Genomic DNA, 53,449 nt, shown 5'->3' on the forward strand with positions numbered 1-53,449 from the left:
TGGCGTTGACTTTTGGCACGCTGTTGAGTTCTCAAGGAACGGACACTTCCTTCGGACCGCCTTCCAGCGGGCCCTCCGGGCGCTTCGTTCTTTCGCGTTTCCAGCTTATCAGATGTTTTCCGCTCCGTTTTCCGGGGCTTCATCATCCAACTCGCCGGTGTCTTCCGGGGCTTGACGCCCTGTCCGACGTTTCAAACTCTAGCCGACCCCCGCTCCGAAAAGCGAATCCAGCCGCAATCCGATAAACGCACACACCGAATAAGCACCGAGCCGAGACGCGAAAAGGCGAAACGACCGGCACGAACCGGAAGTGGTAGTTCAAGGGATTGGCCGCCCCGGGACCGTCCGCGCAACCGCGTGTCCGGTGCTCCCTGCCGAGCGACCAGTGAACACTACCCCTCCCCGAGGCCCGAGACAAAACGCGGCTTGCCCGGGTCGGCCGGGTGCACGACGCTGAGCCCAGAGCACGAGGAAGGCTGGGCCATGCGGAAACTGGTCTACGGCATGAACCTGACCCTGGACGGCTACATCGCCGCGCCCGGCGACGACATCGGCTGGAGCGGACCGCCGAGCCCCGAGCTGTTCCAGTGGTGGCTCGACTACGAGCTGGCGAGCGGCCTGTCGCTGTACGGGCGCAAGCTGTGGGAGACGATGAGCTCCTACTGGCCGACCGGCGACCAGCAGCCCGACGCCACCGCGGCACAGATCGAGTTCGCGCGGAACTGGCGGGACACGCCGAAGGTGGTGTTCTCCTCGACGATCGACGAGGTCGACTGGAACGCCCGCCTGGTCTCCGGTGACGCGATCGCCGAGATCACCCGGCTCAAGGCCGAGGACGGCGGCCCGATGAGCATCGGCGGCGCGACCCTCGCCGGGGCGGCCATGCGCGCCGGGCTGATCGACGAGTACGTGGTCGCCGCCCATCCGGTCCTGGTGGGCGGCGGCACGCCGTTCTTCACCGCGCTGGACAGCTGGGTGAACCTGACCCTGGTGGAGACCCGGACGTTCCCCGGCGGCGTGGTCCTGACCAGGTACGAGACGAGGCGCTGAGCAGCTCAGCCGCCGGAATGAATCAGACGGTGAGCACCAGCTTGCCCTGGAGGTGACCGCGGTCGAGCAGCCGGTGCGCGTCGGCGACGCGCTCGAACGGGAACGTCTCCTGCACGTGGACCCGGAGCCTGCCCTGTTCGACGAGTTCGACGAGACCTCGCAGGCCCACTGGATCGGGGTCGACCGCGATACCGCTGAAGCGCAGGCCGGCCGCCTCGTACCGGGCGGCGAGCTCCGCATTCTCCTCGGCGACCGCCGTCACCAGGTGACCGCCCGGGCGGAGCACGTCGAGCGACCGCTCGACGGTGTCGCCGCCGATCGTGTCGAGCACGACGTCGATGTCGCGGACCGCCTCGGTGAAGTCGACCGCCGTGTAGTCGATCACCTCGTCGGCGCCGAGCCCCTCGACGAACTCCCGCTTGCTCCCGCCGGCCGTCGCGATCACGTGCGCGCCGAGCGCTTTCGCGATCTGGACCGCGACGTGGCCGACCCCGCCACCGCCGCCGTGGACCAGGACGCGGTCGCCCTCGGTCACGCCGCCCAGGTCGACGAGGCCCTGCCACGCCGTCAGCCCGACGACCGGCAGCGCCGCCGCCTCGACGTGCGAGAGCGACGCCGGCTTGCGTGCCAGGTGCAGCGCCGGGGCCGACACGACCTCGGCGTACGCGCTCGCCGCCCGTGGGAACAGCGGCATCCCGAACACCTCGTCGCCGGGCCTGAACCGCCACGTCTGCGGCGCCTCCTCGACCACGCCGCTGATGTCCCAGCCGAGGGTGAACGGCGGCGGACCGATCAGCGGGAACTCGCCGGCGCGCAGGCGCGCCTCCAGCGGGTTCAACCCGATCGCCTTGACCCGGACGAGGACCTCGGTCGGGAGGGGCTGGGGCACGGGCGCGTCCACGACGGTGAGCACCTCGGGACCGCCGAGCGTCTGCTGGGTGATGGCTCGCATGACTCGCATGACTCTCCTGGCTTCGAAGGAGGAGGGGAGCGATTCCAGGCTAGGTTTCCGATGGGAACCGGCAGGTACCTCTGGCGCCATGAGCGGTTTCGGTCCCGGCGATCCCTTTCTCGCCGACTGTCCGGCGCGTCTGGCGGTCGAGCTCATCGCCGACAAGTGGACCGTGGTCGTGCTCTACGGCCTCAGCAAGGCGCCCCTGGCGACTGAGGTCCCCCGCCAGGGCGCTGAGGGCACCGCCGGCACCTGCCGGCCGGCGGGGCGGGCCCGGTTCAGCCGAGTTCGGGGGCGGGCTTGGAACGTTCGTTGTCCGCCGTCGCCTCGAAGGCGGCGTGCCATGCCGCGGTGAGGCCGTCACGGGCGGCGTCGAGGGCGGCGGCCGTGTTGCCGCCGGGGACCGCGACCCGCTGGACGACCTCGTCCAGGCCCGCGCCCTGGCCGACCAGCCGGCTCGCGGCCCGCAGGCCCTGCATGACGAGCTGTTCCGCCAGCTCCCGCGGCAGCGGGGCGCCGCGTTCCTGCTGCGCGTCGACCATCGCCCGGGCGGCGGCGGCCAGCAGTGCCGGGCCGCAGGACGCCAGGTCGGTCGCCGCCCGGCCCTGGTCCTCCGCGATCACGAACGGGGTCGAGAAGGCCCGCAGCAGGGCCAGCAGGTCCTCCGTGCCCCGCTCGGTCAGCCGCTCGCCGGGCACCAGGAGCGTCGCGCCGACTCCGGCCTCATTGCCCACGCTCGGGATCAGCTTGGCCACCGGGCCCTCGACGGCCTCCGCCAGCACCCGCAGCAACAGGCCGTTGTTGACGGCGACCACCACGTGCCGGGGGCCCAGCCGCGGGCGCAGCCCGTCGAGGACGGACGGCAGGTCCGCGTTGCGCACGCACAGCACGATCACCTCGGCGCGGTCGGGCAGGTCCGGCAGCGGCAGGACCGTCGCACCGGGCACGGCGGCCCGCAACCGCGCGACGCTCGCCGGGGAACGCCCGGCCGCGAACACCCCCTCGGCTCCCACCGCCCTGCTGAAACCGGCCGCGAGGGTCAGCCCCATGCGGCCCAGCCCCACCACACCCACCGTCTGATGTCCGCTCACGGCCACCAGCATCGCAGCCGCCCGTACTGGGCCGACCAGGGGATTCCGGGGTCCGCCGGCCCTCGGTGCCCGCTCACCCCGGAGCGCTGCCACTAGCTTTGTCGACGCTTGGTCAACCCCGTCCCCCTTCCCCTGGGATCAGCCATGTCCAAAGCCCGTCGACGCGCCCTCGTCACCGCCACCACCCTGCTGGCACTGCTCGGCAGCGGATCGCCAGCCGTCCCAGCCGTCCTCCCGTTCCAGTCCCCGATCGCCGCGCACCACCCCGGCGACGCCGTCCTGCACGGCACCAGCAGCAACTGGGCCGGGTACTCCGCCACCGGCGGCCGGTTCACCAGCGTCAGCGCCGGCTGGGTCCAGCCGGCCGTCGACTGCGCCAAGTCCGACGCCTGGTCCGGTTTCTGGATCGGGCTCGACGGCGACGGCAGCAAGACGGTCGAGCAGATCGGCACCGAGGCGGACTGCTCCGGCGGCTCCCCGGTGTACTCGTCCTGGTACGAGATGTACCCGGCCTACCCGTCCACCTTCAAGGACACCGTGCGCCCCGGCGACCACTTCACCGCGAGCGTCACCACCGACGGCAGCGGCGCCTTCACCCTCACCCTGTCCGACACCACGCAGGGCTGGTCCCACGTCATCGACAAGTCGCTGAAGAACGCCGCCCTGGCCTCCGCCGAGGTGATCGCCGAGGCCCCGTCCAGCCTCTTCGGCGTCCTCCCGCTGGCCGACTTCGACGTCGTCCGCTTCACCGACGCCAAGGTCAACGGGAAGGACCTCGGCGCGGCGAACCCCTCGCTCATCGACATGGCCAAGAACGGCGTCACCAAGGCCACCACCTCCGCGCTCAGCGACGGCACCGACTTCTCGGTGACCTGGCACCACCGCTGACGGCTCCCCGCTGACGACTCCCCGCCGCCGTCGGCCGCCCCCGGTGGTCGACGGCGGCGGCGGGCGGCTCCGTCAGGCTCCGCCGGCCAGCCGGCGGCCCTGCTCCAGGAAGTCCATCAGGCCGCCGGCCCCGCCGAGTTCACGGACCGTCCGGGCGGCGCCGAACGGCGCGTTCCAGAACTCCCCCTGCCGCAGGGCGTGCGGGCCGACGTAGGCGTACGGCTCGCCTTGGAAGGCGTCGCCCGGCGAGACCCCGTAGTTCACCGCGCCGACGGTCACCGCGATGTCGAAGTGCTCGGGCCAGATGACCGGCTCCGCCTCGGGGAACAGGGCGCGCAGCGCCGCCTCGCCGAGCGCGAAGCAGTGCGCGAGCCACCGGGCCGCGGCCGGGTCCACCTCGATCGCGTGGTCGGCGGCGACGCCCGGCCCGTCCTGGTACACCCCGTCGGGGGCACCGACACCGAGCCCGAGCGCCGCGCCGAGCGCGACGCAGCTGGTCCGTTCGAGCGACACCGCCCTCCCGCGCCCCACCAGCTCGGCCCCGACCACCCGCAGCCACGGCTCGGCGACCGTCCCGAAGCCTCCCGCGCAGGCCCGCAGGCGGATCGTCCCGCTGTCCCGGTGCTGCGGCCCGGCCAGCACCAGCTCGGCCACCGCGTGCAGGGAGCGACGGGTCCGCACCACCGTCTCACTGTCCATGCCCGCATGGTCCCCCGACTCCGTGCCGCGCGCCCGGCCGCCCGCCGGATCCGGCCGCCCCGGGGCGGAGAGTGGCGTGGATCACGGCAGGTCACCGGCGATCGGCGAAATGCGGAGGCCCTCCGGCTGGTTTGCACCCGCGCACCCGCGACCGTTTCCGTCGCGGCGCACACCACCGCAACCCGCGAGGAACCCCATGACCGTCACCGAGCCCTCCGCCTCCCGCGCGGCCGAGATCCTCTCCCGGCCCGTCACGATCAACGGCCTGACCGTGCCCAACCGCATCGCCATGGCCCCGATGACGCGCCAGTTCTCCCCGGGCGGGGTGCCCGGCGAGGACGTGCGCTCCTACTACGCCCGCCGCGCCGCCGCGGGCGTCGGCCTGATCGTCACCGAGGGCACGTACGTCGGCCACGAGTCCGCGGGCCAGAGCGACCGCATCCCGCGCTTCCACGGCGAGGAGCAGCTCGCCGGGTGGGCCGAGGTCGCCGAGTCCGTCCACGCCGCGGGCGGCACCATCGTGCCGCAGCTGTGGCACATCGGCATGGTGCGCAAGCAGGGCGACCCGCCGTTCGCCGACGCCCCCGCCGTCGGCCCGTCCGGCATCCGGCTGGACGGCACCGAGGGAACCGGCCGGGCGATGACCCGGGCCGACCTGGACGCCGTCATCGGCGCCTTCGCGGAGGCCGCCGCGGCCGCCGAGCGGATCGGCTTCGACGGCGTCGAACTGCACGGCGCCCACGGCTACCTGCTCGACCAGTTCCTGTGGGCCGGCACCAACCGCCGCACCGACGCCTACGGCGGCGACCCGGTCGCCCGGACGAAGTTCACCGCCGAGCTCGTCGCCGCCGTCCGCGCCGCCGTCTCCCCCGAGTTCCCGGTGATCTTCCGCTACTCGCAGTGGAAGTCGGAGAACTACGACGCCCGCCTCGCCGAGACGCCCGAGGAGCTGGAGGCGATCCTCACCCCGCTCGCCGAGGCCGGCGTCGACGCCTTCCACGCCTCGACCCGCCGCTACTGGGTCCCCGAGTTCGACGGCTCCGACCTCAACCTGGCCGGCTGGACCAAGAAGCTCACCGGCCGCCCCACCATCACCGTCGGCTCCGTCGGCCTGGCCGGCGACTTCCTCGGCGCCTTCGCCGGCGAGGGCTCCTCCGTCCAGGGCATCGACAACCTCCTCGACCGCCTGGAGCGCGACGAGTTCGACCTCGTCGCCGTCGGCCGCGCCCTGCTCCAGGACCCGGAGTGGGCCGCCAAGGTCCTCGGCGACCGCTTCACCGAGCTCCGCCCGTACGACGCCGCCGCCGTCCGCACCCTGAGCTGACCGGCACCGGCGCCGGCACCCGGCACCCGGCACCCGGCAACCCTGATGCCGGGTGCCGGTGCCGGGCCGGCGCCGTATGCTCGCCGGATGGAGACGAACGGGGCCTTACCGCCGTACGAAGTCCTGGTTGCGGGGCCGTACTTCAGCGATCTGGTGTTCCACGGCCTGGACCGGCCGGTGCGGCCGGGGACGGAGGTGTTCGCGGACGGCTTCGGGCTGGTGCCGGGCGGTGCGTACACGCCGGCGATGGCGCTGCACCGGCTCGGCCGGCGGGTGGTGTGGAGCGCGGACTTCGGCACCGACCCGTTCAGCGCCCAGGTGCTGTCCTGCGCCCGGCAGGAGGGCCTGGACGAGGCCGCGTTCCGCCGACACCCGTTCCCGGTACGGAGTCTGACCGTCGCCCTGGCGTCCGAGGGCGACCGGGCGATGGTCAGCTTCCAGGACCGGGTCGAGCCGGAGCCGCTCGTCCCGCTGCTGCGACGCTTCCGCCCGCGCGTCCTGCTGCTGCCCCAACTGCGGTGGGACGAGGGGACGGTGGCGGCGTGCCGGGCCGCGCGGCAGCTGGGCACGCTGGTGGTGATGGACTGCCACGACGCGCCCGCGAGCCTCGCCGACCCGGCCGTCCGCGAAGTCCTCGCGCTGGTCGACGTCTTCACGCCGAACGACGGGGAAGCCCTGCGGCTCACCGGCGCCGACGGCCTGGACGAGGCGGTCGACCTCCTCTCCCGGCTGGTGCCGACCCTGGTGGTCACCCGCGGCGCGCGGGGTGCCACGGCCGTCCGCGACGGCGAGCGCCACGACGTCCCGGCCGCCCGGACCGTCGCCGGGGCCGCCGTCGTCGATGCGACGGCGGCGGGCGACTGCTTCAACGCCGGTCTGGTGCACGGGCTCCTCGGCGGCTGGAGCCTGCCGGACTGCCTCGCCGCCGCATCGGTCTGCGGGGCGGCGGCGACCACCGGCCCCGGCTCCAGCGCGGCCCTGCACGCGCCGGAACTCGACCGCCTCCTGGCCACCACTACCAGCATGACGTGAACGCTTCACCACCGGGCGTGATCGTGTTAGCGTCCGTCGGATGTCGAAGATTCTGGTCACCGATCTGGACGGCACCCTGCTCGGCGGCACCCCGGACGACCGCCGGCGATTACGGGACGCCCTGGCCCGCCACCCCGAGGTGACCACGGTCTTCGCCACCGGACGCGGACTGGCCTCGATCCGCGAAGTCCTCCGGGATCCGCTCGTCCCCCGCCCCCGGTGGATCATCGCCGACGTCGGCGCCACCGTCATCGACGGCACCGACCTCACCCCCGTCGACACCGTCCAGGACCAGCTGCGCACCGGCTGGCCGGGCCCGGAGCGGATCCGCGCCGCACTGCGCCGCTTCCCCGAACTCGCCTACCAGCACGGCGTCTCCCAGGACGGCCGGTGCTCCTACCACCTCCCCCCGAACGGGCTCACGCCCGAACTCACCGCAGCCGTCGAAGCCCTCGGCTGCACCTGGGAGTACTCGGCGGACCGCTACTTCGACGTCCTGCCGCCGGGCGCCTCCAAGGGCAACGCCCTCCGGGCCCTGGCCGGAAAGCTGGGCTGGCAGCCCGACGGGATCCTGGTCGCCGGCGACTCCCTCAACGACCTCTCGCTGTTCCGCACCGGCGCCCACGCGGTGGTCGTCGCCGGAGCCGAACCCGCGCTGCTCACCGCCCTCGCCGACGACCCCCGGGTGCAGCACCCCGGCCGGCCCGGCGCGGCCGGCATCCACGCGGCGCTCCGCACGCTCGGCTGGCTCCCCCCGGCACCGGAACCCCAGCCCGCCGGCCGGCACTCCCTCGTGGTCGCCTACCACCGCCCGCCCCTGCACTGGAACGGCGAGAGCTGGCAGCCGCCCAGCAGCCCCAACGGCATCCTGCCCACCCTGACCAGCGCCTTCGCCGACCACCTGCCCGGCGTCTGGGTCACCGCCCGCACCGGCCGCGACCGGCACGCCCCGCTCCCGCACCCCGCCTCCGCCCCACCGCTGGCCGCCGTCCCCGTGGAGCCGGGCACCTGGAGCGGCTACTTCCACCGCGCCTGCAAGGAGACGCTCTGGCCGGTCCTGATGTCCGAGCCGGACCGGGCCGTCTTCGACGAGCGCTCCTGGGCCGACTACCGCACCGTCAACGCCCGCTTCGCCCACCAGATCAGCGCCCAGGCCGCCCCCGGCGCCACCGTCTGGCTCCACGACTACAACCTCTGGCTCGTCCCCGGCCTGCTCCGCCGGGCCAGACCCGACCTCAGCACCGGGCTCTTCCACCACACCCCGTTCCCCGCCCCGGAAACCTTCGCCACTCTCCCCGTCGCCGCCGAACTGCGCGCCTCACTCGGCTGCCTCGACTGGGCCGGCTTCCACACCGAGGCCTTCGCCGCGCACTTCCGCCGGACCCTCGCCGGCCACCCCCGGCCGCCGCGCACCACCGTCCACCCGCTCGGCATCGACCGGCCGGCCGTCGAGCGGCTCGCCCGTCTGCGCGTGCCGCACCGGCTCCGCGCACTGCACCACCGCCCGGCCGACCGGCGCGTCGTGCTCTCCGTCGAACGCCTCGACTACGCCAAGGCCCCGGTCCAGAAGGTCGACGCCGTCGACCGCCTGCTCACCCACCGCCCCGACCTGCGCGGCCGGCTCACCTTCCGCCTCGTCTGCCCGCCGCCCGAGCCCGGCATCACCGCCTACGACACCACCCGCAGTCGGCTCGAACAGCGCGTCGCCGAGACCAACACCCGCTGGCAGTACGGAGATTGGCAACCCATCGACTACCTGCCGCGCCGCCTCTCCACCACTGAGGTCATCGACCAGTACCTCACCGCCGACGTCCTCTGGATCACCTCCCTCCAGGACGGCATGAACCTCACCGCCAAGGAGTTCGTCGCCGCCCGGGCCGCACTGCTCCCCCACCCCGGCACCGACCCGGGCGTCCTCGTCCTCTCCCGCTACACCGGCGCCGCCGCCGAACTCGGCGAGGCCGCCCTGCTCACCGACCCCCGCTCCCCCGAGGACCTCACCACCGTCCTCGCCCACGCCCTCGACCTCCCCCCGGCCGAACGCCACCGCCGCATGACCCGCCTCTCCGCCCTCCTCGGCCACACCCGCCCCGCCGACTGGGCCCACCACATCCTCCGCACCATCCGGAGCAGCGCGCACCGGGAACCCCACCCGTGAAAGAAAGGTCGAGCACGATGACCCCGCAATTCGGCGACTACCAGAACGAGATCTACCTCAACGGGCTCGGCGGCGTGCTGCCGACGATGCCCATGACCTTCGCCGACCTGGAGGCCCGGGCCCGGTCGGCGCTGGCACCGTCGGTGCTCTCCTACGTGGCGGGCGGGGCCGGGGACGAGTCCACCCAGCGGGCCAATGTCAGCGCCTTCGACCGCTGGGGCCTCTACCGTTCCTTGAGAGATCAGTGAATCTCAGGGATTTGCCCATTGCTGGGCAAAGGTCCTCGTCTGATCCGGCTTGGAGGGCCGGTGCGAGGTAGACGCTTCTCGGCCACCGGCGGGACCAGGTCCCGTCTTACGGTCGGCTCCACGTCCGTTTCGCGTCTCCGGGCCACTCCCGGCGACGTGGTGCTTCACGAGGGAAGCGAGGTTGCGTGCGGCATTCTCATCGCGGTCGATGACCAGCCCGCACTGTTCACAGCTGAACGTACGCACTCGCAGGGGCAGCTTGGGTTTCACTGCCTGGCAGTGGGAGCACGTCTTGGAGCTGGGGAACCACCGGTCGGCGACTTCGAGCCGACCGCCGTTCCACACGGTCTTGTACGACAACTGGCGGCGGATCTCGCCGAATCCGGCATCGGACACGGTCCGGGCGAGCCTGCGGTTCTTCACCATCCCGGCGACGTTGAGGTCCTCGACCACGATGGTGCCGTACTCGCGGGCGAGGTCGGTGGTGAGTTTGTGGATGCTGTCGCGGCGCAGGTCGGCGATGCGGTGGTGGACCTTGTTGCGCTGCTCGTTGGCGCGCAGCCATCGCTTCGATGGCTGCGCGCCGGTGCGGTGGTCGGGCCCGGCTCGCCGGGAGACGGTGCGGGACAGGCGGCGGAGTTTCTTCCGGGCGTGATCGTAGTGTTTCGGATTCACGGCCGGGGGCCGACCGTCGGAGAACACTGCGAGGGTCTTCACACCGAGATCGACGCCGACCACCGCGTCCGGCCGCCTCGGCGTCACATCCGGCCGCTCGACCTCGACCGAGAAGGAGACGTACCAGCGCCCGGCATCCAGGCGCACGGTCGCGGACTTGATCCTCGCGGTGCCGTTCTCGACCCGGCGGGCCAGCTTGCGGGTGGACTCATGGGTCTTGATCCGGCAGAGAACGGGAAGCACGACGTGCGTGCGCCCGTCCAGGCGGATGGCGCCGGTGGTGAACCGGCACGACTTGACGGCCTTGTGCTTCGATTTGAAGCGCGGGAAGCCCGTCGGGCGGCCCTTGCGCCTGCCGTTCCTGGAGTCGGACCAGTTCCTCAGTCCCGTGGCGAGCTGCTCCAGGCCCGTGGCGTACGCCTCCTTGGAACACTCCGCCCACCACGGCGCGGCCTCGGCCTTGGCCTGGTTCCACGCCTTGCGCAGGGAGTACATCGACCAGCCGAACGACGGCGTCAGGTCCTCCACGCCGTAGGACCTCTCCGCCTCCCGCTGGGACAGGTTCGCCTTCACCCGCGTCAGCGCCCAGTTGTAGGCCACCCGTGCCGCCCCGGCATGCCGCAGCAGCGCACCGACCTGACGTGGCGTCGGGTCGAGCGCAAAGCGGTACGCCTGCGTCACGATCACCAGGCGACCGTACCGCTCGCCACCGGCAAGCGTGCGAAATGCCCGGATTATTGAGGAATCTCGATGAAATTGACAACAGTTGGCAACCCCACCCTCGCCGACCTCACCCGCGAGGCCCTCGTCCGCCGCTGACCCCGGTGGGAGCCCCGCCCCCTCAGCCGTCCCGCGTCGCCCCGGCGGTGAGGAGGTGGTGGCCCAGGGACGTGCAACTGTGGCGGACGGCGCGGCCGGTGCGGGCGGTGGTGATCAGGCCGGCGTTGCGGAGGGCACGGGTGTGTTCGGAGGCGGTGGGGAGGCTGATCCCGAGCTCGGCGGCGAGTCGGCTGGTGGTCGGCTCGTCGGCCGTGAGGCGGAGGACGGCGGCGCGGGTGCGGCCCAGGAGGGTGGCGATCGGGTCGTCGGCGGTCCCGGGGGCGGGCTCGGGGAGGTGGAGGTACGGCAGCGGGGTGAGCGCCGGGTACACCAGGAGGGTGCCGCCGGAGTACCGGCCGGCCAGCGGGCCGCCGGTCCACTGGGCGGAGGGCATGAGCAGCAGGCCGGCCCCGTCGAGTCGGACGTCGACCTCGCGGCGGGCCGGGATCTCCAGCACGGCGGCCCGCCAGCGGCTGCCCGGGTACAGGCCGGCCAGCATCCCGCGCAGGCCCTGTTCGCGCTGGACCCGACCGCGCCAGGCGAGGTCGGTGTCGAAACCGGCCCGCAGCTGCGGCCAGGCGGCACCGACCAGGTCCGGGTAGGCGGCGCGCATCGCCCGTTCCAGGTACCGCCAGGCGTCCTGGTCCTGGTCGGCGAGGCGGCGCAGCAGGGCGGTGGCGGGCAGTCCGGCCGTGGTGATCCGGGTCAGGTCCGCCCGCACCTGGGTGGCGGTGGCGCGGCGGACCAGGTCCAGGCCCTGGTCGAGGTCCGGGCTGGGCGGGTCGAGGAACAGCGGGCCCGCGCCGCTGGGCGGGACGAGTTGCCGCAGCGGCGCCAGGGCGGCCCTGACCCGGGGGGTGCCGAGGGCCCGGCGTCGGCGGGCGAAGCCCGGGCCGCCGTCGCGGCGTTGCAGCATCGCCACGGCGAGACCGAGTTCCAGCAGCGGCACCGGGCCGTCGGCGAAGCGGACGCCGAGCAGGTCCTCGGCGGTGAAGTGGATGCGCAGCACTGGGCCCCTCCGCTCCCCGACACCTCGGCACGTCAGGTTGGCGCTACCGGTGGGTTTCGGCGGGGGCCGAAAGCATCGCGGGCGCCGTCCCGGCGTCCGAGGATAGCCACTGCGCGCCGTGCCCGGCAGGGGGTGCGCGTCCGTCGCCGTCGTCCGTCCGGAGGGGCCGCCATGTCCGTACGCCCGAGCACGTCCGCACGCCCGAACCGTCTGCGCCGTCTGCGCCGTCCGTCCGCCGTGCTCGCCGCAGTGGCCTCGGTGGCCGCCCTGCTGCTGGCCGGGGCCCCGGCCGCCGGCGCCGCGGGGGGTGACGACGACGGCTGGCAGCCGTACCGGAGCCAGCCCCGGGACTACCCGGCGGGCACGCTCTGTGACTTCCACCTGCACATCGGGATCGTGACGGACGGTGAGGAGATCCGGACCGCCGCCCGCTACCCGGACGGCTCGCCGGAGCGGGTGCTGTTCAGGGGTCCGCTGGTGCTGCGCTACACCGACGTGGACAGCGGACGCAGCGTCGAGCGCGACCAGAGCGGCCGGGGCACGCTCGACTACCTGCCGGACGGCAGCCGGCTGTGGCGGATCCCCGCCTCCTCGCACATCAGCGCCGCGATCCACCCCGGCAACCCGTACCACGCGCCCGGCGACTTCCTGTTCAGCGGCGGGGTGACGCTGCTGATCCACCCGGACGGCCAGCCGCAGGTGCTGCGGCAGCGCCGGGCGGAGAACCTCTGCGAGACCCTGGCGACCTGACGCCGCCCCACGGCCGGGCCGTTCGTGTGCTTCCCCGGCACCCCTGCTGACCTGCGCGGATTCGCCCTGCAACGACCTTGCCCGCGCCCTGTGCAGATTGTGCAACAGACCCCGGCCAGGGCTGTCCGCGAGCCCGATCCGGTTCCTAGGATCAGCCCCGCAATCGCACCTCACAGGGGATGAAAAGAACATGGGCAACGAGTTCGGCGGCCTGCTCGGCATCGCGCAGGAACTGTTCAGCGACACGCCGCAGCAGGGCCGCGGCGAGCACCACGACAACTTCCTGATGGACCTGGGCCAGAAGCTGATGAACGGCCACCAGCCGGTGGCGGAGGGCGTCGTCTACGACATCGACGAGAAGTTCTTCTCCCCGACCCACGACTTCTGGATCAAGCGCGACGGCGAGCGCGCGTTCCAGGTCGACGAGAAGATGTTCAGCTTCAGCGGTGCGATCGCCTTCCAGGACGTCGAGGGCAACGAGCTGTACCGGATCTCCGAGAAGATCATGACGCTCCGTGACATCCGGTACATCAAGCGCGGCGAGCAGACCATCGCCACCGTGAAGAAGGCGCTCTTCTCCCCGCTGGTCTACAAGTTCACCGTGACCTTCGAGAACGGCGCGGAGATCCACGTCACCGGCAACATCACCGACCACCAGTACGCCATCACCTACGGCGAGCAGGAGATCGCGCACATCTCCCGCGAGTGGTCGCTGCTGAGCGAGCACTACTCGGTCAAGATCGTCCCCGGCCAGGACGACGCCCTGCTGCTCACCATCGCCGCGTGCGCCGAGGCCATGGTCCTGGACGACTGATCCGCCGGTCCGCCGGTGGACCGGCGGACGGCGGGACTTCACCCGGCCCTCCTTGCGCCTCCTCCCCGGAGGCGCGAGGAGGGCCGACTGCTTTCCGTCGGCCGACCGGCCACACGCACGACGGCGCGGGCTCAGGCGCAGACTCAGGCGCGGGGTCGGGCGAGGACGGCGCCGGGCGGGACGGGCATGGCGCGCCAGGTGTCCGCGAGGACCTCCAGGGTCACCAGGCGCATGGTGGTGTCGGCCTCGGGGAAGTAGCGCTCGGTCTCGCCGGTGGGGGTGAAGCCGAAGCGGGTGATCGCGCGGACCGCGTCGGTGTTCTCCATCGAGGTCATGCTCCACACCCGGGTGAGGCCGAGGTCGGCGAAGGCGAGCTTGAGCATCAGCCAGCCGATGTCGGGGGCGCACCCGGAGCCGCGGAGGTGGCGGGCCATGGTGAAGACGCCGGAGTAGCCGGTGGTGGCGTCCTCGACCTCGAGCCGGATGCCGCCGACGGGGCGGTCGTCGCCCTGGCGGCACGCGGCCAGCTGGTAGTGACGGCGCGGCACCTCGGCGGCGGTCGCCACGGCCTCGTCGAGCCTGCGCCGGATCCGGGTGTCGTCCATGACGCCGGTCGAGAGGTGGCGCATCCCGGCCTCGTCGCCCCAGACCAGGCGCATGGCGTCGAGGTCGTCGGCGCGGTGGTCCCGCAGCCGGACGAGCGCGGTCTCCAGGGCCGGCAGGGTCGCGGGCGGATGCGGGGGACGTACAGTCGTGCGATTCATGTTCGAACCCTAACCAGTTGGTGTGCTGCGACTCGAAGGGGCCAGTGCCCGTAGTAGAGCGGCCGTGGGTAGACATCCGGTCAACGCGGCCGGATCCCGCCGTGAGGCGGAGGCCGTACCCGCCGAACGGTGGGTGTCAATTCCGACATCCGAGCCGCAATCAGGCAGCCCTCGCATGAAATGTCGTCAATTCAACTATCGAAATGACGGAAACCGATCGATCGGAACGCGGAACGCTCTCCGATCCCTCCGCCGGGAGATCCAGCTCACCCTCCGCCCGCCTTTCACCGAAGCCGCACCGGCGGCCAGGCCTCGGATCGTATCCACACCATTCTGACGGTGGGTCAACTTGAGATCCAAAGGCATACGCGGGTGATAGCCTTGCTTTCTGCGAGCGGGTGACCCCACAAACCCCGATGTCGCATCAACTGGCGAACCGTCCGCGTACCACTGAACCCGGTGCGCAGTCCCGGCCCGTTTTCCATCCCGTGACCGGATGAGTCGCAACGGAATCGAATTCCGCCGACCACCGGCCCCATGAATCGTCTCCGACCCGTCGGGCGAAGTCGCGTTACCCGCGACCTCGCTCCGCCCTCGCACGCCCAAAAGCAGGAATTGATGCCCGTCCAACCCATAGCGGAACTCATACGCTTCGCCCGTCACAACTCGCCCTTCTACGCCGACCTGTACGCCGGCCTACCCGAGTCGGCCGCGCGGTTGACCGATCTCCCGGTCGTCCCGCAGACCGAGTTCTGGCAGGCCAACACGCCTCGCGGCAACCGGCTGCTGACCGGGCCGCTGGACGAGGCGGCCGTCTTCAAGAGCGGCGGCACCACCGGCTCGCCGAAGTTCTCGTTCTACAGCCGGGAGGAGTGGCGGGAGTTCACCACCTCCTTCGGCGCCGGACTGGTCGACGCCGGGCTGCGCCCCGGGCACCGGGTCGCCGACCTCTTCTACGCGGGCGACCTGTACGCCAGTTACACCTTCATCCTCGACTCGCTCCACCGCTCCCCCGTCTCCAACGTCCGGTTGCCGATCGGCGGGGCCGCGCCCCTGGAGTCGACCGCGAAGACCCTGGAACAGTTCGAGGTCGAGGTGGTGGCCGGCACCCCGACGACGCTCTGCGCACTGGCCGACCACCTGCTGGCCTCCGGCAGCGAACTCCCCTCCGTCGAACTGCTGTTGTTCGGCGGCGAGGGCCTCTACCAGGACCAGCAGCCGCTGCTCGGCAAGGTGTTCCCCAACGCCCGTGTCTCGTCGATCGGTTACGCCGCCGTCGACGCCGGGCTGCTCGGCCGGCCGGTCCCGGGGCCGGACACCCGGGTGCACCGGGCGTTCACCCCGGAGACGGTGGTGGAGATCCTCGACGACCACACCGGCGAGCCGATCGACACCGAGGGCGTACCGGGCCGGGTCGTGGTGACCGACCTGCGGCGACGGCTGATGCCCGTCCTGCGCTATCCCGTCGGGGACCGCGCGGAGTGGACCGACGTCGCCGCCGGGCAGTTCCGCATCCTCGGCCGGGCCCAGGAGGGCGTCCGGGTCGGGCCGGTGTCGCTGTACACCCAGGACGTGCTCGACCTCGTCCGGGCCGCCGACCCGACGGGCCGGGTGATCGGCGTCCAGCTGGTGATCCGCCGCTGGGAGGGCCGGGACGGACTGGTCCTGCGGCTGGCCTGCGACGGGGACCCCGCCGGGCTCCCCGAGCTGGCCTCCGCCGTCACGGCCGGCGTCCACACGGCGCGGCCGCTGTACCCGGAGGCGGTCGCCGCCGGCCACGTCCACCCGCTGTCCGTCACCTGGGTGCGTCCGCACGAGCTCGCGGTCAACGCGCGGACCGGCAAGCTGATCCGCGTCCTCGACGAACGGCCGCACTCATGACGGCGGACCAGGCGGCCGAGGCCGCCGAAGCAACCGGGGCGACCGCCCGCCGCCGCCCGCTCGTCCTGCGCAACCGGCGCTTCGCCGCCGTCTGGGCCGCGCAGGTCCTCACCCAGGCCGCCGGACGGATGTTCCAGGTCGGCGCCGTGTGGTGGCTGGTCGGCTACGCCGCCGGCTCGGACCGCGGCCTCGCCTCGGGCGCCTTCCTCGCCGTCAGCACCCTGCCCGCCGTCGCGCTGGCGCCGCTGGTGGCCGCGCTCATCGCCCGCCGCCCGCACCGCACGGTGCTGGGCGCCTCGGCGGCCGTCGCCGGGCTGGTCGCCCTCGGCACGGCGGGCTGGACTTACGCCGCGACCCCGCCGATGGCCGTCATGTACGGAGCCGCACTGCTGCTGGCCGGCTGCCAGGCGGTCTTCGACCCGTGCCTGACCACGTCCGTCCCCGAGCTGGTCGGGGACGACGACATCGAGGCCGCGACCGGCTTCGAACTCGCCACCCAGTCGCTGGCCGGCCTCGCCGGCGGGCTGCTGGGCCCGCTGGTGGTCGACGGCGCGGGCCTGGCCGGCATCGTCGCCGGGTGTGCCGGTGCGTACCTGCTGGCGGCCGCCCTGATCGGGGCGACCCGCTTCCCGGGTGGACCGGGCGCACCGGGCGGGGACGACGCAGCGGCCGGATCCGACGCACCGTCCGCCGCCCGGCGGCCGCTGCGCCGGATCCTCGCCGACCTGCCGTTCATCCGCCGGGTGCTGCTCTGCTTCACCGCGGCGAACGTGTTCACCACGGCGGTGTTCGTGGTGATGCCGCTGTACACCCGGTCGGTGCTGCACGCGGACGGCTCCACCGTCGCCGCCCTGGAGGCGGCCCTCGGCGCCGGCACGCTGGTGGGCTCCTTCACCGGCGGCCGGCTGCCGGGCGCGCCGACCGCGGTCGGCGCCGGCTGCCTGGGCCTGATGGCCGCCGCGCTCGCCCTGCCCGGCCTGGCCGCCGGACAGGCCCCGGCCGTCGGGGCGATGGCGGTGGCCGGCTGGTCCGTGGGGGTGATCGGCGTACGGTTCGTGGCGCTGTTCCAACGGCTGGTCCCGGCCGAGGACCGGCCCGGTTTCTTCGCGGTCATGCAGGCCTTGCTCGGGGCGACCTTCCCGGTGTCCTCGCTGGCGTTCGGCCTGCTCGGCGACCACCTCTCGCCGCGCACGCTGTGCCTGGTGCAGGCGCTCGGCGTGCTGCCGGTCGCCGCCGCGCTGTGGTGGACCGGCCGGCGCGAAGCGGCCGCCCCCGAAGCGGGCGCACCTGAAGCGTCCGACCCCGAGGCGTCCGCAGCGCAGCCGATCGGGGACGTGCGATGACCGTGACGATCGCCCCGGCGGTGCCGCAGGACGTCGCGCAGCTGCGGCAGCTCTACTTCGACGTCTACGGCCACGGCTACCCGGTCGCCCTCGGCAGTGACCCCGAGGAGATGCGCCGTCTGATCGACGACCCGCACACCCACTGGCTGACCGCCCGCCCCGAGGACGCCGGCCAGCTGGCGGGTTCGGTGGCGGTGCAGACCGACCCCGGCGGCCGGATCGGCAAGCTGGTGGGCCTGGCGGTCCACCCGGAGCAGCGCGGCGGCGGGCTGGCCGGACGGCTGACCGCCTCGGTCTGCGCGGACGCCTTCGCCACCGGCACCCTGGACTCGGTCTACGCGACCGCCCGGGTGGTCACCCCCGGTCCCCAGCAGGTGCTCGCCCGCAACGGCTTCCAGGCCCTCGGCCTGATGCCGAACGCCGTCGAGGTGGCCGGGTGCGAGAGCCTCGCGCTGTTCGCCCGGCACGCCGACGGCGTCCTGGCCCGGCGGCAGGGCGTCGACCCGGTGCCCGGTGCCCTGGTCCCGCTGCTGGAGGCGGCCCGGCGCAGCACCGGCGTCGACTACGGCCGCCCGCGCACCACGGACGGCCCCGCGCGGGCCGCCCACCGGACGGCGCCGGTCACCGCGCCGATGGAGCTGATCAGCGCCCCCGGCTTCATCCACCGCCGGTTCCTGGAGCTCTTCCCCGACCCGGCGGAACGTTTCTTCCCGCTGCACCTCCCGAACACCGTCCTCACCCCGCCCGACGGCGCCTTCGAGGCGTACGCCGACCTGGACCGGGCCGCGGCGAGCTGCTCGCTGATCGCCGTGCACCCGACCCCGGCGGCCGTCACCGGCGCGCTGGAGCCGCTGATCGCGGCCGTCACCCGCGCGGGCGCCGACTACGTCGAGACGCTGCTGCCGCTGGCCGACACCGCCGGTCTCCACGCCTTCCTGGCCGCCGGGTTCATCCCGAGCGCCGTCTACCCGGCGATGCGCCGGATCGGCGACCGGTTCCACGACTACGTGGTGCTGTCCCGCACCAGCCGTCAGATCGACTTCCGGACCACGGCCGTCAGCGCCCAGCTCCAGCCGTACCTGGCGGCCTACCTGACCGCCTGGACCTCGACCTACCTGCCCCTTCCCGAGGATTCCCCGTGACCGTCCATCCCGAGACTGCCCCTCCTGTGACTGCCCCTCCCGTCAACCCCCATCTCGCGCCGGTCGAGGTCCCCGACCCCGCCGCGCTCCCGCACGTCCAGCAGCTCTGCGACCTGGCCTCCCCGTACGCGACCGGGCCCGAGACCGACGCCCTGTTCGCCGCCGCGATGGCCGAGTCCCACGCGTGGCACGCCCAGCGCTCGCCGTTCCTCCGGTCGCTGCTGGACGGCCCGGCGGAGACCCCGGCGCCGACCGTCGGCGCGGAGGTCCGCACGCCCCTGGTGCACGCCAACTTCTTCAAGCGGCACGAGGTGCTCTCCATCCCCCGGGAGGAGGTGTTCCTGCACCTCACCTCCTCCGGCACCACCGGCCAGAAGTCGCAGATGTTCTTCGACACCTGGACGATCCGCTCCGCACAGCGCATGGTGGCCCGGATCTTCGACCACTACGGCTGGATCACGCCCGACCAGCCCGTCAACTACCTGCTGTACAGCTACGAGCCCGCCCCGCAGCTCAAGCTGGGCACCTCGTTCACCGACAACTACCTGTGCGACTTCGCCCCGGCGAACCACACCACCCACGCACTGCGGCACACCGGCAGCGGCCACGAGTTCGACGTGCACGGCTGCATCGAGGCGCTGCGGCGCTACGCCGAGGACGGCCTGCCGGTACGGATCCTGGGCTTCCCCGCGTTCCTGCACTTCACCCTGGAACGGATGCGCGCCCTCGGCCTTCCGCCGCTCCAGCTGCCCGCCGGCTCCCTGGTCCTGCTCGGCGGCGGCTGGAAGGGCCACACCGACCGGCAGATCGGCAAGGAGGAGTTCTACGCCGGGGTCACCGAGCAGCTGGGCATCCCCTCGGACCGCATCCGCGACACCTTCGGCTCGGTCGAGCACTGCGTGCCGTACATCGAGTGCGGGCACCACCGCCTGCACGTCCCGGTCTGGTCGCGGGCGGCCGTGCGGGACACCCGCACCCTGGAGCCGCTGCCGTACGGCGAACGCGGCTTCCTCCACCTCGTCTCCCCGTACATCACCTCGGTGCCGGCGCAGAGCGTCGTCATGGGCGACCTCGCCTCGCTGCACCCCGCGCAGGAGTGCCCCTGCCCGCTGCCCACCCCGTGGTTCACCATCCACGGCCGCGCCGGGGTCAGCCGCAACCGCAACTGCGCCGCAGCCGCCGCCGAACTCCTGAAGGGAATGTCGTGAACCCCGAACTCGCAACGGCCGGAGCCCACTTCTGGCAGGGCTCGTTCATCGACGACGAGGAGGCCGCCCGCCGGCTCGCCGAGCTCCCGGAGCTCGCCGCCCGCGTCCTGGCCGAACCCCTGCCCACCGAGCTGGTGCTGAGCGCCTGCCAGCAGCTCGCCGACGCCCTGGGCACGCCGGGCAGCCCGGTCCGCACCCGCCTGCTCGCCGAACTCGCGGGCCCCACCGACATCAGCGGCGTCGACCCGGACGAAGCGGCGGCGACGCTCGCCGAGATCGCCGGTGCGATCGCCCGCCCGGCCCTGGAACGCAAGCTGCGCCGCGAACTCGGCGGACTGCGCCCCGAGCGGCTCACCCGCCCCGACGCACGGGAGACCACCTTCGAGGCGTGGGCTCCGGTCGGCCTCCTGGTCCACATCGCCCCCGGCAACGCCGCCACCGTGGCCCCGCTGAGCGTGATCGAGGGCCTGCTCACCGGGAACCTCAACGTGCTGAAGACCAGCAGCGCCGACACCCCGCTCGCCCAGCACCTGCTCGCCGAGCTGGCCGCCGCCGACCCGACCGGTGCCCTGGCCCGCCGGGTCATCGCGCTCCGCTTCCCCTCCGCGCGCACCGAGTGGCTGCGGCTGATGTGCGGGGCCGCCGACGCGGTGGCGGTCTGGGGCGGCGAGGCCGCCGTCCGCTCGGTCTCCGAGCTCGTCCCGGACGGCTGCCGCCTGGTCGAGTGGGGGCACCGGATCTCCTTCGCCTACCTGACCCGTGACGCCTGGTCGGACCGGGCGACCCTGGACGCGCTCGCCGCCGACGTCTGCCGCTTCGAGCAGCAGGCCTGCTCCAGCCCCCAGGTGATCTACCTCGACACCGAGGACGAAGCCGACGCCGAGGCCGAAGTCTTCGCCTTCGCCGAGCGCTTCGCGGCCCATCTCGCCGCCGCCTCCGCCGAGTTGCCCCGGCCCGACCTCGAACCGGCCGAGCACGCCGAGATCACCACCACCGAACTGATCGCCCGCCTCGAGGAGCACCTCGGCCTCACCAGGGTCCTGGCCGCCGAGGACGGGTCCTGGCGGGTCCTCGCCGACACCCGCCCCGCCCTGGCCGCCTCGCCGCTGCACCGCAGCGTCTGGGTCAAGCCGCTGCCCCGCGCCTCCGCCATGACCGTGCTGCGCCCGATGCGCCGGTACCTGCAGACCGCCGCGGTCGGCGGCAACCGGGCCGACGTCGCCCGGCTGTCGCAGGCGGTGCTCGCCGCCGGCGTGCTGCGGGTCACCCCCGTCGGCGGGATGCTCGACAGCTACCACGGCGAACCCCACGACGGTGTCTACGCGCTCCAGCGCTACAGCCGCCGCGTCAGCGTCCGCACCGACGAGGCCTTCGCCACCACCGCCTGCCTGGACGACCTGGCGGCGCCGGCCTTCGTCCCCGCCGCGCCGGAGGGCCCGCTGCTGGACAAGGCCGGAGTGCAGGAGCAGCTGCGCACCCTCGCCCCCGAGCACGCCCACCTCCACTTCCGCAGCGGCGGCAGCACCGGGGCCCCGGCCCTGTCGGTGTTCACCAACGCCGACTACGACACCCAGATGCGGGCCTCCGCCGACGGCCTGCTCTCCGCCGGGTTCGACCCGGCCCGGGACCGCGCCGCCAACCTGTTCTACTGCGGCGGCATGTACGGCAGCTTCATCAGCTTCTTCTCGATCCTGGAGCGCCTCAACGCCACCCAGCTCCCGATCGCCGCCGGCCCCGACCACGCCGCCACCGCCGAGGCGCTGGTGACCCACCGGGCGGACACCGTGTTCGGCATGCCGTCCTACCTCTGGCAGCTGTTCCACGACCAGGGCGAGGTGCTGCGCGGGTACGGCGGGATCCGCAAGGTGTTCTACGGCGGCGAGCACTTCACGGCCGAGCAACGCCGGGTGCTCACCGAGGAGTTCGGCGTCGAGCTGATCCGCTCGGCGGCGTACGGCAGCACCGACCTGGGGCCGCTCGGCTACCAGTGCACCCACTCCGAGGGCTCGGTCCACCACGTCCTGACCGACCTGCACACCCTGGAGATCCTGGCCCCGGAGGCCGACCGCCCGGCACCCGCCGGACAGCCGGGCCGCCTGGTCTTCACCAGCCGCACCCGGGCCGGGCAGCGCCTGGAGCGGTACCAGATCGGCGACCTCGGCCGCGCGGTCGAGGGCGTCTGCCCCTGCGGCAGCCACACTCCCCGCATCGAACTCCTCGGCCGCTACGGGGACGTCGTCCGGGTCGGCACCTACTTCCTCAACGTCCGGCGCTTCATCGCGGTGGCACAGGAGGAGCTCGGCTACCGGGGAGAGCTGCAACTGCTCCTGGACACCGGCGAGGCCCGCGAGCACGCCACCGTCCGGCTCGACCAGCAGTACGCCCAGGACGGCCCGGCCGCCCGCGCCGCGTTCCTGACCGCCGTCCCCGAGCTGGGCTCGGCCGTGGACGAGGGGCTGCTCGACTTCACCGTCGAGACCGCCGACTCCGCCGCCTTCGAACGGACGCCCACCAGCGGCAAGCTCCGCACGGTGATCGACCGCCGCCGGCTCACGTCGTAACCCGGCCGCCCGCGCTTCGGCCGGGGCATCACGCCCCGGCCGAAGCGCTGACGGCAGCGCCCGCAGGGTCAGCCGCCTCAGACGCCGGGAAGACCGGTCGTGATTCCGTCCAGGGCGTGCGAGCAGACGCAGTCCCGGGTGACCGGCAGGCTCTCCAAGGCCTTGAACAGGACAGTGCGCAGCCGGTCGACGTTCTGGCCGAAGACCTTGAGCACCTCGGTGTGGGTGACGCCCTCGCCGGCCTCCACGCCGGCGTCCAGATCGGTGACCAGGGCCAACGAGGTGTAGCAGAGCCCCAGTTCCCGGGCGAGGACGGCCTCCGGGTGGCCGGTCATGCCGACCACCGACCAGCCGTTGGCAGTGAACCAGCGGGACTCGGCGCGGGTGGAGAAGCGCGGGCCCTCGATCACCACCAGGGTTCCGCCGTCCACCGGCTCCCAGGCGACGCTCCGCGCGGCGTCGAGGGCCGCGGCGCGGCCGGCCGGACAGTACGGGTCGGCCATCGACACGTGCACCACCTCGGGCGCCGTGCCGTCGGACAGCGGCAGGCCGTCGTAGTAGGTCTGCGCCCGGCCGGAGGTGCGGTCGACGAACTGGTCCGGGACGAGCAGTGTGCCGGGCCCGTACTCCGGGCGCAGCCCGCCGACCGCGCACGGGCCGAGCACCTGGCGCACGCCGAGCGAGCGCAGCGCCCACAGGTTGGCGCGGTAGTCGATCCGGTGCGGCGGCAGCCGGTGGTCCCGGCCGTGCCGGGGCAGGAACGCCACCCGGCGGCCGGCGATCACGCCGAGGAAGACCGAGTCGCTGGGCGGCCCGTACGGGGTGTCGACGGCGACCTCGGTGACATCGTCGAGCAGCGCGTACAGGCCCGAACCGCCGATCACGCCGAGCTCGGCGCGTGGGGCCGCACCGGAGGCGGCCGGGGCGGTCGTACCTGCCGTGGACTGGATATTCGTCATCTTCGCCACCTGTCTTGGGGTCTGATCAGTCGGTTGTCGTAGCGGGTCGGCAGTCGGCGTCGTGGTCACGCCCCAGCCTTCGGGGCCCAGCCTTCGCTTCCCCGGCCTTCGCTGTCCTGGCCTTAGGTGCCCTGGCCTTAGGTGCCCTCGCCCAGGCTCCGCAGCAGCCGGCGATCCGTCTTGCCGGACGGGTTGCGCGGCAGTTCCGGCAGGCGGACGAACCGGCCGGGCACCAGGTGGCCGGGCAGCAGTCGGCGTGCCCGGCGCTGCAACTCGTCGCCGGCGAGGCCGGATCCGGCCGTGTAGAAGGCGGTCAGCATCCGCCCTCCGGTCCGGCTGCGGACGGGTACCACGGCGGCGTCCTCGACGTCCGGGACGCCGCGCAGCACCTCCTCCACCTCGCCGGGCTCGATCCGGAACCCGTTGATCTTCACCTGGTCGTCGACGCGGCCCGCGTAGCAGAACACGTCCTCCCCGGTGCGGATCGCCAGGTCCCCGCTGCGGTAGTACCGCTCGGGTCGCCGGCCGGGCTGCTCCAGCACGCGGAAGCACTCCGCGGTGCGGTCGGGGAGGCCCAGGTATCCGACGGCGACCCCGGCGCCCGCGACATGGATCTCCCCGCATCCGCCCACCGGCACCGGGAGGCCGTGCTCGTCGAGGACCCGCACCTCCCAGCCGTCCAGCGGCCGGCCCAGCTCGGTGGCGAAGCGGTCGTCCCCGCCCCGGCGGTCCAGTTCGGCGTCGGACAGGGTCCGGGTGCTCACGAAGACGGTGGTCTCGGTGATGCCGTAGGTGTTGACGAATTCGCATCCGTCGCCCAGGAGTTCGCGATAGGCGCGGATGTCGGACGGCACCACCGCCTCGCCGCCGAAGATGACCCGGCGCAGCGCGACCCCCCGCGTCGGGGCCGCGCGGAGCGCGGCCACCAGGTAGCGGAAGACGGTCGGGACCACACTCATCACCGTCACGCCCTCGCGGACCAGCAACTCGGCGCTGGCGCGCGGAGACTGCGCGGTCGCCGCCGGGACGACCACCAGGCAGGCGCCCGTGGCCAGGGCGCCCCACATCTCCCACACCGAGAAGTCGAAGCAGTACGAGTGGAACAGCGTCCACACGTCGCGGTCGGTGAAGTCGTACCTGGCGCGGACCGACTCCACCATGGCGACCACGCTGCGCCCGCGCACCTCGACGCCCTTCGGGCGCCCGGTGGAGCCCGAGGTGTAGATGACGTAGGCCGTATCGGCCTCCGGCACCGCATCCGCCGACCCGCCGGGCGCGGGGCGCGTCCAGTCGAAGCCGTCGGTGCGCAGCACCGGCAGGCCGTCCAGTGCCCCGGACGGCTCCCGGTCGGAGACGACCAGCGCCAGGTCGCTGTCCTCGGCCATGAAGCGCAGTCGGTCCACCGGGTAGTCCGGGTCCAGCGGGACGTAGACGTGGCCCGCCGCGACGACCGCGAGCACGGCCGTGACGAGGTCGGCGGTGCGGCCGAGGTGGAGTCCGACGCGGCGTCCGGTGCCCGGGCAGCGTTCGCGGACGGCGGCGGCCAGCGCCTCGGCGCGGACGGCCAGTTCGCCGTAGGTCAGGACGGTCCCGGAGCCGTCCCGGACCGCCTGGCGGCCGTGGTTGCGGGCGACCGCGTCGGTGAAGAGCCGGTACAGCGCGGAGTCCGGCGGGGGTGTGGTCGGCATCGGGTACGTCCTCTTTCCGTGCGTCGGGTTCTGCCGGGGGAAGGGGCCTGGTCCGCCGGTCACAGGCGGACGCCCACCCGCAGCCGCCGCAGCCAGGCATCGCACTTCAGCACCATCTCGATGTCGGCCCGCCCGATCCAGCCACCGCGGTCCAGCAGGTCCGGGGCGTCCAGGAAGCGCTTCACCGCCGTGAGGTCCACCAGCGGCAGCACCGGTGCGCCCGGGTCGTCGAGCAGGCGTCCCAGCCGCTCCAGGAGCGCCGCCTTGTACTGCCCGGCGTAGGTGATCGGATAGGGGACCTTCGCCCTGGCCAGCACCGAATCGGGGAGGAGGTCCCGGGCGATCGCCCGTAGCAGGCTCTTCTCGCGTCCGTCGAAGCTCTTCAGCTCCGGTGGGACGTTGTACAGGAAGGAGAGCAACCGGTGGTCCAGGAACGGGAACCGCACCTGGAGCCCGGCCGCCGCGGAGAGCCGCTCCGAGTGGCCGACGCCCTGCTCAAGCAGCCGGGTCACCACCAGGTAGTCCACCTGCCGGGCCAGCGCGTGCACGGCGGTCTCCCCGGGAAGGTACGGGACCTCCGCGTTCGCCTCCTGGAACCGCCGGTCGAGGTAGCCGGTGACGTCGATGTCGCGCAGCAGGTCGGCGGCGAACAGACCGGTGCCGACTCCGTGCTCCACACCGAATCTGCGGGCCCGCTCGATCCACGGGAAGGTGCTGAGCCTTCGGTTCGCGTCGATCGCTCCGCCGATGCCGCCGAAGACCGAGTCCGCGGCCTCGCCGCTGAGCACCACCGGCACCCGGCGGGCGACCTGGCGGCTGAACAGGAACGGCGTGGTGTCCTTGTCCCCGAACGGCGAGGGGTAGTCCTTGGCGGCCAGCACGTCGGCCAGCGTCACCGGGTCGGAGAGCTCCTCCGGGCGGACCGTCACCTCGCGGGCGTCGCAGCCCCAGAACTCGGCGACCTCCCGGGCGAAAGGACGGTCGGGGACGGCCGCGGCGGTGTCCCCGAAGACGACGGTGAAGGTCCGGGGCGCCGTGCCCGTCCCGGCCGCGACCAGTCCGGTCAGCGCGCTGGAGTCGAGCCCGCCGGAGAGCAGCACCGCCGGGTCGGTGCCGCGCGCGTCGCGTTCGACGGCGTCCCGCAGCAGCTCGCCGGCCCGCTCGATGGTGGCGTTCCGGTCGAGTGTGTGCGGCCGCGCCTCCAGCGCCCAGTAGCGGTGGGCCCGCTCGCCGTCCACACCGAGGCGGACGAGGTGCGCGGGGGGCACCTCGCGCACCCCGCGCAGGGCGCCGCGGCCCCACGGCCGGATCTGGGTCAGTACTCCGCACAGCCCCTCGGCGTCCAACTCCGGCCGGACCAGCGGGTGTTCCGCCAGAACGGCCACATCGGAGGCGAACACGGCGCCGTCCTCGGTCGGCAGGTAGCTCAGCGGCTGCACGCCCAACCGGTCCCGGCCGAGCAGCAGTTCGGACCTCCGCGCGTCCCAGATCGCGAAGGCGAAGGCCCCTTCCAGCCGGGGCACGGCGTCCGGCCCCCAGGCCAGGTAGGCGCGCAGCAGCACCTCGGCGACCGAGGGCTCCGCCGGGCGGCCCGGTGGGGCCGCGCTCCCGGACTCCGCTTCCCGCCACAGCTCGGCGTGGTTGTGCAGGTATCCGTCGCAGACGGCCATCGCCACGAGCACCCCGTCCCGGTGGACCGCGGCGGGCTGCGCCGTACCGGTCCAGGCGGCGTCGACCCGTTGCGCGAACACCGCGTGACGATCGGCCAGCCGGCCCTCGCCCGCCTGGCCCCGGGCCGCCAGCCCGCCCGCCAGTCGGGCCGCCGACAGCTCCTGTGCGGCGAGGTCCCGCCCACGATCCACCCAACCGGCTATTCCGGACATGCCCCTCCTCGGTCGACCACGCTCGGTGGCAGCGTGTCAGTCCGGGCGGCCCGGGCCACTGCGGGAAGCCGCAACCGCCCGGCGGGCGCGGTCGCTGCGGCTTTCCGCAGTGACGGCCCGCCCGCCGCCGTGGCACGGTCCAACTCCGGTGACCAGCGCGCACGCGAGCGCGCGACGGATGCGAACAGGGACGAGATCGATGCAGGCTTCCTACCTCCGGTTCCCGCACCTGCGCGGCGACCTGCTCACCTTCACCGCCGAGGACTGTGTGTGGGCCGCCCCGATCGAGTCCTCCGGTGCGTCCGGCGCCGTACGGACGGGTCGGGCCTGGCGGATCACCGACGGGAGCCGGCCCGTGGCCCGGCCGAGGATCTCCCCGGACGGCCGGCACATCGCCTTCACCTCGGGTTCCGGGACCGACACCGAGGTGCACCTCGCCCCCGTCGAGGGCGGCCCGGTGCGCCGGCTGACCCACTGGGGTGTCTGGCGGACCGCCGTCTCCGGCTGGACCCCGGACGGCCGGGTGGTGGCCACGACCACCCACGGCCAACCCACCCAGCGCCGCCCCTGGGGGTACGCGCTGCCGGTCGACGGCGGTCCGGCCGAGCGGCTGCCCTACGGCCCGGTCGGCGACATCGCCTTCGGGCCGCGGGGCGGGGTGGTGGTCTCGTCGGCCACGATGATCCGCGAGTCCGCGGACTGGAAGGGCTACCGGGGCGGCCTGGCCGGGAAGCTCTGGTCGGCCCCGGACGGCGGCGGGCTCCAGCGGATCCTGGCCGCCCTGGAGGGCTCGCTGGAGTGCCCGATGTGGGTCGGTGACCGGATCGCGTTCCTCTCCGACCACGAGGGCTCGGGCGCCCTCTACTCCTGTCTGCCCGACGGCACCGGACTGCGGCGGCACACCGCCCCGGCGGACCGCTACGCGCGGCAGGCCGCCACCGACGGCCGCCGGATCGTCCACGCCCGGGCCGGCGACCTCCACCTGCTGGAGCACCTGGACGCGGAGCCCGCCCCGATCACGGTGCGCCTGGGCGGCGGCCGCGCCGGGCTGCGGCCGTACCCCGTCCGCAGCGCCGACCACCTCGGTGACGTCCGCCCCGACCACACCGGCCGGAGCAGTGTGGTGGAGGTGCGCGGCACCGTCCACCTGCTGCCGCACCGGCCGGGGCCGGTCCGCCTGCTGACCGCGGAGCCCGGCGTCCGGGCCCGCCTGCCGCGCGCCTTCCGCGCCGACGGACGCCCGATGGCCGCCTGGGTGACGGATGCCGGGGGCGAGGACGCCCTGGAGTGCGCCCCCGCCTCGGCCGCACCCGGGACACCGCCCGGCGACGGGACCGGGGACGGGACCGGGGACCGGCGCCGGGTCGCGGCGGGACAGCTCGGCCGGGTGCTCGAACTGGAGGTCTCGCCGGACGGCCGGCAGGCCGCGGTGGCCTGCCACGACGGGCGGGTGCTGCTGGTGGAATGGGCCACCGGCGAGGTCCGGGAGCTGGCCGCCGGCCGGCACGGTGACGCGACCGGGCTGGCCTTCTCACCCGACTCCCGTCGGCTGGCCTGGTCGCAGGCCGGCCCCCGGCCGTTGCGGTGGCTGCGGATCGCCGACACCCGGACCGGTGAGGTGCTGGACGCCACCGCGCTGCGCTTCAACGACCACTCCCCGGCGTTCACCCCCGACGGGGCCTACCTGGTGTTCCTCTCGGAACGCGTCTTCGACCCGGTCCCCGACACCCACTCCCTCGACCTGTCGTTCCCGCTCGGCTGCCGCCCGTATCTGATGGCCCTGGCCGCCGACACCCCGTCACCGTTCCTCCCGTGGACGGAGGAGCCCGGGACGCAAGAGCCCGGGACGGAGAACCCGTCGCGCGGAGAGCGGCAGGCCGCCGTGCCGCCCACCCGGATCGACCCCGAGGGGATCGAGGCCCGGACGGTGCCGTTCCCGGTCGAGGCCGGCCGCTACTCGGCGCTGCGCACCGCCGGCTCGAAGGTCCTGTGGCTGCGGCAGCCGATGACCGGGCTCACCGGCGCGGCGGCGGCCACCGCGGGAGCCCGGCCCATCGCACCGGTGCTGGAGGGCTACGACCTGGCCCGCCGCGCCCCGCTCACGCCCGCCGAGGGCGTCACCGGCTTCGCCGTGAGCGGTGACGGCGCCCGGCTGGTGCTGCGCCGCGGCGGCGGGCTGCACACCGGGCCCGCGGACGGCGGTGCCACGGAACCGGTCGACCTCGACCGGGTCCGGGTGTGGGTCGAGCCCTCCGCCGAGTGGCGCCAGATGTACGCGGAGGCCGGACGGCTGATGCGGGAGAACTTCTGGCGCGCCGACATGTCCGGCGTGGACTGGGACGGCGCACTGGACCGCTACCGTCCGCTGCTCGACCGGATCGCCTCCCAGGACGAGTTGGCCGACCTGCTCTGGGAGGTGCACGGTGAACTGGGCACCTCGCACGCCTTCGTCGCTCCGCCCGTGGACGGCGGCGACCCGCGGCTGCGCCCGGGCCTGCTCGGCGCGGACCTGGTCCGCGACGCCGGGGGCCGGTGGCGGATCGCCCGGGTGCTGCCCTCCGAGCCGTCCGATCCGCGGGCGGCCTCCCCGCTGGCGGCACCGGGTGTCGCGGTGGCCCCGGGCGATGTGCTCGTCGCCGTGGGCGGCCGACCGGTGGACCCGGTCACCGGGCCGGCCCCGCTGCTCCTCGGCACGGCCGGGCAGCCGGTCGAGCTGACGGTGCTCGGCGCGTCCGGAGACCGTCGTCCGGTGGTGGTGGTCCCGCTGGCGGACGACGAGCCGCTGCGCTACCACGACTGGGTCGCCGGCCGGCGGGCGCTGGTGCACCGCGACTCCGGTGGTCGGCTGGGCTATCTGCACGTGCCGGACATGCTCGGCCACGGCTGGGCGCAGTTCCACCGCGATCTGCGGACCGAGGCCGCGCGCGAGGGGCTGGTGGTGGATCTGCGGGACAACCGGGGCGGTTCGGTCTCGCAACTGATCGTGGAACAGCTCGCCCGTCGGACGGTGGGGTGGAGCCGGGCCCGGTGGGCGCAGCCCGTCGGCTACCCGCGGACGGCGCCCCGCGGGCCCGTGGCCGTGCTCGTCAACGAGTTCACCGGCTCCGACGGCGAGGTCGCCGCCGCGGCCCTCCAGGCCCTCGGTGTCGGCCCGCTGGTCGGCGTCCGCACCTCCGGCGCGGTGATCGGCATCGACCTGCGCTACACCCTGGTGGACGGGACCGGTGTCACCCAGCCGAAGTCCGCCACCTGGCTGCAGGGGTACGGCTGGGAGGTGGAGAACCGCGGCGTCGACCCGGACGTCGAATCGGTCCGCACCCCGCAGGACTGGCAGGCCGGGCGCGACCCCCAGCTCGACACGGCGGTCCGGCTCGTCCTCACCGCGCTCGCGACCGCGCCGGACCGCACCCCGCCACCGCTGCCGGCGCCGCCCTCCGGAGGCCGCCGCCGCTGACCGGGGCCGCCGGGTCAGGACGGCGCCGGGTCCCGGTGGATGGCGAGGGCCGAACCGCCCAGTGGTGCGGCGGTGGCACCGTTGCGGTGGGCGATGATCTCGGCCGCGATCGACACCGCCGTCTCCTCGGGTGAGCACGCGTTGAGATCGAGACCGATCGGCGAGTGCAGCCCGCCCAGTTCCGCCTCGGTCAGGCCCTCGGCGCGCAGGGCCGACATCCGCTCGCCGTGGGTGCGCCGCGATCCCATCGCGCCCACGTAGCCCAGCGGCATCCGCAGGGCGGCCCGCAGCAGGGGGACGTCGAAGCGCAGGTCATGGGTGAGGACGCAGACGGCGGTGCGTTCGTCGGTGGCGGTCTCGCGGAGGTAGCGGTCGGGCCAGGCGACCACCACCTCGTCGGCGCCGGGGAAGCGGTCCGCGGTGGTGAAGACCGGCCGGGCGTCGCAGACCGTGACCCGGTAGCCCAGGTGTGCGCCGACGGGGGCGAGGGCGACGGCGAAGTCCGTACTGCCGAAGATCAGCAGTCGCGGAGCCGGGGCGCAGACCTCCACCAGCGCGGTGGCCGGGCCGTCCGCGGTGGGCACCCGGACGGTGCGGGTGCGGCCGGTCCGCAGCAGGGTCCGCGCCGCCTCCACCGCGGCCCGGTCGGCGGCGCGTTCACCGAGCGTCCCGACGACCGCCCCCGGCGTCACCGCACCCGGTCGGCCGCCGCCCGCCCGAACCGCCAGGGCGCGCCCCAGCAGCCGGGCCGGGCCGGCGACGATCCGGACCAGCGCCGCCGGGTGACGGGCGGCGGCGTCCCGCAGCGCGAGCCCGAACGCCGGGCGTGCCGGGTCGATCCGCTGGACGAAGACCTCGACCGAGCCGCCGCAGGTCAGCCCCGCGCCCAGGGCGGAGTCGTCGTCGTACCCGAAGCGGTGCAGCCCCGGCGCGCCGCCGTCGAGCGCCTCGCGGCAGAGCTCGTACACCTCGCTCTCGACGCAGCCGCCGGACACCGAGCCGAGCACCGACCCCGCGGCGTCCACCGCCATGGCCGCCCCCGGACGCCTTGGCGCGCTGCCGTGCACTGCGGCGACCGTGGCGACGGCGAACGGCTCCCCCCGCTCGCACCATGCGCGAAGTCCATCGGCGATTTCCAGCACGCTCTCTCCCGCTCTCGATCAACTGGCCTTGTGGTCCCGGTGCGCGGCTCAGGTCCGCGCGGGGACGACCGGGAACTGCGCCCGTGCGCCGGACACGGCGAGGTCCTGCACGGCGAAGACCCGGCAGTAGTGCATCTGCGGCAGGGCGTCGGGCGCCACCCGCAGGACGAACCGGACGGTGTGGGCACCCGCCGGGGACAGCCGGACCCGCGATCCGGGCGGCTCCACCGCGCAGGCGTCGCGCAGGAACGGCGGGAAGAACACGCCGAGCTGCACCGGCGCCCCGGCCCGCCCCGCGCTCAACCCGACGGTCAGCTCCGCCTCCTCACCCGCGCGCATCGTCCCCGGCCCGTCCGCCCGCACCCGCGGGGCCCCGGTCGGCCGGACGGCGACGTCCCCGCAGCGCGGGCACAGCACCGACTCGGTGTCGGGGACGATCCGGGCCAGTCCGCCGAGGACGGTCCGGGTGGCCTCCAGCCCGCACACGCAGCTGACGGCCTCCGGCTCCCCGACGATCCGGCTGCGTCGGGCCCAGTACTCGGGGTACTGCGCCAAGGGGTCCTGGGGGTCGCGGCGCAGCTGTCCGGCGATCGCGTGGTCCAGCGACTGGAGGTCGCCGCGCAGTCCTTCGGCGACGGCCGGCGGGTAGGGCCGGCCGGCCCGGGTGAGCAGGGCCAGGTACTTGCCCGCGAACCGCTCCAGCCTCGGCCTCAGCGGATGCCGGGGCGGGAGCAGCCCGCCCGACAGGTAGGCCACGGCCCGGTCGAGCGGCGCGGCCAGCTGCTCGGCCGACAGGGCCTCGGCGGGCGGTGCGGGTCGGTCCGCACCGTGCGCGGACCGGCCGGCGGCCCGGGGCCGCGGCGCGGACGGCTCGACGGCGCCGTCGCCCGGCGCCGTCGGGAAGCCGTACTGGAGGTAGACCGGGCCCGGGGTGACGTCCGCCAGGCTGCGGTTGAGCGGCCCGGCGAGGCCGCCCGGCCGCTCGTGTGCCAGGTACACCAGGTTCTCGGGCCGGTCGCTGTCGTGCACGCCGGGCGCCGCGACCACCGACTGGGCGGGGCCGTCGATCGCCGCCAGCATCACCTGGAACCTGCTGTCGTAGGACGCGGTGTCGGCGAAGGGGCCGTTGGCGCAGGAGGACAGCACGATCTCCGCGGTCAGCACCTCGCCCGGGCCCACCAGCCGGTCCACGGGTTTGAAGCAGGGGTGGCCGTGCCCGCAGCGCGGCCGGGTGCGGACCGGGCCGGACGACACGTCGGCCGCCGCCCGCCCGCACAGCGTCCAGGTGCCCAGGTTCACGTGGTCGTCGCCGCCGTGGCCCTGGACCATGACCCGTCGCCAGGGGCGCCCGGCGAGGGCGTCCCGCAGGCCGTCGGCCCGCAGCGCCGCTCCGGCGAACACCTCACCGCGTCCGCCGCCCGGCGGTGCGTCGGTGTCGGAGAACAGGGCCCGGCCGACGACCTCCGGGCGCACGTCCACGTACTGCTTGGCGAGCATCCAGCTGAGCGACGGCAGGTCCCGGCCGGTGAGCAGGGTCAGCGAGCGGTCCGGGCCGCCGGGGCGGAGCAGCGGGCTCAACTCGTCGTGGCGCAGCCGCGGGTAGGTGCCGACGACGAGCACCGACCCGGCGGACGACGGGACCTCCTCGGCCGTGTGCACCCAGCGTCGGGCCAGCGGGCGCAGCAGCGGCGACAGCTGCTCATGGCCGTCGGGCTCGCCCGACTCGCCGGTCGAGCCGGGACGGCCGGTCGAGCCGGGATCTCCGGCCGGACCGGGACGGCCGGTCGCGGCCGCCGGGGGCAGCAGCAGGCCGATCTCGCTGCACGGCGGGATGCGGCCGGGAGCGTACAGCGGGGCGGCGTACGCGGCCGCCGCGGCCAGGTCGGGTCTCCCCGCGGTGAGCAAGGGCACGGGCGCTGACGGCCGCTCGGCGCGGTCCCGGGCGCGGTCCCGGTACTCCGCCGGGTCCGCGCAGGCGTGGAAGAGGGGCTGGGTCACGGCAGTCGGTCTCCGTCCGGACCGGGGGCGAGGCTGTCCCCGGCCGCCCGGACCACCGCGATCAGCTCTTCCAGCGGCTCGATCCGGTAGGGGCCGCCGACCGGCGGTCCGAGCCTGGCCTCGAGCGCGTCCCGGGCCAGCTTGCGGTGGGGGTAGCGGAACCGGAGGAAGGCCCTGGTCAGCTCGGCTACGGCGGCGCGCAGCCGCGCGTCGGCCTCGACGGCCGGGCGGGCGGCCAGCCTCGCGACCAGGCCGGGGCGGCCCGACTGGGCCAGCACCAGCTCCCGGTGGTCGGGCCTCAGGTAGGGCAGGGCGCCGGTGGCGTGTGCGGTGAACACCGCGTCGACGGACGCGGCGTCGCCGTCCGCGGCGTGGGCCGTGCCCGAGTACAGCAGGACGTCCAGCGTCAGGATCGGCAGGTGGGCACCGCTGGGCGCCTGCCACGACTGCCCGCCGAGGTCGATCGGCGGGAAGAAGGGCCGCAGCTCCTCGGCGAAGAACCGCCCCGTCATGCCCCGGCGCACCGTGTGGAAGAGCCGGGTGAACGCGGCGAAGGCCTCGCCGGTCGCGCGGGCGGCCGCGACCCCGTCGCGGGGCCGGTCCCGGTCGACGGCCGCCCCGAGTGCGACGCAGTGGCCGACCGCCTCGTCCAGGACCTGCGCGCCCGTGGCGAGGCCGGCGATGAACAGCTCCTCCTCGGCGGTGCCGGTGAAGCTCCGCCGGCGCGGCCCGGCCGGGTTGCGGGTGGTGTACGACGGGAGGCTGTCGCGTGGCGGCTCCCCGGTCAGCGCCGCGAGGCGGAGCAGCTCGGCGGCGACCCGGTCCGCCGGCGGCCGGCCGGGGTGCAGCCGGCACCAGGACGCGGCGGCGATGCCGAGGTCGCGCAGGGCCGCGCGGGCCGGTTCGGGCTCGTGCACGTCCTGGGCGCGTTCGGCGAGCCGGTCGGCCAGGGCCCGCAGCCGGTCGGCGTCGCGGTCCCGGTTGAGCGCGGGGAGGTCGGACAGCGGGGCGTCCGCGCCGAGCGGGTCCAGCGCGGCGACGGCGGCGTCGGCCCCGGCATGCGTCCGGGCGGGGCTCACAGCCATTCCACGGCCAGGTCGGCCAGGTGGTCCTCGACCATCCGCAGGCGCTGCCGTTCGGCGCTCTCCCTTGGCGCGGCGGCGATCGGCGGCCGGCTCGGCAGCAGGGTCAGGGCCTCGGCGACCCGGGCGTTGAAGCGCACGTTGGACGGCTCGCAGCCGTGGCACAGGGTGGGTGCCTCGACGGAGAACTTTCGCCGCTCCTCGGCGAACACCGGGTCGTTCCACACCTCGGCGAACGGCCGGTCCCAGGCGTTGGCGATGGTCAGCGGCCGACCGCGGTAGTGGGGGAGGCAGTTGCAGGCGGTCAGCAGCCCCTCCTTCGCGTCCAGGTAGGCCACCGTCAGCGGGACGCTGCAGCTGGCGTAGGTGACCGAACGGCCGCGGCTGCTGTTCTGGATCTGCTCCTCGGTGGCGCCGAAGATGTCCGGTCCGAGCGCGTTGACGTCGATGCCGGCGGCCGCCATGGCCGGCAGCAGGGAGCGCAGCAACTCATGGGTGCCATCGATCTGTTCGCGGTTCATGTAGAGGCCGCGCACGCCCTTGAGGGGGATCAGGTTCCAGCGCCGCACGCCCAGCTCGGCGAGCAGCGGCAGGAACTCGTCCAGGTGGCCGCAGGTGCGGTTGGACACGATGGTGTTGACGATCAGCGTCACGTCCGTGCCGGCCGCGGCGGCGGCGCGCAGGTCCCGCATCCCTTCGGTGGCGGCGGCCAGCAGCCCTTCGGTGCGCCGCAGTTCGTCGTGCACCTCGGGCCGCGGCGAGTCGAGCGAGCAGATCAGCTTGGTCAGCCCGGCGTCGACCAGCTCCTTGGCCCGTGCGGCCAGGTGCTCGCCGTTGGTGACGAAGGAGGAGCGCATGCCGCGCTCGGTCAAGTGGGCGACGATGTCCGGGAGTTCCGGGTACAGCAGCGGTTCGCCGCCGGTGAACCGGACTTCCTGGGTGCCCATCTCGTGGAGCTCGTCCACGAGTCGGCGCAGCCGGTCCGGGTCCGGCCGGTAGGCGTCGGTGGATCCGGCGAACTTGCACATGCGGCAGCGGGCGTTGCACGCCTCCAGCAGGCGGATGTAGAGGATCTGGGGGCCGGCGGTGCGGCTCGGCGTAAGCGACAAGGGGTCTCCTCGGGAGGGGTGGGCGGGGGTCCGCGGGGGGGGGGGGGGGGCCCCCCCCCCCGGGGGGGGGCCCCGGGGGGGCCCCCGTCGGGGGGGGGGGGGGGGGGGGGGGGGGGGGGCGGGGGGGGGGGGGGGGGCGGGGGGGGGGGGGGGGGCCCCGGGTCGGCCGACCGGGGCGTCGGGGTGCGGGTCAGCTCCGGTTCGGCCGGTCCGGGTCGAACCAGCGGGTGATCTTCTCCAGGGCGGCGAGGATCTCCTCGGCCAGGGCGGTGCTCACGGCGGGCCCGGTGGGCAGGTGGAAGGTCAGCGGCTGCCAGCCGTCGGCCACCGGGCAGCGGGCCGGCCGCCCGGCGGGCGGCGCGAGCCGCCGGTAGTCGTGCAGCCCCCGGTAGCCGCCTTGGACCGGTACGTTCTCCGCGCGCAGCGCCGCCACCACCTCGTCGGCGTCGACCCTCCAGGAGGCGGGCACCCGGACGGGGTACTTGGCCCAGCTGAAGCGGGCCCCCGCCGGGGGTGACACCGCCTCCAGCGCGGTGCCCGCCAGCCGCTCGGCGTAGCGGGCGGCGACGGCGTCACGGGCGGCCTGCAGTTCGGGCAGCCGTTCGATCTGACCCAGTGCCACCGCGGCCTGGAGCTCGGTCATCCGGTGGTTGAGCGCCGGGGTCCGCAGGCGGTTCCAGCCGTTCATGCCGTTGTCGCGGAAGACCCGGGCGTAGTCGGCGACGGACTCGTCGTCGGTGATCACCATGCCGCCCTCGCCGCTGGAGGCGGCCTTCTCCGAGCTGAAGCTGAGCGTGCCCGCCAGCCCTGCGAGGCCCACGTGCCGGCCGTCCAGCCGGGCGCCCAGCGCCTGGGCGCAGTCCTCCACCAGCAGCGTGCCCGGTCCGACGGCGGCGGCGAGATCGGCGGCGGGCAGCGGGACGCCGTACATGTGGACGCACAGCAGCACCCGGGCGCCGTCGGCGCCGGCCTGCTTCAGCGAGCCCTCCAGCGGTCGCAGCGTCCGCCCGTCGACGTCCAGCGGCACCGGGGTGCCCCCGGCCGCGACGACGGCGTTGCCGCTGGCCGCGAAGGTGTGCGTCGGCAGGGCCACGCCGGCTTCGAGCGGCGCCCCGGCCACCTCGGCGGCGGCCCGCAGCGCGATGTGCAGCGCCGCCGTCCCCGAGGACACGGCCACGGCGTGGCGGGCCCCGGTCACGGCCCTGACGGCTTCCTCCAGCGCGCGGACGAAGCGTCCCCCGCCGACGGCCGAGAGTTCCCCGCGGTCCAGGACCTCGGCCACGTGGCGGCGTTCGGTCCCGGTCAGCACGGGGCGCAGCACGACCGGTTCGGCCCGCACCGGGGTGCCCCCGGCGACGGCGGGCCGAAGGGGGTCCGGAGCCGGGTCCAGCAGCCGGGCCAGGTCGCTGACGACCGCACGGGCCCCCTCGGTGCCGCCGAAGGCCGCCTGGGCCTGGCGGCACTGGCGCTCGGCCAGCGCGTCACGGGTGGTCGGGCTGTGCAGCAGTGCGGCCGCCGCCGCGCCGAACAGTGCTCCGGCGGCCTCCGACCGCGCGGGGTCCCGCAGGACGCGCTCGGTGGCGGCGGCCAGTTCGCCGGTGTCGGTGACGATCTCGGCGAACGACGGGACGTCCGGGGGCGCCGGCGTGCCGAGGTTCCACGGTCCGAAGGCGTCGTCCGGGTCGATCTGCCTCCGGTTGATCCGGTGCCCCGCGTGCTGGTCGGGGAGCAGCAGCAGCGGCACCCGCTGGTCCACGCACTCCAGGTAGGTGGTCAGCCCGGGCGGAGCGAGCACCACCCCGGCCCCGGCCAGGGCGGACGCCATGGCGTCGGGGCCCAGCGGGCCCACCCGCACCGTGCCGGGCAGGGCGTCGAGGGCGGACGCCGGGAGGGCGTCCAGCACCTCGGGGTTGCCGGTCAGCCAGAGCGAGGTGTCGGGCGGCAGGTGGCCCGCGCAGCCGCGCAGGAGCAGCAGGACCAGCTCCGCGTACCGCACCGCGGTCTCCAGCGGGACCAGCGCCGAGCGCTGCCCGCTGAGGGAGACCAGCACGTCCGGGCCGTCCGGGCCGGGCCGCACCCGGGAGACGATGCCGCCGACCGGGACGGCCCGGCGGGGGGTGAGCGCCGAGAGCGGCGGGTTGGGGCCCTGCTGCAGGTAGGAGCGCTCCGCCAGCGCGTGCGCGACGGCCTGGAGGTCGTGCGGGGCGAGCTCGGCGCAGATCCGCAGGGCCGCCCGTTCGTCGCCGCGGACCTCCTGCGCCAGCGCCGCCGCCCGGGCCGGTGTCAGCTCGGGCCGCCACACGTGCGGGAGGCTGTCGACGTAGCCGACCGGGACGCCCAGCGCGGCCGCGCAGACCACGGCCGTCGGCTCCATCACGTCCACCAGGAGGTCGGCGCCGCGCAGCACCTCCAGGACGGCCGCCGGGTCGGAGGTGTCCACCTCGGCGACCGATCCGAAGAGGTCGGCGGCCGAGCGCGCCGCGGTGAGCGCCGAGCCGTGGCCGACGAACTCCCATCGGCCCCGGACGGCGAGCGGCGCCGCCCGCACGATGCTGATCAGTTTGGCAACCGGGCCGAAGCCGTACGGCTCGGCCGTGGCCACGATGCGTGTCACAGATGCCCTTTCATCCGTCTGCCGCCGGTCGGCGGCAGAGCCAGTCACTGCGGCTCGATCAGCCGCAGCAAGGCCGGTTTGCAGTCCGAGCACGGCGCCCCCGTCCGGCAGTCGCGCACGATCCGGCCCAGGTCGGCGTCGCCCGTGCGGCGCTGCCCGTAGCGGACCGCCGCGGCCAGTGCCGAGCAGCCGCCCACCCGGGTGGCCCCGTGCTCGCCGTCCGGGTTGCCGGACGGCAGCCGCCGCACCGCCCGTGCCAGCGCCCCGGCCGGGGCGCGGTCCGGATGCGGCAGTTGGCGCAGGGCCGCGGCCGGGGCCGACAGCAGCAGTGCGGTGGTCCGCCGTCGGGCCCGGTCGGGCAGGCAGCGCAGCGCCGCCTCGACGGCGTCCTGCCGGTCCTCGGCGAACACCAGCGCGAGACGCCCGGTGCCGACCGCCCCGGCGAGCACGGCGACGGCGGCGGCCAGTGCCAGGACCTCGGGGAGGCGGCCGCCCTCGGCCGCGCGGGCGGCCTCGGCCGGTCCCAGCCGCCCCGCGCAGGCCAGCAGCGCCTCGACGGTCGGCAGTTCCGCACGCGGCACGACCGTCCGGCCGGGCCGGGCGCCGGGCCCCTCGGGTCCGGCCGCCGCGCCCTGCGGGCCCGCCCCGCCGTCCGGGGATTCGACGACGACGGTCGTCGGCATGCCGAGCGCGTCGGCGAGTTCCTCGACCAGCAGCTCCTCCGCGGAGTCCGGCCGGTCCGGCGGTGCGCAGAACCAGGCCACCAGGCCCGGTCCGCCGACCAGCGCCGCGTCCGGCGCGCCCAGCCGTCCGGCGAGGACCCGCGTCTGCACCAGTCGGCCGGGCAGCGCCTCCAGCAGCTCCCGGGACAGCGGCCTCAGCACGCGACCGCCCTCCGGTGCTGCCGGGCCGCCGTCCGGTCCGGCGTCAACCGCCCGATGACGTCGGCCAGTTCGGCCGGGTCCGCGGCGCGGAACGCCGGGTCGACGGCCGACCAGAAGGCGGCCCAGACCCGGAAAACGGTGTCGGGCATCCGCGCCAGGTCGAACGCCAGGACGGCCGGGTCCGCGCCGGTGTGGAGCTTCTGGGCGGGGGCGGCACGGAACATCCGGGCGCTGCCGTCCACGGCCGGGAAGGGGCACTGCACCAGCCAGGTGAGGCGCCCGTCCTCCCCGGCCGCGCCCGGGGCGCTCCCCCGCCCCGCCTCGTCGACCTCCGCCGCCAGCGCCACCAGGGCCGCCTGCTGGACGTCGGTGAGCACCACCAGCCGTTCGACCGGTGCCCCCGACACCTGTGCCAGCACGTCGGGCGTGTGGAAGGCCAGGCACGAGCGCGCGGCCTCGAGGTGCCGCTGCGACGGCGGCCGGGGCGTGCCGAACAGGTCGTAGACGCCGTTCAGCCGCGCGTCCGCGACCACGCCGCGGGAGCGGGCGACGGCCTCCCGGACCGCCGGGTGCGCACTGTGCTCGCCGGTCTCGCAGACCAGGTACTCCGGGACGCCGAGCAGCCGGGCACAGTGCTCGGCCGTGGCCCGCACCTCCTCGGCCACACTCCGCCAGGTCGACGCCAGCTGCGGGTCGGTCGTCTCCAGCTCGGCGGTGCCGAGGTGCAGCAGCGGCCGCAGCCCGGTGGCGCGGGCGGTGGCGAAGAGGTTGTAGACGACGGCCAGCGCCTCCAGGGTCAGCCCGGCGGAACAGTCCCCGAGGCAGGGGCCGGCGGCCACCCAGGTGCCCGGGCCGGGCCGCCCGGTGTTGCCGGCGGCGCCGAGGGCGAGTCCGGCGCCGACGGCCGGGGAGTCCAGCCAGGACGGCGTCCCGGTGAGTCGCAGATGCTCCCCGAGCCGTCGGGGGGTCGCTTCGTACCAGGTGGTGAGCAGGGTGTCGCGGTCGGGCGACGGGTCTGACATCGGGGGCTCCTTCGCGGTGCGCTGCTCGAAGCCTGGCAACGGCGGCCGCTCCGGCCACTGCGGGAACCCGCAGCCCCGGCCCGCTGCGGGTTCCCGCAGTGACGCGCCCGCGGCCGCCTGGGAGCGTCGGGCCGGTAATCGACCACAGCGGCAGGTGAGGACGGGAGGACGCCCGGTGCGTGACAGTCGAGGTGACGGGGTGGAACTGCTCCGCCCGGCGGACCAGGAGGCCCTCCTCGCCGCCCTGCGGAGCGGGGCGGTACCGCTGGGCGGCGGCGCCGGCGTGATGTCGGCGGCCTTCGCCGACGCCTGGGGCCGGATCACCGCGGACCTGGGCGGGCTCGGGCTGGACCGCGTCGTGGACGGCAGGGTCGGCGCGATGGTCCGGCTGTCCCGGATGGCGGCGCCGTGCGCCGGGCGTCCGGCGATCGCCCAGGCCGTCGCCGCCACCGGCCACCCCGGGGTCAGGCGGCTGATCACCGTCGGCGGTGTCCTCGGGGCCCGGTCGCCGCGCGCCGACCTGCCGGTCGCCCTGGCCGCGGCCGGCGCGACGGTCTCCGTCCTGGACGCGGCCGACGGTACGGTCCGCGAGCTGTCCCCGCTGGACCTGTGGAGCCTGCCCGACCCGTTCGCCGTGCTCTCGGTGGACCTGGGGCCGGCCGCTCCCGGCGTCTACCGCCGCTTCACCGGGCATCAGACGATCGCGCCCAGCCTGGTCTCGGTCGCGGCCGTCCGGCGCCCGGACGGCGGGTTCACGGTCTGCGTCGGAGCGGCGCTGCCCCGCCCGCGCCTGGTCGACCCGGACCGGCTGCCCGGGCCGGACGAACTGCTGGACGACGGGGAGGCGTCGGCCGGGTACCGCCACCGGATCATGCGGCTGCTGGTGGCCGAGGCCTGCGAGGCGCTGGCCACCGGGCCGGCCGGGGTCCGGTCCGGGCCGCACCGCGCCGCGGCCCCCCTCGCCGGACCGCGCCGGTCCGACGACCGGTGGTCGACGGCCCCCTGTGCCGACGGCTCGGCCTGCCCCGCGACCGGCGCCACCATCACGGTCGACGGCGCCGCGCGGCCGGTGCCGGACGGATCGCGGCCGACCGACAGCCTCGCCTGGTGGCTGCGCGACCGCGGCCACCAGGCGGTCAAGGTCGGCTGCGAGGAGGGGACCTGCGGAGCCTGCACGGTGTCCCTGAACGGCGAGCCGGTACCCGCCTGTCTGGTGCCGGTGGCCCGGCTCGCCGCCGGCGACCGGGTCGACACCGCCGCGACCCTGGCCGACCGGCCCGCCGGACGCGCGGTGGTCGGGGCGCTCGCCGAGGCCGCCGCCGTCCAGTGCGGCTTCTGCACCCCCGGTGTCCTGGTCTCCTGCGGCTCCTGGATGGACCGGCACGGGGGACTCCCCGCGGACGAGGAGGGGATCCGGGACCTGCTCGCGGGCCACCTCTGCCGGTGCGGCGGTCTGGCCGCCGCCGCCCGCGCCCTGCGCGGGGTGTGCCCCGCCGACACCGCCGCCGACGCCGACACCGCCGACACCGCCGCCGACGCCGACACCGCTGACACCGACGCCGAGGTCCACCGGGAGGTGACGGCATGACCACCCGTCACAGCCACACCCGGGACCGGGCCGCGGGACTCGCCCGGTACGTGCTGGACGACCAGCCGCAGGACGGCCTGTTCGCCCGACTGGTACGGGCCCGCGGGCCGCACTCCGAGGTCGTCCTCGACTCCGCGGCCGCCCTCGCCGTTCCCGGCGTGGCCCTCGTCCTGACCCCGGACGACGACCCCGGCATCCGGTTCTCCACCAACCCGCACGGCAGCCGCGACGACACCTCGGTGTTCACCCGGGAGGCCCGGTTCCCCGGTGACGTGGTCGGCGTCGTGGTCGCCCGGTCCCGGGCCGCCGCCCGCGCCGGGGCCGCGGCCGTGACCGTCCACGAGCGGCCGCTGCCCGCCGTGCTGGACCCCGCCACCTCGCTCGACCCGTCCTCCCCCGCGGCGCACCGCGACCACCCCGGCAACGAGTTGGCCCGCTTCGCGATGGGCTGCGACGAGGCGGACCTCGACCGGGCGCTGGCGGGCAGCGCGCACGTCTTCGAGCACACGTCCCGGATCGACGCCGGGCCGCACCACTTCCTGGAGCCCGTCGCCGCCGTCGCCCGCTGGGACGAGGGCCGCTGCCTGGTGCGGTCGGCCAGCCAGTGCCCGGGCCTGAGCCGTGCGCTGCTGGCCCGGCTGCTCGGCGTGGACCCGGCGGACGTGCACTACGAACCGGTCACCATCGGCGGGTCGTTCGGGGGCAAGGAGGAGTTCCTGCTGGACGCGGTGGCCGCCCTGTGCAGCAGGGCGGCGGGCGGCCGACCGGTGACCGTCGAGACCGACCGCCGCGAGATGACCACCGCGTTCCGCGTGCGGCACGCGGCGACGGTGCGGGTGGTGACCGGTGTCGACACCGACGGCCGCATCCTCGCCCGGCACATCGACGCGGTGTTCGAGGGCGGCCCGTACGCGGGCCACTCGCCCAGCGTCACCGCCAACGGACTCGCGCTCGCACTGACCCTGTACCCGGCCCCGGCCACCCGGGCGACCGGGGTGTGCGTGTCGCTGAACCGGGTGCCCTCCGGGGCGTTCCGCGGCTACGGCGCACCGCAGGTGCTGTTCGCGGTGGAGAGCCAGCTGGACGTCATCGGCAGGCGGCTGGGCATCGACCCGGTCACCCTGCGCGAACGCAACGCCCTGCGCACCGGCGATCCCGACCCCCTGCACGGCTGGCCGGTCCGCTCGTTCGGCCTCTCCCCCTGCCTGCGGGCCGTCCCGGTGCCGCGGCCCCCCTCCGGGCCGGCCGACGCCCCCGGGCCCGCGTCGGGCGGGCGGCTGCGCCGCGGCACCGGGATCGCCGCACTGGTGAACCTCAGCGGTCTCACCGGGGTCATCGGCACCGACCGGGCCGAGGCGGGCTGCCGGATCGAACGGGGCCGGGTGGTCGTCCTCACCGCCTGTCCCGACGTCGGGCAGGGCATCCACACCGTGCTCACCTCGGTCGCCGCCGAACGACTCGGCGTGCCCCCGGAGCTGGTGGACGTCGAGCTCGACCTCGGGCAGGCCGACGCCGGCCTGTTCGCCTCGCGCGGTTCGTACCTGACGGCCGGCGCCGTCGCGGAGGCCGCCGCGGAGCTGCTCCGCCGGGCGCGGGAGGTGTCCCCCGACGGGCTGCTCGGCCCGGACGGACGGCTGCGCGCCGGCCTGGAGGGGCTGGCCGCCGGGGGCGCCTTCGCCGCCCCGGACAACGCCCTGGTCGCCGGGGCCCAGGCGGCCGAGGTGGAGGTCGACTGCGCCACCGGTGTCATCCGGGTGCTGCGCGTCGTCTCCGCGCACGACACCGGCCGGGTGCTCCAGCGCGCCCAGGCCGGGGAGCAGGTCCGCGGCGGCGTGCTGCAGGCCGTGGGCATGGCGCTGACCGAAGGCGTCCGGTTCACCCCGGACGGCGCCGTCGAGCAGACCTCGCTGCTGGCCCAGGGGGTTCCCCGGCCGCCGTGGCGGATCCCCGTGGAGGTGCACCTGATCGAGGAGCCGCACCCCGTCGGCCCGCTGGGTGCCAAGGGCCTCGGCGAGTCGCCGGTGATGGGAATCGTCCCGGCCATCGCCAACGCGGTGCGCGACGCCACCGGCGCCGAACTCGACCACGCCCCGTTCACCCCGGAACGGGTCCTGGCCGCCCTCCGCGCCTCGCCGGACCCGACCGTACGGGCCTGGGCCGGCGACACCTTTCCACCATCCGACGTTCCACCATCCGACTGAGAAGAGGATCCCCATGGGACAGAACTGGTCCTCGGACGCCGAGCTGGCGACCGACTTCGACGCCTACGACGACCTCACCGAACAGGCCGTCGGCTTCCCCCTGGTGTTCCGGGCGCTCGGCCTCGAAGCCTCCGAACCCGGCCACCTCCTCGACTACGGCTGCGGCCCGGGCCGGGTGTCGCTGCTCGCCGCGCGGGCCCATCCGGCCCTGCGGGTCACCGGCGTCGACATCTCCCCGCACATGCTGGGCATCGCCGCGGAGCAGCGCACCCACGAGCGGGTGCGCTACCGGCGGATCGACAGCGCCGACCTGTCGTTCCTGCCGGACGGCTCGGTGGACGCCGCCATGTCCTGCTTCGTCTTCATCAACATCGGCGACCTGGAGACCATCCGGGCGGTGACCGCCGAGGTGTACCGGGTGCTGCGACCGGGTGCCCGCTACGCCGTCCTGGACTCCAACCCGGAGACCACCGGGGTCCGCTTCGCCACCTTCCGCACCGGCGAACCGGGGCGGCGATACGCCCAGGGCGAGTCCCGCCGGGTGCAACTCTTCGGCTCTGCCGAGACCTTGGAGATCGAGGACTACCACTGGCCGCTCGACGTCTACCGGGACGTGCTGTCGGGGGCGGGCTTCGCCGAGGTCGAGGTCCGCACGCCGGTCCTGGCCGACGCCCTGGCCCTGGGGGCGCCCGCCGTGCCGCTGCCCGGGGGCGAGGCGGCCCCCGAGGCGACGCACGCCCCGATGGTGCTCGCGGTCGGCACCAAGCCCGCCTGACCCCCCGGGCCCCCGCTACCCCGCGGCCCGTCCCGGTCCGGCCGCGACGGGCCGCGGGACACCCGTCCACCCCCGTGGCTGCGCCCGGAGGCCGACACCGGCCGGGCCGTCCCCCAAGCAGGCGTGCAGCTGGGTGCGCCGGGTGATGCCGAACTTGCGGTAGACGTTGGTGAGATGGAACTCGATCGTCCGCTGGGTCACCGCCAGCCGCTCGGCGATCTCCCGGTTGGACAGGCCGTTCGCCGCCAGCCCCGCCACCCGGCGCTCGTGCGCCGTCAGCGCCCAGCCGGGCCCGACCGGACCGGGGGCACGGCCCTCGCCCGGCCGGCCCCGGGCCGCGAACAGGGCCGGGCCCGCGATGCCGGGCCGCACCCCCGCCGCGGGCCCCGCGTCCGGGTCCTCCCGCTCGCAGGCGACGGCCTCCTCGGCCCGGCCGAGCGCGCGCAGGGCCCGGGCCGCGGGCGCCCGCCAGCGAAGACCCCGGCGGTGCGCCGGGTGGACGGAGGACAGGCGCCGCCCGCAGTCCAGCAGTTCGGCCAGGGCCGCCTCCGGCGCGTCCTCGGCCAGCAGCAGCCCGCCCCGGGCCAGCCGCAGCGTCAGCGCGCCGACGGTCAGCGGGAGCCCTCCGGTCAGCCGGAAACGCTCCAGCACCGTCCGGGCGGCGTCGGGCCGGCCGCCGCGGACCTCCAGTTCGGTCCAGAGCGCGATGCTCCGCAGCGCCCACGGCGTCCGGGAGCGCAGGCCGTGGCACTCCAGCACCGCGTCCATGGCGGTCCGGGCGTGCCCACGGGCCTCGTCGGACTCGTCGCGCGCCAGGTGGACCCGGGCCGCCAGCACGTGTCCGGCCGCCGCGTCCTCCTCGGCGCGCCGGCCCAGCGCGTACTCCAGCGCCTGCCGCGCACAGTCCAGCGCGGCGCTCGTGTCGCCGGTGAACAGCAACGCGTCGACCAGCAGCTCGTGCTCCCAGCGGGCGGCGTCGGGGCCCAGCCGCGCCCAGTCCGGTGCCCAGCCCGCGGCCGCCGCCGGATCCCCGGCCGTCAGCAGCGCCAACGCCCGCCGGGTGGCGGACGGTTGCGGCTCGCCGCGGTCCGCCGAGGTGCCCTCCCCGAGGGCGTCACCGCCCGCGCCGGCGCCCTGCGCGGCGCCGCGGGTCAGCAGCCGGAGCCCGGCCGAGGCATCGTCGCACGGCGTTCCGCAGACCTCCCCGAACATGGTCCGGGCCGTGCGGGCCAGGACCGGGACGCCCTCGGGGGCCTGGGCCTCGTAGACGATCAGGGCGGCGGTGGCGGCCAGCCGCTCGGCGTGCGCCCGGACGGTGGTGGCGTCGAGCGCCCGGTCCAGCCGGACCAGGGCCTTGACCGGGTCCTCCCCGGCCTCCGCCAGCGCCAGTTCGCAGAGCACCTCCGGCCGTTCGCCGTCGTCCAGCGGCTGCTCCAGGGCCCCGCGCAGGCAGGCGACCGGCAGGGCGCCGTCGTCCAGCGGCGCGTCCGCGGCCGCGCGGCGCAGCAGCGGGGCCACCCAGGGCAGCCGGACCGGGGCGCCCGCCAGCAGCTGCCTGGCCACGTCGGCGGGCGGCGCGCACTGCTGGTAGAGCCGCACGGCCGCCTCCGCGTGCCAGCGGGCCCGTTCGGCGTCGGGGACCAGCGCGCGCACGCCGTCCCGCAACAGCGGGTGCCGGAACCGCGTCCCGTCCGCCGCGAGCACCCCCATCGCCGTGAGGACCCGCAGCGCCTCCGTGTCGCCGCCGGAGACCGCCGCGACCGCGCCGACCAGGCGCGGTGCGGCCGGCTCCAGGACGGACAGGCAGCGGGCGTACTCCGCGGCGTCCGGGGACTGGCGCCGCAGGCGCTCGACCATGCGGACGGCCGGCTCCGCCGCCCGGAGGCCGGCGTCGTGCGGCAGCGGGGACCCGGTCTGCTCCGCGTCCAGCAGGACCCACAGCAGGGCCGGGTTGCCGCCGGCGTCCCGCAGCGCCTCCGGGGAGCGTCCGGCGGGCCCGTCGCCTCCCCTCGCCGCCGCGAGGGCGGCCACCTCCGGCCCGGTCAGCTCCGGGACGGGGATCTGCCGGGCCCGTACGAGCAGGTCGGCGAGCAGCTCCGGTGCGCAGCCGCGCTCGGCCGGGCAGCGGGTCACCAGCAGCACCACCGGGGTGTCAGCCGGGCAACGGCTGAGGTAGTGCAGCCAGCGCAGCGACTGCGGATCGGCCCAGGTGACGTCGTCGACGGCGAGCAGCAGCGGCGCGTCGAGCGCGAGCCGGTGCACCGCCTCCTGCAGCCGTTCCAGGGCGGCCCGCTCCACGGCGGGGGTCACCGGGGCGTCCGGGAGGGACGGGCCGGGCGCCTGGTGCCCGAGGAGCTGCCGGGCCACCCCGTACGGATAGTCCTGCTGGTGCGGCCCGGCGGCGGCCTCGCGCACGGTGAACCCCCGCCGCCGGGCGCGGTCCGCGGAGGCGTCCAGGACGGCCGAGGTCCCCGCTCCCGGCAGCCCGGCCAGGCACACCACGCCCCCGCGGCCCCCCTCGGCCTGGACCAGGGCCCGCTCCACCCGGTCGAGTTGGACGTCACGCCCGACCAGGGTCGATCCGGCGTGCGGTCCGGCCGGCGTGCGGGCCCCGGGCTGCGGGTCGGGTTCTTCCACGAACATCCTGGCTCTCCAAGCGACGAGGTGTCAGCGTAGGGCGGGCCTCCTCGGCCCGATGGCGGTCAGTGCCCCGTCGACGGTCCGACCGGCTCGTGCAGTGCGGACAGCCACTCCTCCACCTGGGGCCGGGAGAGCAGGTCGCGCCGGTGGACGACCAGGCCGCGCAGCCCGCGGCCGGTGTCGGTGACCCACAGGCTCAGGTCGAACAGCGCCCGGTCGAGCTCGGGCAGGCCCGCCTCGGCGGTCCGGCCGTCCAGGGTGAAGGCCTCCGGGGGGTTGCCGGCCAGGAAGAGCGCCCTGGTGTGCGCGGCCGGGTCGGCACCGGCCCGGCCGACGCCGCGCAGCGCCTCGGTGACCCGGTCCGAGGGGACGTCCTGATGGAGCAGGGTCCAGCGGACGCCCTCGTGGACGGCCTGCACGGTCGCCCCGAGGCCCCCTTCGCGCGGCGTGTCCACCAGGACCGGCAGCAGGTTGACGAAGTTCCCCATCACCTCCCCGGCCTCCGGCACGTAGCGGCCGGGGAACGGGCAGTAGAAGGCCAGTTCCTCGTTGACGACGCTGGGGCGCATCGCGTGCAGCACCTTGGCGGCCGCCAGGACGAAGCTGGTCACCCGGTAGCGCCGCGCCTCCGCGGTGTGCCGCCGGTAGGCCTCGCCGTCGACCGTGAACGGCACCGAGGCGGCCGGCACCGGGCCGGTCGGCCAGGGGGACTCGTCGGCCAGCAGGACCGGCGGGACCCCGGTGGGCAGCCGCTTGCGCCAGGCGTCCAGCAGTTCCCGGCCGCGGTCGCCGTCCAGCACCCGCCGCTCGGCGGCCGCGACCGCCGCCAGCGAGGGCCTGCTGCGGGCCCGGAGGAAGGCCTCCTCGTCCCCGGCCGTGTAGGCCGCACCGACGTCCTCGAGGAAGCGGGTGTAGGACAGTCCGTCGCAGACCGCGTGGTCGATCCGCAGCACCACCGCGAAGCCGGGCTCCGTACGACGGACGACCACCACCCGCAGGTGGCGCCGCCCACCGCCGTCACCGCCGCCGTCCGGACCGGTGCCGGCCGCCTCCCGGTCCGCGACCCGGCGGGCCTCGGCGCACAGCCCGTCCCAGTCGGTGCCGCCCAGGTCGACCACGTCGACCGCCGGCGTCCAGTCCTCCTCGCGGTACTGGGGCCCGGACTCCGGGTCCGCCCGGTAACCGCTGCGCAGCGCTGGATTGACCCGGACCGCCAGCGCCACCGCCCGCTCCAGCCCGGCCCGGTCCAGCACCGCCCCGGCGAAGCGGAAGACCTTGCAGATGACGCTGACCGCGGCGGCACCGTCACCGCCGAGGTCCCCCCGGCGGACGCCGAGGCCCATCCGGTGCGGCAGGGCGCCCCAGCCGCCGGGTGCGGCGGGCTCGGACCGCTGCTCGCGGTGGGGTGCCGCCGCCGCCCCGGCCGCGGCCACCGCGCGCTGCACCTCGACCGTGAACTCCCCCAGCCGGGGGGCCTCGAACAGCATCTTCAGGGACACCTCGATCCCGAGCCGCTCGGCGACCGTGGCGACCAGCGCGTCGGCGAGCAGCGAATGACCGCCCAGCTCGAAGAAGGAGTCCTCCGCCCGGATTCCGGCGAAGCCGAGGACCTCCTCCCAGATGGCGGCGACCGCCGCCATCAGCTCCGGGTCGGCGCCGACCTGGTCCGCGGCCGGGCCGGGGGTGTCCTCGCCCACGGCCGCCGCCACCCGCGTGCTCCCGGTGGCCCGAACGACCGTGTCGGCCACCCGGGTGCCCGGGTCGGCGGCGATGTCCTCCAGGATCCGGACGTAGTCGCCGACCATCGCCGAGACCAGGGTCGGGCCGAGCGCCCCCCGCGGGTCCTTCCAGCACAGGTTCGTCCCGGAGCTGTCCTGCCGCACCATCGCCGCCAGGGTGAACCCGGCGGTGCTCTCCATCGGCTGGAGGGCGAGCACGGCGTCCGAGTCCGGGCCGGTGAGCCGCACCCGCTGCACGTCCACCCCGTCGCGGGTGGTGGCGTCCCACACCTGGAAGACCGTCTGGTGGGTGCGGGCCTGCGCCTCGGGGCCGGTCAGGCCCGCGGCCCGCATGATGGCGGGCAGGGGCAGGTCCCCGTGCGACAGCGCCTCCTTCAGCCGGCGGTACACCCGCGGCAGCAGCTCCGCGTACGAGTCCGCGTCGTCGACCCGGCAGCGCACCGGCAGGGTGTTGACGAAGTAGCCGACGCTGTCCCGCAGCGAGGCGTCGGAGCGCCCGTGGTACGGGATGAACGCCAGCAGGTCGGCGGCTCCGGTACAGCGCCGCAGCAGCGCGAAGTACCCGCCCAGCAGGAGCGCGGTGTAGGAGACGCCCAACTGGGCCGCGCGTTCCCGCAGCCGCGCCGTCAGGTCCGCCGGGAGCGTCCTCGCGACCGCGGTGTACTGCGGCCGGTCGACGCCGTCCGGCAGCCGGAAGTCCGGTGCGCCGCCGCCCAGTTCCCGGCGCCAGTACTCCCGGTGCGCCGCTCCGTCCGGTCCCTCGGCCAGCGCCCAGGTGCGCGCCGCGTAGTCCGCCGACGGTGCGACCGGCGCCTCGGGCAGCGGGCTCGGGTCCGCGTAGGCCCGGCGCAGCGCGTCGAGCACGAGCAGGACGGACGCGCCGTCGTGGACCAGGTGGTGCACCGCGAGCAGCAGCACCGTCCCGTCCGGGCAGTGCAGCAGGTCGACCCGGGCCAGCGGCCCGGTCCGCAGGTCGAACGGGGACTGCCAGGTGCGGCGCACCGCCTCCTCGCGGGCCGACTCGGTGCGCGACTCGCGGACCGGGATCTCGGGCGCGTCGGACCAGTCCAGCACCGGTCGGCCGTCCTGCTCGGCGACCCGTCCGCGCAGCTGCGGCCAGGCCCGGCCGACGGCCCGCACCGCCCGGGCCAGGCGCTCGGGGTCGACCCGGCCCCGCACCAGGAACGGGGTGGGGATGATGTGCGTCCACTGGGCCGGATCGCGCTTCCAGGCCACCCACATGGCCTGCTGCCCGACGGAGAGCGGGATGTGCTGCGGTGCGGTGTTCACTCGCGGTCCTTCCTGGATGCTGCCGACGTTCCCCGGGTCAGGGGCCCGGGGGCCCGAGGGGCCGGGCGGCAGGCGTGCGGGACCAGGGGTCCGCGCCGGCGAGTCCCGCTCGCCGGGCCCCCGGTGGGCTCGATTGTGCTGGCCGGGGGCTCCGGAGGGATCGACGCGCGGTCAACACCGGCCCCGGCCCGCGGCGTCGACCCGGGCCGGCGGGCCGCCGGAAGGGGGCGATCCGGCCGTCCCCGGCACCCGCCCGGCCGCGGCGTCGACCCGCCTCGCGCCGTCCGTTGAACGGACGTTGATCGGCGATCAGCCGGACTCTGCGACAGTCCTCCTGCCAGCACTCCCGTACACCGGAAGGTTCCTATCGATGCCCGTCGGTTCCATGACCTCCTCCCGCCGCACCCAGCTCACCGTGGCCGTCCTGCTCTCCGGCGCCGCGCTGCTCCTCGGCCCCCAGTGGTCCGCTCCGGCCGCCGCCGACGGGCGTTCGACGGCGGTCGCCGGCTTGTCGGCGCAGGACACCGGGTCGGACCCGCTCGAGTGGAACAGCACGGGCTCGTGCGACACCTGCATCAAGTAGCGGTCCGCGGCCGCCACGGCCGGAACCTGTTCGACCGGCGCCGGCTGCCCCGGCCGGCCGGCGTGGCGGCCCGGCCGGAGGCCGTACCCCTCGCCGCCGGACGGCGGACCGCCGCTCCCGCCGGGTCGGCCGCCCGTCCGGGCGGCCCCGCCCGTTCCGTCGAGCAGCAGCTGCGCCTCCGCCGCCTCCGGCAGCTCCAACTGGCGGAACAGGTCGAGCGCCTGCTGACCGCGCAGGCGCGCGTCGGCGGACCGGCCGGCCCCGGCCAGCGCCCGGGAGAGAGCCAGCAGGGCCTGGCCCTCGTCCCGTCGGGCGCCGGTCTCCCGGCAGAGCCGCAGCGCCGTGTCGGCGTGGTCGACCGCCTCCCGGGCCCGGCCGACCGTCCGCAGGGTGTCGGCGAGCTGGTAGCGGGCCCGGGCCTCCCGTCCCCGCATGCCCACCCGCTGGGACAGCTCGATGCACTCGCCGTACCGGGCGATGGCCTCGTCGTGGCGGCCCTGCTGGTGCAGGGCCAGGCCGAGCACATAGCTCGCGTAGCCGGCGGACGCCGGGTCGGACCGGCTGTCCGGCTCCGCGAGCACCCGCCCGCAGGCCTCGACCGCCTCGTCGACGCGCCCGCTGCGGACCCGGGCCAGCGCCGCGTTCAGGACGGTCGCGGTCGCGCCGGAGCGGTGGCCGAGCTCGTGGGCCAGGGCGATCGCCTCGTCGAAGCAGGCCACCGCCTCGTCGTAGCGGTGCTGGAACTGCGCGACCATCCCGAGGTCGTTGAGCGCCTGGCGGAGGATCGCGGTGTCCCCCGCGGTCCGGCACAGCCGCGCCGCCTCCCGGGCATGGGTCTCGGCCTCGGCGAGCCGGGAGGACTGGAGGGCGAGGTTGCCGTTCAGGAACCGTGCCCGGCCCAGCGTCCTGGCGTCGTCCGCCCGGCCGGCCGCCGCGAGCACGGCCCGGGCGCCGCGGGCCAGCAGCTCGTGCCGGACCTCCCAGCCGAACGGGGTCAGGGCGATCAACAGGTCGGTGGCCTCGCTCACCGCCCGGCCGCCGTACTCGCCGCGGGCGGTCTCCTCGGCGGCGGCGACCACGCCCTCGCACTCGGCGACCGCCCACGCCCGGGCCGCCCGGACGTCGGCCAGCGGCTCGCCCGCGGAGCGGGCCGGCCCGAGCATCCCGCTGACCGGGTCGCCCGGAACCGCCCGCTGGAAGGCGGTGCAGGCGGTGGCCAGCAGGAAGTCCAGCCACCGGGTCCGGGCCTCGGCCGCTTCGCCGGGCCGCTCGCACCGGGCCCGCTGCCGGGCGAACACCCACAGCAGGTCGTGGTAGCGGTAGCGTCCGGCGGTCGGGCTCTGCAGCATGGCCGCGTCGACCAGCGACTCCAGCAGTTCCTCGGTCTCCGGTCCGTCCGCGTCCACCAGCACGGCGGCGGCGGCCACCCCCACATCGGGCCCGTCCGCGAGGGCGACCAGCCGGAACGCCCTGGCCTGGGCCGGGGTCAACTGGCGGTATCCCAGCTCGAAGGCGGCTTCGACGGCCAGGTCGCCGACCCGCAGCTCGGCGATCCTGCGCTGCTCGTCGGCGAGCCTGCGGGTGAGCGACTGCAGCGACCAACTCCGCCGGGACGCCAGCCTGGCGGCCAGGATCCGGACCGCCAGCGGGAGGAAGCCGCAGGTCGCCACCAGGTCGAGGGCCGCGTCGTGCTCGCGGTGCAGCCGCTCCGGGCCGACCAGTCGGCCGAGCAGTTCGAGGGCCTCGGCCGGGGTGAAGACGTCGAGGTCCACTTCGGCGTCGGTGGGGAGCCCGAACAGCCGGGTCCGGCTGGTGGCGATCACCGCGCAGCCCGCCGAGCCGGGCAGCAGGTGCCGCAACTGTGCGGCGTCACGGGCGTTGTCGAGCAGGACCAGGACCCGTCGGCCGTCCAGCGAGGACCGGTACAGGGCGGCCCTCGCCTCCAGCCCGTCCGGCACCGCCTCGGCCGGGGTGCCCAGCGCCAGCAGGAAGTCGGCCAGCACGATGGACGGGTCGGCCGGCTCCTGGTCGACGCCGCGCAGATCGGCGTGCAACTGCCCGTCGGGGAAGCAGCCGCGGGTTCGGTGGGCGACGTGGACGGCCAGCACGCTCTTGCCGACGCCGCCCATGCCCGCGACGGCCACGACGGCCGGGGCGCCGCGACCCGCGGCGGTCAGCACCTCGTGCATCCGGCCCACCACCGCGGTACGGCCGACGAGATCGGTGGTGTCGGCGGGGAGTTGCGCGGGTGTGGGCAGCGGCGCCCGGAACCCGTGGTCGGGCACGGCGGCGCGCGGCGGCGGCCGGTCGTCCGGCCCGGCCGCCCCCGCCTCGGCTGCCTCGGCCGCCTCGGCCACGGCGGGCTGAGCGGCCGGCGGCCCGGCCGGGGC

Annotated in this window: 35 protein-coding genes and 2 pseudogenes; 18 read left to right on the top strand and 19 right to left on the bottom strand. The window is 75.3% G+C overall.

What is annotated here, in order from left to right; all coding sequences use genetic code 11:
• Positions 1–483 precede the first annotated feature (483 nt).
• A complete protein-coding gene (locus ACFVXG_RS43025; RefSeq protein ID WP_387935963.1) occupies positions 484–1,050 on the top strand; it encodes a dihydrofolate reductase family protein in 567 nt (188 codons plus the stop codon).
• A gap of 22 nt (positions 1,051–1,072) precedes the next feature.
• Here the strand turns inward: ACFVXG_RS43025 and ACFVXG_RS43030 are convergent, their stop codons facing one another.
• Complete coding sequence (locus ACFVXG_RS43030; protein ID WP_387935997.1) at positions 1,073–2,002, bottom strand: NADP-dependent oxidoreductase; 930 nt, start codon at positions 2,000–2,002, stop codon at positions 1,073–1,075.
• Positions 2,003–2,090: 88 nt separating this feature from the next.
• Between ACFVXG_RS43030 and ACFVXG_RS43035 the strand changes: the two are divergent.
• Positions 2,091–2,210, top strand: a pseudogene (locus ACFVXG_RS43035) (transcriptional regulator); the annotation flags it as partial.
• Positions 2,211–2,280: 70 nt separating this feature from the next.
• On the opposite strand, the gene ACFVXG_RS43040 reads toward ACFVXG_RS43035, so the two are convergent.
• Complete coding sequence (locus tag ACFVXG_RS43040; RefSeq protein ID WP_387935964.1) at positions 2,281–3,093, bottom strand: pyrroline-5-carboxylate reductase family protein; 813 nt, start codon at positions 3,091–3,093, stop codon at positions 2,281–2,283.
• Between the two features lie 144 nt (positions 3,094–3,237).
• On the opposite strand from ACFVXG_RS43040, the gene ACFVXG_RS43045 reads away from it, so the two are divergent.
• On the top strand, positions 3,238–3,981 hold the full coding sequence (locus ACFVXG_RS43045; RefSeq protein ID WP_387935965.1) for a G1 family glutamic endopeptidase: 744 nt from the start codon (positions 3,238–3,240) through the stop codon (positions 3,979–3,981).
• 72 nt (positions 3,982–4,053) lie between these two features.
• On the opposite strand, the gene ACFVXG_RS43050 is transcribed toward ACFVXG_RS43045, so the two are convergent.
• A complete protein-coding gene (locus ACFVXG_RS43050; protein ID WP_387935966.1) occupies positions 4,054–4,680 on the bottom strand; it encodes a hypothetical protein in 627 nt (208 codons plus the stop codon).
• Positions 4,681–4,876: 196 nt separating this feature from the next.
• Between ACFVXG_RS43050 and ACFVXG_RS43055 the strand changes: the two genes are divergently transcribed.
• The 4 genes and pseudogenes from ACFVXG_RS43055 to ACFVXG_RS43070 all read left to right on the top strand — a co-directional run.
• Positions 4,877–6,004 carry an NADH:flavin oxidoreductase gene (locus ACFVXG_RS43055; protein ID WP_387935967.1) on the top strand — a complete coding sequence of 376 codons (1,128 nt, stop codon included), beginning with the start codon at positions 4,877–4,879 and terminating at the stop codon, positions 6,002–6,004.
• 87 nt (positions 6,005–6,091) lie between these two features.
• On the top strand, positions 6,092–7,036 hold the full coding sequence (locus ACFVXG_RS43060; RefSeq protein ID WP_387935968.1) for a carbohydrate kinase family protein: 945 nt from the start codon (positions 6,092–6,094) through the stop codon (positions 7,034–7,036).
• 40 nt (positions 7,037–7,076) lie between these two features.
• Complete coding sequence (locus ACFVXG_RS43065; protein WP_387935969.1) at positions 7,077–9,194, top strand: HAD-IIB family hydrolase; 2,118 nt, start codon at positions 7,077–7,079, stop codon at positions 9,192–9,194.
• Positions 9,195–9,211: 17 nt separating this feature from the next.
• Positions 9,212–9,418 (top strand): annotated as a pseudogene (locus ACFVXG_RS43070) (lactate 2-monooxygenase); the annotation flags it as partial.
• A gap of 27 nt (positions 9,419–9,445) precedes the next feature.
• On the opposite strand, the gene tnpB reads toward ACFVXG_RS43070, so the two are convergent.
• Together tnpB and ACFVXG_RS43080 are read right to left on the bottom strand one after the other, a co-directional pair.
• The gene (gene tnpB, locus ACFVXG_RS43075; protein ID WP_387935970.1) at positions 9,446–10,804 is read right to left on the bottom strand and encodes an IS607 family element RNA-guided endonuclease TnpB; all 1,359 of its coding nucleotides are present in this window, start codon (positions 10,802–10,804) and stop codon (positions 9,446–9,448) included.
• 154 nt (positions 10,805–10,958) lie between these two features.
• Complete coding sequence (locus ACFVXG_RS43080) at positions 10,959–11,945, bottom strand: ArsR/SmtB family transcription factor (RefSeq protein ID WP_387935971.1); 987 nt, start codon at positions 11,943–11,945, stop codon at positions 10,959–10,961.
• A gap of 171 nt (positions 11,946–12,116) precedes the next feature.
• Between ACFVXG_RS43080 and ACFVXG_RS43085 the strand changes: the two genes are divergently transcribed.
• Positions 12,117–12,695 (top strand): hypothetical protein, encoded by a 579-nt coding sequence (locus tag ACFVXG_RS43085; protein WP_387935972.1) that lies wholly within the window; start codon positions 12,117–12,119, stop codon positions 12,693–12,695.
• Between the two features lie 190 nt (positions 12,696–12,885).
• Complete coding sequence (locus ACFVXG_RS43090) at positions 12,886–13,509, top strand: LURP-one-related/scramblase family protein (RefSeq protein ID WP_387935973.1); 624 nt, start codon at positions 12,886–12,888, stop codon at positions 13,507–13,509.
• 143 nt (positions 13,510–13,652) lie between these two features.
• Here ACFVXG_RS43090 and ACFVXG_RS43095 read toward each other — a convergent pair whose 3' ends face one another.
• Positions 13,653–14,273: a GNAT family N-acetyltransferase gene (locus tag ACFVXG_RS43095; RefSeq protein ID WP_387935974.1), complete on the bottom strand. Its 621-nt coding sequence runs from the start codon at positions 14,271–14,273 to the stop codon at positions 13,653–13,655.
• A gap of 618 nt (positions 14,274–14,891) precedes the next feature.
• On the opposite strand from ACFVXG_RS43095, the gene ACFVXG_RS43100 reads away from it, so the two are divergent.
• Genes ACFVXG_RS43100 through ACFVXG_RS43120 form a run of 5 tightly spaced genes read left to right on the top strand, consistent with a single transcriptional unit; the run spans position 14,892 to position 22,408 of the window.
• The gene (locus ACFVXG_RS43100) at positions 14,892–16,154 is read left to right on the top strand and encodes a phenylacetate--CoA ligase family protein (RefSeq protein WP_387935975.1); all 1,263 of its coding nucleotides are present in this window, start codon (positions 14,892–14,894) and stop codon (positions 16,152–16,154) included.
• Positions 16,151–17,497, top strand: coding sequence for an MFS transporter (locus ACFVXG_RS43105; protein ID WP_387935976.1), 1,347 nt, complete (start codon positions 16,151–16,153; stop codon positions 17,495–17,497). Before ACFVXG_RS43100 ends, ACFVXG_RS43105 begins: the two co-directional genes overlap by 4 nt.
• Positions 17,494–18,639, top strand: coding sequence for a GNAT family N-acetyltransferase (locus ACFVXG_RS43110; protein WP_387935977.1), 1,146 nt, complete (start codon positions 17,494–17,496; stop codon positions 18,637–18,639). The genes ACFVXG_RS43105 and ACFVXG_RS43110 overlap by 4 nt, the downstream gene beginning before the upstream one ends.
• Positions 18,640–18,665: 26 nt before the next feature.
• Positions 18,666–19,847: an acyl-protein synthase gene (locus ACFVXG_RS43115; RefSeq protein ID WP_387935978.1), complete on the top strand. Its 1,182-nt coding sequence runs from the start codon at positions 18,666–18,668 to the stop codon at positions 19,845–19,847.
• Entirely contained in the window at positions 19,844–22,408 is a 2,565-nt protein-coding gene (locus tag ACFVXG_RS43120) for an acyl-CoA reductase (protein ID WP_387935979.1), read from the top strand. The genes ACFVXG_RS43115 and ACFVXG_RS43120 overlap by 4 nt, the downstream gene beginning before the upstream one ends.
• Positions 22,409–22,485: 77 nt before the next feature.
• Here the strand turns inward: ACFVXG_RS43120 and ACFVXG_RS43125 are convergent, their stop codons facing one another.
• The 3 genes from ACFVXG_RS43125 to asnB all read right to left on the bottom strand — a co-directional run bounded on the left by ACFVXG_RS43125 (position 22,486) and on the right by asnB (position 26,938).
• The gene (locus ACFVXG_RS43125) at positions 22,486–23,367 is read right to left on the bottom strand and encodes an S-methyl-5'-thioadenosine phosphorylase (protein ID WP_387935980.1); all 882 of its coding nucleotides are present in this window, start codon (positions 23,365–23,367) and stop codon (positions 22,486–22,488) included.
• A 137-nt stretch (positions 23,368–23,504) separates the two neighbouring features.
• The gene (locus ACFVXG_RS43130; RefSeq protein ID WP_387935981.1) at positions 23,505–25,055 is read right to left on the bottom strand and encodes an amino acid adenylation domain-containing protein; all 1,551 of its coding nucleotides are present in this window, start codon (positions 25,053–25,055) and stop codon (positions 23,505–23,507) included.
• Positions 25,056–25,114: 59 nt separating this feature from the next.
• On the bottom strand, positions 25,115–26,938 hold the full coding sequence (gene asnB / locus ACFVXG_RS43135) for an asparagine synthase (glutamine-hydrolyzing) (RefSeq protein WP_387935982.1): 1,824 nt from the start codon (positions 26,936–26,938) through the stop codon (positions 25,115–25,117).
• Positions 26,939–27,137: 199 nt separating this feature from the next.
• On the opposite strand from asnB, the gene ACFVXG_RS43140 reads away from it, so the two are divergent.
• Complete coding sequence (locus tag ACFVXG_RS43140) at positions 27,138–30,392, top strand: S41 family peptidase (protein WP_387935983.1); 3,255 nt, start codon at positions 27,138–27,140, stop codon at positions 30,390–30,392.
• A gap of 14 nt (positions 30,393–30,406) precedes the next feature.
• On the opposite strand, the gene ACFVXG_RS43145 is transcribed toward ACFVXG_RS43140, so the two are convergent.
• From ACFVXG_RS43145 to ACFVXG_RS43175, 7 genes are all read right to left on the bottom strand, one after another.
• Positions 30,407–31,534, bottom strand: coding sequence for an XdhC family protein (locus ACFVXG_RS43145; RefSeq protein ID WP_387935984.1), 1,128 nt, complete (start codon positions 31,532–31,534; stop codon positions 30,407–30,409).
• Between the two features lie 48 nt (positions 31,535–31,582).
• A complete protein-coding gene (locus tag ACFVXG_RS43150) occupies positions 31,583–33,532 on the bottom strand; it encodes a hypothetical protein (protein ID WP_387935985.1) in 1,950 nt (649 codons plus the stop codon).
• Entirely contained in the window at positions 33,529–34,611 is a 1,083-nt protein-coding gene (locus tag ACFVXG_RS43155) for a monodechloroaminopyrrolnitrin synthase PrnB family protein (RefSeq protein ID WP_387935986.1), read from the bottom strand. Before ACFVXG_RS43155 ends, ACFVXG_RS43150 begins: the two co-directional genes overlap by 4 nt.
• Positions 34,608–35,723 carry a radical SAM protein gene (locus ACFVXG_RS43160; RefSeq protein WP_387935987.1) on the bottom strand — a complete coding sequence of 372 codons (1,116 nt, stop codon included), beginning with the start codon at positions 35,721–35,723 and terminating at the stop codon, positions 34,608–34,610. The genes ACFVXG_RS43155 and ACFVXG_RS43160 overlap by 4 nt, the downstream gene beginning before the upstream one ends.
• 190 nt (positions 35,724–35,913) lie before the next feature.
• A complete protein-coding gene (locus tag ACFVXG_RS43165) occupies positions 35,914–38,337 on the bottom strand; it encodes a DegT/DnrJ/EryC1/StrS family aminotransferase (protein WP_387935988.1) in 2,424 nt (807 codons plus the stop codon).
• Positions 38,338–38,381: 44 nt separating this feature from the next.
• Entirely contained in the window at positions 38,382–39,221 is an 840-nt protein-coding gene (locus ACFVXG_RS43170) for a hypothetical protein (RefSeq protein ID WP_387935989.1), read from the bottom strand.
• The gene (locus tag ACFVXG_RS43175) at positions 39,215–40,243 is read right to left on the bottom strand and encodes a hypothetical protein (RefSeq protein ID WP_387935990.1); all 1,029 of its coding nucleotides are present in this window, start codon (positions 40,241–40,243) and stop codon (positions 39,215–39,217) included. Before ACFVXG_RS43175 ends, ACFVXG_RS43170 begins: the two co-directional genes overlap by 7 nt.
• Before the next feature lie 175 nt (positions 40,244–40,418).
• Between ACFVXG_RS43175 and ACFVXG_RS43180 the strand changes: the two genes are divergently transcribed.
• From ACFVXG_RS43180 to ACFVXG_RS43190, 3 genes are read left to right on the top strand one after another with little or no spacing between them, the layout of a single operon-like run.
• Positions 40,419–41,831, top strand: coding sequence for a 2Fe-2S iron-sulfur cluster-binding protein (locus ACFVXG_RS43180; protein ID WP_387935991.1), 1,413 nt, complete (start codon positions 40,419–40,421; stop codon positions 41,829–41,831).
• Positions 41,828–44,032, top strand: coding sequence for a xanthine dehydrogenase family protein molybdopterin-binding subunit (locus ACFVXG_RS43185; RefSeq protein ID WP_387935992.1), 2,205 nt, complete (start codon positions 41,828–41,830; stop codon positions 44,030–44,032). Before ACFVXG_RS43180 ends, ACFVXG_RS43185 begins: the two co-directional genes overlap by 4 nt.
• A 13-nt stretch (positions 44,033–44,045) precedes the next feature.
• Entirely contained in the window at positions 44,046–44,807 is a 762-nt protein-coding gene (locus ACFVXG_RS43190; RefSeq protein ID WP_387935993.1) for a class I SAM-dependent methyltransferase, read from the top strand.
• Positions 44,808–44,822: 15 nt separating this feature from the next.
• Here ACFVXG_RS43190 and ACFVXG_RS43195 read toward each other — a convergent pair whose 3' ends face one another.
• The 3 genes from ACFVXG_RS43195 to ACFVXG_RS43205 all read right to left on the bottom strand — a co-directional run.
• A complete protein-coding gene (locus tag ACFVXG_RS43195) occupies positions 44,823–47,450 on the bottom strand; it encodes an AAA family ATPase (RefSeq protein ID WP_387935994.1) in 2,628 nt (875 codons plus the stop codon).
• A gap of 59 nt (positions 47,451–47,509) precedes the next feature.
• Complete coding sequence (locus ACFVXG_RS43200; RefSeq protein ID WP_387935995.1) at positions 47,510–50,476, bottom strand: condensation domain-containing protein; 2,967 nt, start codon at positions 50,474–50,476, stop codon at positions 47,510–47,512.
• Positions 50,477–50,785: 309 nt separating this feature from the next.
• Positions 50,786–53,449: ATP-binding protein (locus tag ACFVXG_RS43205; RefSeq protein WP_387935996.1), on the bottom strand; the 2,664-nt coding region annotated here is incomplete at its 5' end.

The sequence above is a fragment of the Kitasatospora sp. NPDC058162 genome (assembly GCF_042884005.1).
GTDB lineage: Bacteria > Actinomycetota > Actinomycetes > Streptomycetales > Streptomycetaceae > Kitasatospora.

Bases quoted from the DNA above. Each gene is read 5' to 3' on its own strand.
- ACFVXG_RS43025 (WP_387935963.1), top strand. From the start codon at position 484: ATGCGGAAACTGGTCTACGGCATGAACCTGACCCTGGACGGCTACATC.
- ACFVXG_RS43030 (WP_387935997.1), bottom strand. From the start codon at position 2,002: ATGCGAGCCATCACCCAGCAGACGCTCGGCGGTCCCGAGGTGCTCACC.
- ACFVXG_RS43045 (WP_387935965.1), top strand. From the start codon at position 3,238: ATGTCCAAAGCCCGTCGACGCGCCCTCGTCACCGCCACCACCCTGCTG.
- ACFVXG_RS43050 (WP_387935966.1), bottom strand. From the start codon at position 4,680: ATGGACAGTGAGACGGTGGTGCGGACCCGTCGCTCCCTGCACGCGGTG.
- ACFVXG_RS43055 (WP_387935967.1), top strand. From the start codon at position 4,877: ATGACCGTCACCGAGCCCTCCGCCTCCCGCGCGGCCGAGATCCTCTCC.
- ACFVXG_RS43060 (WP_387935968.1), top strand. From the start codon at position 6,092: ATGGAGACGAACGGGGCCTTACCGCCGTACGAAGTCCTGGTTGCGGGG.
- ACFVXG_RS43065 (WP_387935969.1), top strand. From the start codon at position 7,077: ATGTCGAAGATTCTGGTCACCGATCTGGACGGCACCCTGCTCGGCGGC.
- ACFVXG_RS43085 (WP_387935972.1), top strand. From the start codon at position 12,117: ATGTCCGTACGCCCGAGCACGTCCGCACGCCCGAACCGTCTGCGCCGT.
- ACFVXG_RS43090 (WP_387935973.1), top strand. From the start codon at position 12,886: ATGGGCAACGAGTTCGGCGGCCTGCTCGGCATCGCGCAGGAACTGTTC.
- ACFVXG_RS43095 (WP_387935974.1), bottom strand. From the start codon at position 14,273: ATGAATCGCACGACTGTACGTCCCCCGCATCCGCCCGCGACCCTGCCG.
- ACFVXG_RS43100 (WP_387935975.1), top strand. From the start codon at position 14,892: ATGCCCGTCCAACCCATAGCGGAACTCATACGCTTCGCCCGTCACAAC.
- ACFVXG_RS43105 (WP_387935976.1), top strand. From the start codon at position 16,151: ATGACGGCGGACCAGGCGGCCGAGGCCGCCGAAGCAACCGGGGCGACC.
- ACFVXG_RS43110 (WP_387935977.1), top strand. From the start codon at position 17,494: ATGACCGTGACGATCGCCCCGGCGGTGCCGCAGGACGTCGCGCAGCTG.
- ACFVXG_RS43125 (WP_387935980.1), bottom strand. From the start codon at position 23,367: ATGACGAATATCCAGTCCACGGCAGGTACGACCGCCCCGGCCGCCTCC.
- ACFVXG_RS43130 (WP_387935981.1), bottom strand. From the start codon at position 25,055: ATGCCGACCACACCCCCGCCGGACTCCGCGCTGTACCGGCTCTTCACC.
- asnB (WP_387935982.1), bottom strand. From the start codon at position 26,938: ATGTCCGGAATAGCCGGTTGGGTGGATCGTGGGCGGGACCTCGCCGCA.
- ACFVXG_RS43140 (WP_387935983.1), top strand. From the start codon at position 27,138: ATGCAGGCTTCCTACCTCCGGTTCCCGCACCTGCGCGGCGACCTGCTC.
- ACFVXG_RS43175 (WP_387935990.1), bottom strand. From the start codon at position 40,243: ATGTCAGACCCGTCGCCCGACCGCGACACCCTGCTCACCACCTGGTAC.
- ACFVXG_RS43185 (WP_387935992.1), top strand. From the start codon at position 41,828: ATGACCACCCGTCACAGCCACACCCGGGACCGGGCCGCGGGACTCGCC.
- ACFVXG_RS43190 (WP_387935993.1), top strand. From the start codon at position 44,046: ATGGGACAGAACTGGTCCTCGGACGCCGAGCTGGCGACCGACTTCGAC.
- ACFVXG_RS43195 (WP_387935994.1), bottom strand. From the start codon at position 47,450: ATGTTCGTGGAAGAACCCGACCCGCAGCCCGGGGCCCGCACGCCGGCC.